Raw genomic sequence first — 57,671 nt, 5'->3', positions numbered from 1 at the left:
AACATGCGGAGTTTGCCATACAGATTTGCATGCGGCACATGGGGACTGGCCAGTGAAGCCGAAGCTCCCGCTTATTCCTGGACATGAAGGCGTAGGAGTGGTCGAAAAACTGGGTGAAGGCGTAACGTCCTTGAAGCTGGGCGATCGTGTAGGGATTCCATGGCTGTTCTCTGCGTGCGGAGAGTGTGACTATTGCTTGAGTGGCTGGGAAACATTGTGCAAGCAGCAGCTCAATGGCGGTTACTCTGCAGATGGTGCTTACGCTGAATATTGCGTGGCTCCGGCAGCGTATGTGGCACGGATTCCAGATGAGCTGGGAGATGTAGAAGCGGCTCCGATCCTGTGCGCAGGGGTAACAACCTACAAAGCATTGAAGGTTGCGAATGTAAAGCCAGGCGAATGGGTAGCCATTTATGGAATCGGTGGCTTGGGTCACGTAGCACTGCAATATGCCAAGGCGATGGGCTACAACGTAGTAGCTGTCGATATTCACCAGGAAAAACTGGAGCTGGCAAAAGAGCTGGGTGCAGACGTAACGATCAATGGCAGCGAGGTAGATCCAGTACAAGCGATTGAGGAGCAGGTTGGCGGTGTGCATGGAGCAATCAGCGTTGCTGTTACCAAAAAAGCGTTTGAGCAAGCGTACAAGTCAGTAAGACGCGGCGGATCGCTCGTTGTAGTCGGATTGCCGAATGCCGAGCTGCCTATTCCGATTTTCGATACCGTATTGAACGGTGTAACGGTAAAAGGCTCCATCGTGGGCACGCGCAAGGACATGCAAGAAGCACTGGACTTTGCTGCTCGCGGCAAGGTGCGTGCGATCATCGAGACACAGCCACTGGATCAAATTAACGAAGTCTTGGAGCGTTTGGAAAAAGGTCAAATCAATGGTCGTGTCGTTTTAACCATGGAATAAGGGACTGCCCCGTATATGCAAAACCGCCAGGATGTCATTCTTGGCGGTTTTGTCTTTGCTTTGGAAGGTCTGAGCAAGAATCGCTTGAACAATCAAACATTTTTATAGCGTTTTCACTCAAACTTGCCTATAATGCTCCGTAAGTGAAATAAACGCATGGAAAGGAACGAAAAAGACATGTTGATTCGCGTAGCCGTCATCACTCCTGAGGATTTTGCGCCACTGATTACGGAGTGTGCGGAGGAGTTTACCAATATCCTGTATACGACCTATTACTACGGTAACCCGATGGAATGCGATCAACTGATGGAGCAGATCCAGGATTGCGATGTCCTGCTGTTTGCTGGGCCGCTTCCGTATTATTTTGCCATGCGCACATCTGGTCAAAGAAAGCTGCCTGCGGTTTACATTCCGTCGGATGAGTACACGCTGACACTGAATCTGGGTCATATTTTGCTGAACAGAGAGGAAGGCCTGAAATCGCTATCTGTTGATATACCAAAACTAGCGTATTTACAGCAGGCAGTAGAGGAATGGCAACTGGATGCTTCAGGCTGGTGTGTAAGGGACTACAGCCAAATTATTGACGGAGTGGGAACGAATTTTGATCCGGAGGCACTTATTCACTTTCACCGAGAGAATGTTGAAAGCGGGCGGGCAAACCTCGTCTTAACCAGTGTCGATTATGTCCATACGCAATTGCGTGACGCCGGGATTCCGTGTGTCAATCTGATTGTACCAAAGAAAAGCATCCGGGAAGCATTGGTGAAGGCTGCTCACTTTGGACAGCTTATGATTAGTGAAAATGCCCAGATTGCTGTTGGCTTGGCGGCGATTAATCCAGTCGACGGCGACCTTGGAACCAGTACAAAGCCAGATGCGGGAATCATGCTTCAGCAAATGCTGCTCGAGCTGGGTAAGGAAACAGACGCATCTATTCAGCAATTGGGACTGGATCAGTTTATTATTTACGGGACCAGAGGCAGCATTGAACAAATGACGGGTGACTTTACGCACATGCCAGCGATGGGCAACATGGAGCAATTATTCAATGTCACGATTAGCATGGGATTCGGTTTTGGCATGACCGCAAAAGAGGCGGAGGCAAATGCACGGATCGGACTGTTCCATGCACGGAAGCAGCCTGAAAGCAGCAGTGCTTTTTTGGTGACCAATGAAAAAGAAGTAATTGGACCATTGGATGTTAATCCGCGAGCTTTCCATTTGAAAAGCGACAATCGCGACATTTTGCATGTGGCTGAACAGACAGGACTGAGCGTAGCTACGATTACCAAGCTCACTTCGTTTATCAATCTTCGCCGCGACAATCGCTTTACGGCAACAGATCTGGCTGAGTACTTGCAGTTCAGCAGACGAAGTGCAGAGCGCATGCTGAAAAAGTTGATGGATAAAGGATTTGTTGAAACGGTTGGGGAGGAACAGCCTTATCAGCAGGGCAGACCACGTGCCGTTTATCGCATCAATTTTTAGAAAATTGACTTGACTATCACTTGGAAACTTTGTATATTTATTCAAAATTAGCGACTCCATAACGACAGTTGTCGGTAATGGAAAAATAAGGACATTCACCTTTTTTATAACTGTAAAGGTTACCTATGAAATCGGTCACGCGTATGATCAGCGATCAATTAAACAGCAAGGGGATAGAGTAGTGAAAATTACATCCGTAACTGTAACGGGGATCAAGCTCCCGTTGATTCGACCATTCATCGTCGCTTATGAGACCTACTACGATATGCCAACGCTCTTGATCAAAATCGAAACAGATGCAGGCATTACAGGGTACGGAGAGGCTACACCGGATCAGCATGTGACCGGGGAAACATGGGAGAGCACCTACAGCATGCTCGTTCACCATTTGGCGCCGAGTGTGATTGGAGAAAACCCGTTTCATATCGAACGAATCCATGAAAAGATGGCGGAGCTTGTGTACGGTTCGCCCTCTGCAAAAGCGGGCATCGACATCGCTTGCTATGACATCATGGGCAAGGCTACGGGGCAACCGGTATATAACCTGATTGGCGGTCTCTACCATGAAGTGCTTGCTGTGCCATACGTGGTAAGCATCCTCTCGCCAGAAGTAATGGCCGCAGAGGCCGCAGAGGCGCTCGCCCAAGGATACAGCACGATCAAAATTAAAGTCGGCAGCGATCCGGCAATCGATGTAGAGCGCATCCGTGCTGTACGCAAAGCGATTGGCGACTCCGTACAATTGCGGGTCGATGCCAACCAAGGCTGGCGAAACCGGGCAACGAGCATGTGGGTGCTTGAGCAAGTGAAGAATTGCAACATCGACTGGATTGAGCAGCCTGTCATCGCGGATGATATTTCAGCACTGGCAGAGGTCCGCAGTCAGACAGTGATTCCTGTCATGATCGATGAAGGCGTGCATGGTGATCGCGAAATTCGGGAGACCATCGTCAAGCAAGCTGCTGACAAACTGAACATCAAGCTGATGAAATGTGGTGGCATTTACCCGGCGACAAGGCTGGTTGCGCAAGCAGAAATGGCTGGCATGGAATGTCAGGTAGGCTCGATGGTGGAATCGGCTATCGCTTCTGTGGCGGGGGCTCATTTATGCGCAGCAAAAAAAGCGATTATTTCCAATGAGCTGGTCGGACCGCTGATGTTTTCTCGCGACGTAGCTGCCATGCCGTTTGTTGAAAAGACGATCAAGCTGACAGAGCAACCAGGGCTTGGCCTGGAAGTAGATGAGCAGGTAGTAGCAGAGCTGGCACAGATGTCGACAGTGATCAAATAGAGATCGAAATCATAGAAAAAGGTAAAGCGTCGCTAGTCGGCGCTTTACCTTTTTTCGCATCCGTTCATTGATAATAATCTTGCAGCATGTGATTAAATACCTCGTTTTGCTCATCCGTCTCGGAGTCCTGAAATGCTGGACCGCATTTGCTGTGGGTTACCTCGACCCCCGTGTAATGAACGTTGATCTCATCAGGTGTCCCTATATTTGTGGAGTAACCGCCTGTGCCGTTGATTCGCAGGCAAGATCCAGGTATCTCTGTACGCTGTCCGTTTTTATCAACGTAATAATATTTGTCTGTAACAAGCCCATACTCCATATCAGGTGCTGAAGTGGCAAAGTACCCCTTGTCGTTGATGATGTGCAGGGCATACTCGCCTTCATAAGCGAGTGGTGGCGCGTTTTTCACGTTGTAGAAAGCATAGACGGTTCCCTCGTAGCCTTCCGGTATAAGGTAGATGTCATTGGTCGAGCTTTGCTGCACGCACCCGCTGACAACAAACATAACTACTGATAAAAGGAGGAGCTTCAACGTCGCTGCAGATCGTTTTATCGCTGCCATCATATCTTGTCTCTCCTTGCCGAACCATTCATTGTCGTTACCCGAGTGTCTATTTCGTAATAAAATTCAGATCAAAGTTAAACGAGGTCTTGTTCACCTCAGTGACCTGCTTTGTGCTTTCATCATACTCCAGAATGACGACTCTCGTTTCAACATCATCTCGTTTCTCTACGATGGCAAATCGATTTTTATCTATCTGCGTTACAGAAGAGTTCGAAGATACAGGAATCGTAGGGAACGATGGCATATTGATCGGGGGAGCATTAAGGCTTGCTGCTGGCTTGTTGGCGATGAAAAATAAACAGAGAAGAATACCAGCCAATAAAACGGTTTGAATCTTTTCTTTCCACTTCATGTTAACATCAGCCTTTCTATAGCATTGTCTTCGATGGTAACATAAATAGACTGGGAAAAAATAGATCAATAGGAATAAAGACAAAAAACGCGGGCACTTGCTCCCGCGTCTTTTCTTTAAAATCAAGCAACCGATTGCGAAGGCTCCGTCTCTTTGTTTACCGCCTTTCGGGTAAAAGCACTCACCGCCAGTGTCACGATGACATTAATGGTGAACGCAATGATTCCGATATCAAAATCCTTGAAGGCTTGCGGCATCGACGGAAACAGGTCTGCCATCGAAGCATTGCTGAGTGTCGTATACAACACAGCAGCAAGACCAGCAATGATCCCGCAAAACGCTCCTTGAACTGTAACCGGATTTTTCTTCCATAGGCTAAAAAAGAGAGCGGGGAAGAGCTGGGTCACCAGGCTGTAGCCCATGATCAACAATGTGACAATCGTATTTCCGCCATTAAAGGTAAAGTAGAGGGCAGCAATTGCAACGACAGGAACCAGATAGCGGGTCAAGCGGACTAGACTAGCATCTGTTGTATTTGGTTTCCATATTTTATAGACGTTTTTGGACAAGATCGTTGCCGCTACGTTGAGCATCATCGAGCTAGGAACGAGAGCGGCGAGGATGCCGGCAGCGCCGATTACGCCGACAAACCACGGGTCAAAGGTAGCTTTGGAGAGCTTGAACAGGGCCAGGTCAGTATCAGAGCCTTTGAGGCCTGGCACCTGGAAGATCGCGGCAAAGCCAATGAAGATGACAAAGACCAGTACGATTTGATACATCGGCATCAGGATCGCATTGCGGCGCAGCGCCTTGCCGCTTTTGGCAGCGTAGGCGGCACTAAACGTATGCGGCCACATATAGGACCCGAGCGACCACAAAATGAGGGTAGAAACAAACCAGTACGTCGAGAGACCGCTTTCAGGCAGAACCAGAAAACCAGGATTCGCTTGATCAATCGACTTGAACATTTCCACGAAACCACCGTGATAGTGCAGCGGCAAATAAAAACCCATGAAGATGACGACACCGAGTATGAGAAAATCCTTGAGCACAGCAGTCCAGGCGGCGCCGTGAATGCCAGAGAGCATAACGTAGACGGTGACAGTAAGCACGCCGATCCAGATCGCGGCAGAGGGAGGAATCGTTCCATATGATGCTTCCGATACGATAATGCCAAGTCCCTTCAATTGAAGGACCAAATACGGAATCATGGAGATGACACCGACAATCGCGACTAGAACGCCTAAGGCTGTACTGTTATACTTGCTGGCAAAAAAGTCCGATTGGGAAAGCAGCTTCTTTTCCTTGGCGTATTTCCAGATGGGAGGCAAGAGCCAATAAGACAAAACGAAGTAGGCCGCATTGAAGATGTAGAACGCAGGAGCACCCGCAGCATAGGTGAAACCGCTCGCACCAAGAAAGGTAAAGGTGGTAAACGCCTCACCTGCCATCAGCAGGAAGACAAGCATGGAGCCAAGTCCACGGTTTCCGACAGACCACTGCTCCAGCGTCATCTCCTTTCCCCTGCGAGCGCGGAGAGCCAAATATCACAAAATTCTGTCCTACAAACGAATCACCCATTTTCGGGAAGAGCGCGACATACATTATTTTGTAAACCTGTTAACTGAGAAAAAAGCAAAGCTGGCGCAAGAGCAGAATCAGATTGCACACACCATTCAGCGAATCGATGAGCTCATCGAAGAAACCTCGAAATCGCAGGTGCAGGAAGCGATGAAAGGGATGCCGCTGTCGTTCATGTCGTATTTGTACTGTCCGTGCTGCCGCGTGCCATTGAAGATGACGGATGCCTCGATCCAGCAGAGCAGTGTGTACGAAGGAAAGCTCACATGTCCGTGCGGCTATCAGGCGGAGCTGTTCGAAGGCATTTTGATTACGGAAAACGTCACGACGTCCCCCTATCATTCCTGTATTTACGATGAGGAGATCATCGCAGAATGGAGTCCAAATTTTATCAGCCTGACCGAAAAAAGCTGTCTGTCCATGTACAAAGAGCTGTCGAAGCACGATTTAAAGAACAAGCTGATCGTAGAAACGAATGTCGACATCTTCGTCTCCCTGACCAAATATATGCCGCTGCTCGGGGAGGAACCGAACTATGTCTTTTGCGGGCACTCGTTGGAAATGATGAAGCGATTGAAAAAGAGGGTTGAGTATTCTTGTCCGAATGCGACTGTGTTGTACATGGTGAACAGTGATCTGCACATGCCGCTGCGGACACAATCGATTGATTACTTCATCGACAGCTTTTCCTTCAATCAATTTTCACTCTTGAACAAAAGGCTTCCCTGCGAGATTCTCGCACCGTACCTGCACGGGGAATCCAAGATTATGGGAACGTATATGTTTTTCTCGCCTGCCTCCAAGTCACTCAGAAAAATCAAGGAGATGTACCCCGATCCACATCCGAAAGCGTACGCGCTAGGTTATCTGGAGGAAAATATGGATGGTTTGGATGCGAAGCGGTTCCAAAAAGAGCATGTCGGTCAAACGGATAATCCCGGCAGCTACTTCATTTATCACGAAGAGCATGAGCTGGCTCACTTATACGCTTATCAATACGCCTTTAAAGAAGCAAAGCTGACGCAAGAGCAAGACTCGTGAAGGAGAAAAAGTGTCCGATTATTGTACAGAAGTGTATGAAAACTGTCTTTTTTTGAGCGAAATCGGACAGCTGGATCACAATCAAAGCCATGAGTAACAAGGGATTTGCAGGCTGGTATCTGAATTGCATCACGAAATCATAGCTTCGCAGCTAAGAGGAGCATCGAGAAAAGGAACTGGCTGGTGAGGATTTTACCGAAAGGAGAGAATGGCGTGGAGATTCGCGATGTAGTTGCCATTGTGACAGGTGGTGCCTCCGGATTGGGGGCGGCCACTGCGAGAAATGTGGTAGAGCATGGAGGAAGAGTAGCCATTCTTGATCTTGCGGAGGAAAGTGGCAGGGGATTGGCACAGGAGCTGGGACGTGATCATGCGTTATTCATCCAGACAGATGTTACGAGTGAAGCAAGCGTCCGAGAGGCGATTGAGCGAGCGACAGGCGCATTTGGCACGATTCATGCCGCGATCAACTGTGCAGGGATCGATCTCGCGCAAAAGACCCTTTCGAGAAACGGTCCACATCATTTGGATTCCTTCACCAAAGTGATTTCAGTCAACCTGATTGGCACGTTCAATGTGATTCGGATGGCAGTGGAGCAGATGGCAGGGAATGAGCCCACCAAAAACGGAGAGCGGGGAGTCGTCATTAACACAGCTTCGGTCGCTGCATTTGACGGGCAGGTTGGGCAGGTGGCATACAGCGCCTCCAAGGGTGGAATCGTCGGCATGACACTTCCATTAGCGCGTGATTTGGCGCCTTATGGCATCCGGGTCATGACGATTGCACCGGGACTGTTCGATACCCCGTTATTTGATAGGCTTCCTCGCTCGGTAAAAGAGTCACTGGGGGGGACTGTGCCCTTTCCGCCACGGCTTGGTGATCCGCGAGAATTCGCGATGCTCGTCAACACTATTATCGAGAATTCGATGCTGAATGGGGAAACAATCCGGCTGGACGGAGCGATTCGCATGCAGCCGAAATAATATAAACGACGCCCTACTTGTAAGGAGAGGGAGCGAGAAAAGAGTCCTGCGCTTTGATGGCGAGGACTCTTTTTGCTGCTCTATTTTTTCACAGCTCGGTGAGAGCTTCCTTTTCAATCAGGGCGATTTCTTGTGCTTTTAATACAGCTTGGGTGCGATTGGTGACTCCGAGCTTCCCGTAGATTCGATGTAGATAAACCTTCACAGTGCCGAGCGTATTTCCCAGCTCCTCTGCAATCTGCTTGTTGGATGCGCCTCGGGCTAGCATGGAGAGTATGAGCATTTCTTTCCCCGTCAATGACTCAATTAATGGAGAAGTCGCTTCGCTTATTCCGCCTGGGGCCTTCTTGGGGCACAAGGAGAGCAAATGCTTTACATATTCAGGCGAAACATTCGGAACGAGCTTGTTCACCCTTCTTTTCTCATGCTCCGTGAAGGACAAGAGCAAGTGAGACATAGCGACTCCGTGATCGATAAAGCTACGCTTATAACCATTTGCTTCTCCGATTACGAGCGCCTCGTGCAAAGAGAGCAATGCCTCCGCCTTTTTCCCAAGCTGCTGTAGTGCCAAAGCCTGCAACACCGCAATATCCACCTGACTCGTCAGCAGCCCTTCTCTTTTCGCAGCAGGTTGCAGAGCTTCCAAAATGCGAAGCGCCTCCTGCTCCTGATTTTTTTGCAGCTGCACATGTACGTACGTGAGCAGCTCCAGCTCTTTGTGAAGCGTAGGTTGTTCGAAAAAAGAGAGCGGCAGCTTCGCGAGGTGGAGCTCAGCATGGGACAAATCGTCCTCTTGCAGTGCGATCCGTGCGAGAAAAGCGCGCAAGGACGGGAGCCAGTAAGGGACTGACCAGTCTTGAATCGTATCGATTGCCTCTTCGATTATGGTACGGGCAGCTCGGGTATCTCCATTGGCGAGCTTGATTTTTGCCAGCGTCAATGAAAACGGAATGAACAGCCCGGATATTCGTTCACGTCGCGCTACCGGCTCTACTTGCCCCAGCAGCTTGAGGCTGTCCTCTAATTGGTTGCGCTCATAGTATCCTTCTGCGATCGCCTGGACGACGTAGAGATTAATCAATGATTCTTGCCAGCCCTTGGCGGAGATAATTTCGCTGAAGCGTTTGCCAACGATCTCGGTATACGCGGAAATATGCCCTTTTAGACCAAAGGATGTGCGTCTGATAAAAGGCTCCGTTGTATTGAAATTAAAGTGATAAAATAGCGGGTCCTCGGGCAAGGCTTGGTCCAGTTGAGACGAACTAGCCACCCAGCTTTCGAAGTCGCCAGTAGCAAAAGCAAAATTGGCTTTGACAAACAATAGTCCACTGAAAAATGTAAGCTGCTCGTCAGATGTGTCCATGGCAGCACATTGCTTGTCCAGAAGGATGAGCGCTTCCCTCGCACGCTTGATTTTTCCGCACGTAATCAAGATAAAGGCACGTAGCAGCGACAGAACAGGGGGCAGCATGTCAGAGGGCTGTGGAAAGCTGTCTAACCAGTGCAACAGCGTGGAAAACTCCCCTCGCTGGATCCATTTCGAGATATGCTGCTCCAGCAGGTGGGCAGCAAGACGGTAATCTGTCGCTGCAAGCGCATGATCGAGTGCCTCTTCATAGAGCCCACGCTCCGCAAATGACTCACTTGCGACCCGATGAAGTGAAAGCAATTTTTCCGTATCCAGCTGGTGTAGCTGACCACGCAGGAAGTCAGTAAATAAATGATGATAACGATACCAGCTTTGGTAATCATCCAGTGGAACCAGAAAGATATTTTGCGCGTGAAGCTGGTTTAGCATTTGCTGACTATTGGATTGCTTGGTAAGCGCGTTGCATACTACTGCATCCATCCGCGACAGGATGCAGGTGTGCAGCAAAAAATGTTGAGTCTCATGCGGTAGCCGCAGCCATACCTCATGCAGCAAATATTCCGAAATATCGCGATGAGAGCCTGCGAAGCTTTGGAAAAACGGATCCGGCTGTGCTGAATTGGCGAGCGAGATGGCAGCGAGCTGAAGACCGGCCACCCAACCCTCCGTACGCGTCCGCAGCTGGTCGATTTGCTGTGCCGACAAGGTGAGCTTATGGACCTCGCGATAGAAGGAAACGGTTTCTTCTAGTGTAAACAAAAGCTGTATGGCATCCAGCTGGCATGCTTCATTGCGCAAGCTCCATTTGGAAGTGGAAAACGGGAGCTTGCTGCGGCTGGCGATATAGAGATGAACGTTGCTTGACGAATATTCGATAAAGTAGCTAATGCTCGCGTGAATCGCGTCTTCCGTCAACGTATGATAATCGTCCAAAATGATAACGACGTGCTGGTCGATAGCAGACAACTCGTTGAGGAGAGAATCAATGAATGTGTAGATTGAGGTATGCGAGGTAGCTTTCATGGAAGGCTCCATCCGCTCTGCAAGCTGTGGATGAACGGAGCTGGAAAGTGAATAAACGACATATCTCCAAAAACGTATCAAGTCATTATCCATCTCATCAAGGGACAGCCACGAGGTAATGACTCTATGTTTGTGTGCCCACTGGGAAAGCAACGTCGTTTTTCCGTAGCCGGCGGGTGCGAGTAAAGTAGTCAATCTACAATCCAATCCTTGATCTAGCTGCTCTAGCAGTTCTTCTCTGTCAATGCGATGGGATTGAAACGTAGGTAAGGTCGTTTTTGTCTTCAGCATAATGGAATGCCCAATGCGATCCATGACTCCTCCTTTCGCTGATGCTTCATTAAGTTATCTGCCCTCATTATACTTTTTTCTGGCAACGATCGACATATGAAAGAGAGAAATAGCAAAAATTCAGTCAATCCGTCCACTGTGAGGCGAATTACTGGCATAGTCCGCTATTTTTCTTTCAGCAGTCGGTTTTGCACGATAAATTTCCTGACTCCTTAGACAGCCTTCAACAGGCTTCACACTCGCTGCCCACTAGAATGATGCCTAAATAGAGGGAACGAGAGAGGTGCAGGAAAATCGGACGTTTTCAACGGATGTTTACGAGTGTCACTGTCAGTATGCTGTTAGTTGCTCTGAGCACAAGCCCGATAATGGTACGCGCGAATAGAGGTGCAGCGGTAGCAAATGCAGAGGCCGAGGAGTCGATCGAGGTAGCATTTGTGGGGGACATCATCATGGATAAAAGCGTAGGGGTACAGATTGCGCGAAATGGCGTTGATTATCCGTTTGCCAAAACAAAAGACTTTCTCAGTCAGGCGGATCTGACCATCGGCAATTTGGAGACATCTGTCAGTACGCGAGGCAAGCCGGAGAAAAAAGAGTTTACGTACCGCTCAAAGCCAGAGACGCTAAAAGGCTTGGTGAATGCAGGCTTTGATGTTGTAAATCTGGCAAACAATCACACGCTCGACTACGGGATGGATGCGTTGTTCGACACGATGCAGCATTTGCAAAAAGAAAAGATCGGCCATGTCGGAGCAGGAAAAAACGAAGCAGAAGCATTCGCTCCCTACATAAAGACGATCAAGGGCAAGCGCGTAGCTGTCATTGGGCTGAGCCATGTCCTGCCTAACCGCCAGTGGTTTGCAGGGAAAGACAAGCCCGGTCTGGCTCATGCGTACTCGTACGAACCGATGCTGTCCTATGTGAAAAAAGCGGTGGAGCAGTCTGATATTACGATTGCTGTGATGCACTGGAATCTGGAATACAAGGATGTGCCAGAAGCCTATGCCCGTGAAATGGCGCGCAAGCTGATCGACAACGGAGTAGACGCCATCGTTGGCTCGCACAGTCATTCGATTATGGGCGTCGAATTTTATAAAAATGCTCCGATCTACTACAGCGTAGGCAATTTTGTGTTTACGACTTCTTACAACGAAAAGGGGAGAGAGGCGATGATGGTGGGACTGACCTTTTCAAAAGAGGGGACCAAAAGCAGAGTCATCCCGGTCAAAATCACCAATGGTCAGCCAGCTCCAATGGATACAGGGAATAAACAGAGGATCATCGATAAGCTGAACCGCATTTCCTACGAGGCAGTCATAGATCAGAGCGGGCAGGTCACGGCAAAGAAAAAAGAATGAAAAGCTCGCATCTGATGGCATTGCTGTAGGAAAAACCTTGGCTTCGCCAAAAGATAGGGCGAAACTAGGGTTTTTCCTGTTCGTCTGCATGGATGCTTAGTTGCCTGCAATCCTGCGCATCATTTCTCTTCGTATAAATCCATACTGCTCATATAGACCATGTGCATCTCGGGTAGCGAGTGTCATGCTTGTTTGGCGTATTGCCGGATGAGTCACGACAACCTCCATCATCCATTTGCCAAGTCCGGCTCCGCGATGGGCAGGGTCGATATAGACGTCGCACACCCAGGAAAAGGTGGCGTAGTCACTCACTACTCGGACAAAGCCGGCCTGTCCACTCTCGGCGTAGAGCCCGAAACACAGGGAGTTTTCGATTCCTTTGACAATCATCTCAGTGGAGCGTTCGGCTGCCCAGTATGTCGTTTGGAGCCATTGGCAAATCTGTTCTTTTTCAAGCAGCTGCTTGTCATCACTCATGAAATAGGGCAATGAACCATGTTTCCATTCCATCTGTATCCCTCCATTTTCTCTTTACTCCTTTGCTTATGATTCACTATACTGAAGTCACAGTCAGAGATAAACGGAGAAAAAGTGCATCTGTACCCACACAGATGGAAGGCTGGTGAAAGCGATGGAGAATAAATATGAAGTCGTGAAAAGCCATATAAAAGAACAACTGCTAACGAACAAAATCAAGCCGGGCGAAAAGCTTCCGTCGATTCGGGCAGTCTCCGAGCAGTGGACATGCAGCATCAATACGGCGATACGGGCCTACCAGGAGCTGGAAAAGGAGCATCTGATCTACTCGGTGCCCAAAAGTGGTTATTACGCGGTGCTGCGTTCGGCAAGCAGCCCGCAGGCGACGGTGGAGCGCATTGATTTTTCTGCCGCGAGTCCAGACCCGCAGGTTATGCCTTACAAAGATTTTCAGCATTGTCTCAACCGTGCCATTGAGCTGTATGAGGACCAGCTTTTCAGCTACTCGGATCCGCAAGGCTTCTTTTCTCTGCGCAGGGAGCTGGAAAAGCATTTGGCCGCCTCGCAGGTTTTTGCTCCGCCCTCACAAATCAGCATTGTTTCAGGTGGGCAACAAGCTCTTCACCTGCTTTCGGCGATGCCATTTCCGAATGGGAAAAATGCGATCCTGGTAGAACAGCCTACCTTTCATGGCATGCTCCGTACCCTGGAGCTGTTTGGCGTGACCACACTGGGCATAGAACGTACCGCAGACGGCATCGATTTGGATGAATTGGAACGACATTTTCGCAATAACCAGATCAAGTTTTTCTACACGGTACCGCGTTTTCACAATCCGCTGGGAGTCTCCTATACCGAGGCACAGAAAAAGGAAATAGCGAGATTGGCTGAGCGCTATGATGTATATATTCTTGAAGACGATTACCTGGCTGATATGGAGACACGGGCTAAAGCGGATCCGATCTACAGCTACGACCAATCCGGTCATGTGATATATGTCAAAAGCTTCTCCAAAATCATGCTGCCCGGGCTTCGACTCGCAACAGTCGTATTGCCCACAGCTTTAATGGAGACCTTCCGGATGTTTAAAGCATCCTGTGATTCGAGTACATCTGTGCTGTCGCAAGCTGCTCTGGAGCTTTACTTGAAGTGCGGCATGTATGAGCATCATTCCACGATGGTGCGCGAACGTTACAAAGTCCGGTTACAGGCTCTCGCCGATGCTTGTCGACGTCACTTATCTGCGGATTTTCGAGTGCAGATCGGGGAGGGCGGGATTTTTTCCCGTATCCTGCTCCCGGAGTCGATCAATTCGAATGATGTAATAGCTGGACTTCATCACCAAAATGTGCGTATCACCTCCACTGATCAGAACTACCTGCGCACGTTCAAGCGGGACAATGGTGTACGTGTCAGCATCATTCAGACTGATGAAGAGAGCATCGAAAAGGGAGTCGCTCTGTTGGCGAAAACCGTTGCGGCTATTGAAGAAAAGCAGAAAAAGGCTGGCTATTGGCGGATGATCGATTGGAATTGAAAAACGGTAAACCAGAGCATTGACGTCGGGTGGAAGAGTATGGTAATTTGGATATATCAAAGTAAATTAATCGGTTTTTAAGAAATAAGCTGATCGGACGACCGAAGGCTCCTGTGAAAAAGACAACGAGGTCTTTTTTCTTCAGGAGCCTTTTTGCTTCAAAAGGGCTGGGGTTTCTACCAAAGAGAGAAGAGGTGGTTGAGATGAGCGATCAACCTGCTTGGGGGAAGGAAGTGCACCATCACGCTACACAAGAGAAGGCATTGACAGATTTGCTGCAATTTCCGCTGGTCGAGGCGATTTTTGGACGTCGCTCCAGACGTTTTTTTCGCGGGGCAGAGGTGCCAGATGGACCATTGGCGTTCACGTCGCGACACCAGCCTCTGCCACTTGATGATGTAGAAAAGCTGCTGATTCTGGCTGCAGTCGGCGGCGTCACAGGCTGGCACAACAGCGTAACCCGCCATGATCGCTATGCTCCTCACCTGTCCAACTACGCAGGGTCTGCCAGTGGAAGAACCTTTCCATCTGCTGCCGGCTTCCATACAGCCGAAATCTTTTTTACGGACGATTCAGGTACGTACCTGCTGGAGACGAGGGATTACGCGGTTCCCGTCAACCGAAATAAAGAGGGTCAGATCGGATTGCCGCTCTTAATCGATTCCATCAAGCCACGGATTCGCAAGCTTGCGGATACACGTCTTCACATCCCGGCCCGTGAGCCATACATGGAGGGGCATAACACCTGGGTAGCGAATCGACCTGGCTCACTTCTCGTCTTTCCGGTAGGTGATTTGGCTCAGCATACGATTGCCAATCTGTTTTTCTATGCGACGAACGGCTACACCATCTATGACGACATTCACAAGCGCAAGATTCCGGGGATTGAGAAGTTTGCTAGTCTTGTCGACATCGACCAGCCATACCCGTTAACCTTTGTCGAGCAGTACTCGCTTACCGAGCTGACTGCCGAGCTGTCTACCTCCGTTTACGCGGGAATGCTGATGCAGCAGGCGCTTGGGTTGGGGGGCTGGATGTTTGACGGGATTGATCGGCTGACAGTGCTTGGTGCCAGCGGTGATCCCGAGGTGCCAGGACTCGGGTTTCGCTATGATACGGATGAGCGCTGGTCACAGCCCAATCCGACGGGGCTTGCAGGTGTATTTGAGACCTTGTCGCCGCCGCATTACCCTGACCTGCGAGCTGCGGTGGATGCTTACGTGGAGCGGAAGTTTGGACCCGGCGGACCGTTTCACCCAGATACGCCAGGACCATGGCAGGACAGCAGTAAGGTGCGTTCGAGTGCTAAAACCTACGATGAGCCGATCCGTGAGCTGGTCACACTGCAGGCGCAGTACATTTATGACACGTTCGGCAAGTTTCCGGCTACAGTTCCTACCGTTTTCTCGTTGATGTATTTACAAACGCATCACCTTGACCTGGAGTATTACGACAAGCTCTTTTTGCCTGGGGCGTACTTGCGGACACATGCCGATCATTTGGAGAAATGGCACGGAAAAAGCGAATAGAAAACCTTTTCCTCCTGTAAAATCCTAGTCTTCTCATTGACAAACTGGGAAACGGGAGGTATTATTAGAAAAATAAAACATACTAAATAGGTAGGAATAATATAGATTGGTTATCATTTGTGAAAGGGAGGCTGGACCTTATGCCAAAGAAACCAGAGGTAATCGATGATTTGCTGTTGGATAGAATTGCACGGGCTTTGGAAACCTTGGAATATGGCTCCATACATATCGTGGTGCACGATTCACAGGTGGTCCAGATTGAGCGGACTGAAAAATACAGACTCCCTGCTGAAAAGGTAGAGACCAAGTACAATCAACTGCGTGCTAGCAAATAGTTGTGGAAATAGAAGCACGATGGGATAAGAAGAGAGGAGGATTTTTAGATGGCAGGCGTATTAGTAGTAGGAGGAGATCGGTTAGGGGATATCGAAAGCATGCTGCAGGATAAGGGGTATCGAAATATTTATCATGTATCGGGTCGGAAAAAATCCGATGTGAAGGCGACAATCCCTTCTGACACAGAGCTTGTTCTCGTATTTATCAACTTTGTCAGCCATAGTTTGAGCAAAAACATTAAGAAGCTAGCGAAACAACAACATGTCCCGATTGTTTTTTGCAGACGTTCCTGTGATGCCATAGCCATGTCCGAACCAGCCATTAGCTAAAAGAAAGGGGTCATCGCTTTTTGGATAAGCACCCTATCATATTCGTGAATGAATAAAGGTATTCAACGGAGAATACCTTTATTTGCTGTTTCCAAAGCAATTGGTAGAAAAATGTCGGAAAACCCCGAACAAAACTATTCAGAGATGAATAATGCATGTGAGATAAGTGTAGATAAATATAGCTGGCACGAAATTTGCAGAATATTTTACTGAATCAGAAAGTGTAAAAGAATACAAGTTTTGTAGGGGGTCCATCATGAAACGACGAATTGCTATTATGAGTACGTTTGTTCTGCTTACGGGCTTGTTTGCCGGCTGTAGCAACGGCAACCAGGCGAATCAGGGAGCAACAACACAATCGCCAGAGCAGTCATCAACGGAATCCGCACCTGCGACAAATCAAGTCTTGCGTATGAATGCAGCTGAACCGGAAACACTGGACTCGGGATTGTCCAATGACGTTATTTCTGGTGCGTTCATTCGTTCGCTTTACGATTCTCTCGTCCGCCTGGATAAGGACGGAAAGCCAGTAAATTCCGTCGCATCCGATATTCAACTCTCTGAGGACAAACGTGTGTATACATTCAAATTGCGAGATAGCAAATGGAGCAATGGTGATCCGGTTACAGCTGGTGACTTTGCCTTCGCCTGGATGCGTGCGCTCGATCCGAAAACAGCGAGTAGCTCGGCGTACAAATATTATGCGATTAAAAATGCGAGAGCGTATTTCGAAGGAAAAGCACAGGCACAGGATGTCGGGATCAAGGTAGTGGATGATAAAACACTGGAAGTTACACTGGAAAACCCGACTCCGTATTTCCTCACACTCGCCACCTTCTACTATCCGGTCAATCAAAAAGTGGTAGAGTCAAACCCCGATTGGGCGAAAAAGCCGGAGACGATCGTCACGAACGGGCCGTTCAAGATTGTGAAATGGGAGCATAAAAACAAAATTGAGCTGGCGAAAAATGAGAACTATTGGGATCAAGAAGTGGTCAAGCTGAGTGAAATCCAGTTTTCCATGATTGAGGATACCAATACAGAGCTGGAGCTGTTCAACAGCGGCGAGCTGGATTGGGCAGGCGGACCGATCAGCGGCTTGCCAGCGGATGCGATTGGACCATTGCGGGATGAAGGCAAGCTGAAGACGATGGAGCGCGCAACGAGCTACTACCTGCTGTTCCAGACGGAAAAACCACCATTTACCAATGCAAAGATTCGCAAGGCATTTGCTTACGCGATCAATCGCAAGGACATCGCTGAAAATATCGGACAGGCTGGGCAAACACCGCTGATGGGCTTTGTACCGCTTTCCGCTTCTTTAAAACCGGATGGATACTTCAAGGATAATGACACCGATACGGCGAAACAATTATTGGCAGAAGGTATGAAAGAACTGGGAATTACCCAATTGCCGGAAATCACGTATCTTTTCAACACCTCCGATCTCAACAAAAAGATCGCCGAAGCCCTGCAAGCCCAATGGAAACAGGGGTTGGGAGTAGACGTCAAGCTGACGAACAAGGAATTAAAGGTCATGTTTGACGATCAGGAGCACGGCAAGTACATGATTTCCCGGACTGGCTGGACTGGCGATTACAATGATTCCGTCAATTTCCTGGAGCTGATGATGGAGAAATACAGCTCGAAAAACTCGACCTTCTGGGGGAACGAGAAGTACGTAGAGCTGGTGAAACAAGCGTATGCTGAACCAGATGAAGCCAAGCGCAATCAGTATCTGATGGACGCGGAAGAAATCCTGATGGAGGAAATGCCAGTCACAGGCGTATACAGCAGCGTCAATTCATGGGTGCAAAATGACAAGGTAAAAGGTATCACTGTGGACCCTCTGGGCTATATCGACTTCAAGTGGGGGTACAAAGAACAATAAAGCAAGACCGAAATGGCCGACACTTTTTCGTGTTGGCTGTTTCGCGACTAAAAAAGGAGGCATTTGGCATGGGATGGCAACAGGCTTTGGAGGATGTGCTGACAGACTCACCAGGCGTATTTGGAGTAGCGGCTACACACTTGGAGACAGGAAAAACTGCGGGCAATTTGGATGATCAGCTGTTCCAATTGGCAAGTGCATTCAAGATTCCGATCATGGTTACCTTGATGCGTGAAGTAGAGGCTGGCAACATCCGATTGGATCAACGGGTGACACTCAAGCAGGACGAGAGAGTACCTGGCTCAGGGGTTTTACAGGAGCTGGATGCAGGAGCTGCTTTGACAGTGAAGGACCTGGCGACGCTGATGACGATTGTCAGTGACAACTATGCAACAGACCTCGTGCTAGAGCTGGTTGGAGGAATCGAGCAGGTAACCGCCCATATGCATGAACTGGGATTGAAAAATGTTCATCTGCGCCACACATGCTGGCAGTTGCTCAATCACTGTGTTGGCATGAACGAACCAGCCCCGTCTGAAGCCGGCTTTCATGAATACGAGCGCAGGGAAGATACCGGGGAGTACGAAATCATCTTGGATGTATCGAAGCCGACTTTGGAAAACAACGTAGCCACGCCAGCTGATTTGAACCGTCTGCTCATCATGATCGCCCAAAAAGAAATTCTCACTCCTGCATCGTGTGATTTGATGCTCGATATATTGCGCCGTCAGCAATACAACAGCCGTTTGCCATTCTTGCTGCCAGAAGGAACCAAGGTCGCGCATAAAACAGGAACCGTAAATGCTGTCGTGAACGACGCTGGAATTATCTATTTGCCAAATGGCAAGGGTACCATTGCCATCACCGTATTATCGCGAGGAGTAACGGAGAAGAGTGCAGCAGAACTGACCATTGCACGTGTGGCCAGAGCGATTTACGATCAGGCGATGGGGGCTGAATAAGGTGGAGGCATGGATTCAGGAGTTCGAAGCCTATGCACAAAAGCTGCTAGGCGAGGCCAAAGTACCCGGTGCCGCGATTGGCGTCGCCCGTGATGGGAAAATGCTGTACAGCAAGACATTTGGTTATCGCGATCGGGAACAGGAGCTGCCGATCTCAATGGATACGGTGTTTGGCATTGCGTCTCTCACCAAGTCTTTTACATGCGTGGCGATCATGCAGCTGCAGGAGGCAGGGAAGCTCTCCGTCCATGATCCGGTAGTGAAGTATTTGCCACAGTTTCGAGCGGGCGAGGCCGAGCTGTCAAACCGAATGACTATCCATCATTTCATGACACATACACCTGGAATGGCACCCCTTCCGTATTTGGACGGAGCGATGAAGCGCAGCATGGAACAGGACCCTGCGATTGTAGGAACAGAGGCGGAAGAGGACCTGAAGGGTCTTCCGTATTTGGACACGTACGAGCAGGTCATGGAGGCCATCGCTGGCTTTGAGGGGAAGCCGCTCGGCGCTCCAGGAACAGCTTTTAGCTACAATAATGACGCCTATGGCCTTCTCGGTGCAGTCATCGAGCAGGTAAGCGGTCAACCGTATGAGGAATACGTTACCACACATATTTTACAGCCCCTCGGCATGCATCGGACTGTGTTTGATGTTGCCGATTTGGACGAGCAGGAAGACGTTACCGTGCTGTATACAAACAAGAAAGTTGAAGGCGTAGAGCAAGTGATTGCCGCACCATTTTGGCATGACGCTCCTGCAATGCGGGCCGCGGGCTTTCTCAAATCGACCGTAAACGATTTACTCGCATATCTGGAGGTATTTCGTACGGGAGGGGAAAACCGCAAGTCGCCCATCTTGTGCAAAGAGAGCGTCAGCCAAATGCTCACCCCGTTCGCGAGATGCGATGGCTATCGCTCATACGGATACGGCTTGATGGTATCTCCGGCTTTTCCAGATGGCAAATTGATCGAGCATGGCGGTTCGTTAAAGGGAATCAGCTCCCATCTGTTTACGATTCCCGAGACAGGCTTGACCGGCGTGATTTTGATCAACCTCGATGGAGTGGCAGTACGTGAGCTGGTAGCAGGCTTGCTCAACGCGATGGCTCTGCGGCCAACAGCTGTACCTCCTTACCCAGTCCCGCACTATGAGCTGGCGGACGAGCAGCTTGCTGAGTACGAAGGGCGATACGAGTCTAGCGAATGGACCAAGACCTTGGTTGAAAAACGGGAGGGAGCTCTGCACCTCGAAGTAGACGGCCAATCATACCCGCTCATCCCTGTAGGACCGGACAGCTTCTTGTTTAAACGAAGAGATTCGCATGTCTGGATCGATTTTTTCCGATCGCCAGAAGGTGTGCTGGAGAGAATGAGCTATTCCTTGCGACAGCTAAACAAGCAGGAAAAAAGCGAGAATACTTCCAAAATAGTCACTACTTGATCCCAAAAAGGACAATTCGTTTTTCTAGCGAATTGTTCTTTTATTTGCTGGCAGATATTGGCGGCATAGTAGGCGAAATGGGAGACGAAAAAGATGGATTGGGAAGCATCTAAAGGTGAGTGGTTAGGTAAGCTGCTTTCGGTGAAGGAAAAGATCGTGGAGCTACATATGAGAGAAATGCTCGCTTTTGGCGAGCCGATTTCACGATACTACCGGAAGTATCAAAAGCAGCAGCAAATGGGGATACAAGGAATGCTGACCGAAGCGTTTCAACAGCTGTTCTCTACGAAAAAAGAATATGAACAGTACTTGCAAGCGTTGTCGGCAGAATCGTACATCTGGGGGGAGAGATGGGCGCAAAAAGATATTCCCAAGGAAGTGCTGCTGGAGGTCTTGTTTAATCTCAGGCAAAATGCATTCAATGAGGTCAGCCGCTGTTGTGAGGCGAGTCGGGTGAAGGAGGCGCTGCTTTCGCGTTTGTTCCAAATCTTGAACGTACGTTACCACCATACGCTGCGCGGGTACTTGGCCAGCAAGGATCAGATGATCAGCCACCTGCACCAGCAAAAGATTGGCGTCATTGGACAAATGGCCGCCGGAATGGCACACGAGATTCGCAATCCGCTTGCAGCCGTTCACGGTTTTTTGCAATTAATGAATCAGAGTGTCGTGTCGGAGTCCGAAATGATTAATCGTCAACATTTCGCCAAGTACATTCAAATTTGCCAGCATGAGGTGCAAACGCTCGAACAGCTCGTTACCAGTTTTTTGATCTTGGCGCGGAAAAATGAACAGCTGGAAAAGAAAAGTGAAGCTGTAGACCTGCGGCCTCTCCTTGAGCATGTTCACAATCTGGCCAAGCACTATGTGATTGAAAAGGATGTTTTCTTGACCTTTCAGTATGAAGAGGCTGCGACCTACGTTTGGGCGATTCCGTCCCATGTAGAGCAAATTTGCTTGAACCTGATCAAAAATGCTCTCGATGCAGTAGCGGTGAACGGAAAAGTTTCGGTTTCTACGAGATTTCTACCAAAGGATTCCTATGTTTCCGTGATGGTTGAGGATAACGGCTGTGGTATCTCCGAGCAACGACTGAAGCACTTATTTGAACCTTTTTATACAACCAAGGAAAAAGGGACGGGAATTGGCTTGTCTGTCTGTAAAAAGCTGATTGAAGAAATGGATGGCAAAATTGTGTTTGAATCAAAAGAGGGAATAGGGACAAAAGTCGAGATACGTTTGGCTGCGGCCTATCTGGAAACCAGACATGCTTGAGGCTAAGCGTGTCTGGTTTTTTAAAAAAATTAATTGTCTTCAAAAAAATTGTTGAATAACTTTTTTCTGAATAGTATGGTGATGGTAGCGAAAGAAAAACGAGCTTATGAGGTGATCCGATGTCCAGAGTCGAAGCGCGCCTGGCAGAATTAGGCTATACACTGCCACCTGCACCGCCAACCATGGCCAATTACGTGCCATGCGTACAAACCGGAAACGTCCTTTATACATCGGGTGCAGGCTGTTACGTCAATGGCAGTCCGATGTATCTGGGAAGGCTGGGTTCTGATGTGACCGTCGAGCAAGGCTACGAGGCTGCCAAAGTGACGGTCCTCAATTTGCTTGCGATTTTGAAGAACGAGATCGGTGATTTGGACAGGATTACCCGTATCGTCAAGCTGTTTGCCCTGGTGAGCAGCGAGCCGGACTTTTATGAGCAGCCCACCGTCATCAACGGGGCGTCTGACTTTTTAATCGAGATTTTCGGTGAGGCAGGCAAGCATGCGCGAGCAGCAGCGGGCACCTCCGTCCTGCCTTTTAACAATCCGATTGAAATAGAGTTAGTAGTAGAAATCAGCTAGAACATCATCCGTAAAAGAAGCGAGGCTTATTCATGGAGAGAAATATTCACCCGATTCTGGCAAGCTACATTCCTGTGGTGGAGGGATTGGCGAAGACATTTGGCAGCCATTGTGAAATCGTTCTGCACGATCTGACGGATATTACATCCTCGATCATCGCCATACACAACGGGCACATAAGCGGCAGAGAGATCGGCTCTCCTGTTACCAATCGGGCACTGAAAGCACTGCGAACAGCCAAGATTAGCAAGGAAAACTATGACCTCAACTACCGCAATGACACGATCAAGGGCAAACAGATCAAATCCAGCTCAATCTATATCAAGGACGAGCATGGACAAGTCATTGGCAGTTTGTGCATCAACATCGACATGACTCATCTGGCGATAGCACAATCCGTATTGAGCGACATTCTGGCTATTTCGGACAAGCGTGAATCAGACAAAACAGAAGAAAGCTTCCCGCCAACTGTGTCTGATTTGATGGAGCAGATGGTAGCGGATTGTCTGCAAAGGACGGGCAAGCCGATTGCACTCATGCAAAAGGAAGAAAAAATCCAGTTTATTCATGAGCTGGACGAAATGGGGCTCTTTTTGATCAAAGGCGCCGTACAGCACGTGGCAGACCTTTTGGATGTAACCAAATTCACCATCTATAACTATTTGGACAAAAAATAATGGGAGCTGGGCATAGTGGCAGAAGTGACGAGAGAGCAGGCGAGAGCTTTTCATGACCGTGTTCATGTTTTGGACGGGCACTTCGACCTGCTGACAGACGTAGAAATTCAGCGTGGCTATGGAAAGACCAAGATGATTGAGACAGAATACTTGCCCCGCTTTCACGAGGGTGGTGTACACTCGCTGGTTGCGGCTGTATTTGTTGATGATGCCTACATCCCGGAAATGGGCTTGCGCAAAGCACTGAATCAGGTAAGTGCGTTGCATGCAGAAGTAGCCGAGTCGCCTGAGCATATCATGATCGCCAAAAGCCTGGCTGATATTCACCAGGCGAAGCAAGAACAGAAGATTTCGTTCATTCTTTCTTTGGAGGGTGCGGAGCCTTTGTACAACGACCTCAGTTTGCTGCGCATTTTTTATGAGCTGGGTGTGCGGATGATGGGTCTCGTTTGGAGCCGGCGAAATTTTGTGGGAGATGGCAGCTTTTTTGCGCCTGTACGTGAAGGCAAAAAGGGTGGCATTACAGACTTTGGCGTGAAGCTCATCGAAGAAGCGGAGAGCTTGGGCATCGTTATTGACGTCAGTCATTTGAATGATGAGGGCTTTTGGGATGTGATGGAGATCGCCCAAAAGCCTGTGATCGCCTCGCACTCGAATTGCCGCAGCCTGATGCCGACGATGCGCAATCTGACGGATGAGCAGATCAAGGCGATTGCAGGTCAGGATGGCTTGATCGGATTGAATTCATTCAGCATGTTTACAGCTGCTACATCCGCAGAAGCAACCCTCGAACGTTTGATTGATCATGTCGATTACATGAAAAAGCTGGTAGGCACACGCTACATTGGGATCGGGCTCGATTTGTGTGATGATCTGACCAAGTACCTTTCGCCAGCCAAACTCGCCAGGGCAAAGGAAATTCCTTTTGATGTGGTAAAAGGACACGGTACGTTTCCGGAGATTACCCGTGAGCTGATGAAGCGAGGATACAAAGACGAGGAGATCGAAGGCATTCTCGGCAAAAACTATTTGCGGATATACGAGGAAATCTGGAAATAGCTCAAATAGACAGGGGGATGTACATAGATGGATCACAGACAACAGAACGGTTCGATTTTTGGCTATTATCAATCGGGGATTCATATTGCGGACATTCGCTTTGCGGAGACAGGGGTATGGCATCGCCCTACAGGCTGGGAATCAGGCGAAAAGCAGACAGGTGATTTTACCCAGGTTTTAGCAGGGAATACAGGCTACGAGCTGCCTGTCCACGAGCTGAATGATCGTCTGGCAGAGTGGAACAGTCTGGATTGGTCAGAGACGGATGCTGTTTTTCCACCGACTGGCGGACATTATCAAAAGCACGAGTGCATCGAGGGAATCGTTGCAGGTGGCGACCAGAATACGAAGCAGGCATGGGTCTGGGCAGTACGAGAGACAACCCAACCGATTGATCTGATCATTTGCGAGAATGAAGTGATTGCGCTTGTCCTGACAGGAAGGGGAGACAGCGCGATTCTGGTCAAATCGGGCTGGGAAGATCTGACTCCGCTGAAGCTGTGGGAGGACCAGCTTTTATCTCCAGTGCGTTATGGAATTACCCATTTGGGCAGACATGATGTGGAGATGAGAGATGGCGTCAAGCTTGCGACGGAGGTCTGGATACCAGCCGGTTTACAACCAGGGGAGAAGGTGCCTGCGATTCTCATGCGCACACCTTATGGTCGGATGGATGCGGTTTTTCGCCGACTGCCTTTTGTAGCCCGTGGCTATGCGCTGGTCATGCAGGATACGCGCGGGCGCGAGGATTCTGAAGGTGAATGGATTCCGCTTGTACATGAGCGCAGCGATGGAGACGACACGCTGACATGGATCGCAAGTCAAGAATGGTCAGATGGTGCAGTCGGTATGCTCGGCGGATCCTATGTCGGCTATGTTCAGTGGGCTGCTGCGTCAAGCGGCAATCCGCACCTGAAGGCGATTTTCAGCTACGTGACTGTCGGGACTCCTTACGTAGACATTCCGCGAAAAGGTGGCACGATTCTCACAGGCCTGTCTTGGATATTTATGATGGCAGAGAAGCGCCGCGATGTATCAGCACTCAGCAGAGACGATTGGAGCGACGTATTAAAGGTACGTCCGATCAAGGAAATACCGCAAAAGGTGCTAGGCAAAGAAATTCCGTTCTGGACAAAGTGGATGGAGCATCCGGATGGAGACGATTTCTGGGCGCAGTCTGATTGGAAGCGACATGCCGAACAGGTTAAGGTTCCGTCCTTTTTAGTCTCTGGCTGGTATGATGACAACGGGATGGGAACGAGCGAGTCGTGGGAGGTCATATCCAAGCAGCTTCCCGACCATGCGCACATGATTCTCGGTCCGTGGTATCACAAAGCCAATACGACGCGTGAGATTCATCATGTTCCATTTGGCAACAATGCGATCCGCTATGATCTCGACGTGACACAGCTGCGCTGGTTTGACCGCCATCTCAAAGGAATTGAAAATGGCATAGACCAAAGACCGCGCGTCGAATATTACATGGTTGGAGAAAATGAGTGGAAGACCTCACCAACCTGGCCGCCGCAAGAAGCTGTTTACACGAGCTTTTATTTGAGCAGCAATGGTGAGGCGAATACGAGTGCAGGTGACGGAGCTTTAACTACTGCGGTGCCGCAGGAACAGCCAACGGATTCGTATGTATTCGATCCACAGGATGCAGCACCCTACCTGCTTGATCTGTCTGAAAATGAAAACAGCGTGCCAGAAAACTATTCGGAAGTAGAAAAGCGCTCAGATCTGTTAGTATACACCTCCGAGCCCTTGCAAGAAGAGGTAGTGATTGCAGGTGAAATATCCGCCGTCCTGTATGCAGCAAGCTCGGCTCGAGACACGGATTGGCTGGTGAGGCTCAGCGATGTAGATGAGGAGGGCAATTCCATTCGCTTGTCTGATGGCATCATCTGCGCCCGTTATCGTCATTCCTTTAGCGAGCCACAGCTCCTGGAGCCAGACAAAATCGAGCGCTACGAAATCCGCATGACCAAAATCGCCAATGTGTTCCAAAAAGGACATCGCATTCGTGTCTGCGTCACTTCAGGTGCGGAGAACTTCTCCTTCCCGAATCCAAACACAGGCAACGACTTGGCGACGGATACTGAATATGTGGTTGCCAAGCAAACGGTCTATCATGATGAGAAATATCCGAGTCATATCAGACTGCCGCTGTTGCCTAAAAAGGGTTGAATATAACTGCCTGATTGATCAGGATGAAGAAAATGGCTGCACATGGTTGCAGTCATTTTTTGGTTTTGGTTTTCTCTTTTTTTTGATTTCCGCTCCCGCTCCCGGCATAATAGAGCTATTACGTTCAGGATGTGATTAGACATTGCAAATCATCGTATTTGACCTTGAAACGACACTGACTCATCAAAAAGATAAAATACCGGAAATTATTGAAATCGGAGCTGCGAAAGTCGTGCCAGGCAAAAACGGCGTTGAGGTCGACACCTTTCAACGCTACACGTTTCCCGCCATTGAGCGCAGAATCACGGAGCGTACGCGCAAGTTTATCGGTCTGGATAAGGAAAACATGCCGAACTTTATCCCTTTTCGCAAAGCCTTCGCTTCTTTTATGGAATGGATCGGAGATGACTCTGATTACTATTTGTGCACGTGGGGAAAGGACGACAAGCGCTTGATGATCGAGCATTGTGCGCGTTTTGGACTCGATTTTTCCTGGCTGCGCAACTATAACGATATCCAGCCGCCGATCAGTATGCTACTTGCCGATCGCAAGCAGATGAGCTTGAAGGAAGCGATCGATACAGCGGGAATCGTCCAGGAAGGCAGGCTGCACTCGGCGTTGGTTGATGCCATTCACACAGCGCATTTACTAATCAAATATAACAAGACCGTCCATCTCGTTTCCAATACACCAGAAGAAAACTACAACATGTCCAGCTCGCTCTATATCACTTGCCGTTCATGTAAAAAAAGCAAGTACTATACCGCTTTTGGCAGAAAAAGCAGAAGATGTGAAGCGTGCCTGGCGCATCGCAAGCAAATGGAGCAAAAAGAGCTGGAAGCAGCAGCTGCAACACAGCAAACCTAATTGAGAAGATCATCAGGCGAGAACGGGAAAGAGAACAAGGGGGCAAGGCATGATTCGGGAAAGGCAAGCTTCAGATACAGAGACGCTTGTACACATGATTGCAAAAGACATCGCATGGAGAGCAGAGGAAATAGCGGCAATGCTGCATCATGCAACAGGCTTTGTCTATGAAAAAGCAGGACAGCTTCTGGGGTGTGCCATCTATGATTTAACGTCGTTCGGAGAAGAAGGAACCGCAGAAATTCATGTCTATACACGGCCAGATAGCCGCAATCAGGGTATCGGTTCCGAGCTTTTTAACAAGGTCTGGGGAGAGGTGCTGGTTCATAAACCGGCGGCGGTTGCGACTACATATCGTGCCGATGAGCAGAAGACCACCGATTTTTTTAGCCAGCGAGGGTTTGCGCCAATCTGGGGACATCATTATATGAAGCATAGCGGTGAGCACTGTCCAGATCCTGCCATTTTTGCACGGAAATTTACCAAGCAGGACCTCGACATGTACATTCAGTCGCAAAGTGATGCTTATTATGAGGTGCGAAAAGGAATTGATCTCAAACCGTACAGACTAACAGAATACCAAGAGTCGACGATGACTTCCTGGAAAAAATGGATTCTAAACGATATGAGAGAGAATATTTACATGTTTTATCATGAGGAAGAATTCGTGGGTTCATTGATTTTGACACCGCATGGAGAAGTGTATGATGTGTTTGTCGACCCCCTTCAGCAGGGAAAAGGCTTCGGTAAGCAGCTCATTCACTTTTTCGTAAATCGCACGCTGGAAAAAGGCTTGCAGCCACACCTGATTACCGGAACACATAATCAACCTGCCATTCGCTTATACGAGGGAACGGGGTTTCACATATACCAGACGACAACGACAGGCAAGCGAGCTCTTGTCTAAAAAGAGATCGATCAAAAAAATGCCGCGGGCAAATGACCCGAGCGGCATTTTTGTGTTATACACCAAGCAACAGCAGGATAATGGATGTCAGACTGAAGCAGACACTGATCAAACAGAGAAACGCAACGACCTGCTTTTGGTTGAGTCCCATCCGCAGCAGGCGGTAATGAACCTGGCTGGCATCGGCTTGATAGATCGGTTTTCCTTGCATGGCGCGTTTTGTTACGACAAACAGGTTGTCGAAGATTGGTACGCCGAGGGCCAGAATCGGGATGAACAAGGATAGCACGGTCGCTTGCTTGAATGCCCCGTCCAGCGCAATGACTGCGAGGATAAAGCCAAGGAAGGTCGCTCCTGCATCCCCCATAAAAATCTTGGCAGGCGGCTTGTTATAGCGTAAATAGGCAAGGGCTACACCGATCAGGCTGATCGCCATGATTGCCGAGGTGCTTTGTCCTTTGGCGAGAGCGACGACAAACAGCGTGCCTGCTGAGATAGCCGACAGTCCTCCAGCCAAACCGTCCATTCCATCAGAGAAATTGATGACGGTAGTGACCCCGAAGATCCACAGGATGGTCAGGATAAATTGCAACCATACCGGAAGCAGAATGTACTCTCCGCTCAGTGGATTGTAAAAGCCGGAAAAAGTAATCCCGGACAGATAGACGATAATCGCAGCGGTGATGTGGACAATCAGCTTGGGCAGAGCGGAAAAATCCTTGCCCTGTGTTTTGTACCAGTCATCGATCGTGCCAATAATGAGCAGGAGCAGAGAACCTGTCAAAACAGCAACGGTCTGTTCAGGCGATTCTTTGGAAAAAAGCAAGAACGACGCTGCAAACCCGATGAAAATGGCATAACTCGCAGTCAGCGGGATTGGCTCCCGGTGTATTTTTCGTTCCACGTCTTTTCGAGGCTTGTCCACAAAATCAAGTCGAAATGCCAGCTTGCCAAGTGGCGGGATCAACACGAGAACAATGCAAAACGACAGCAAAAAAGATAGAGCATATGTAATCGTAACCATCTCCTAAAATGAGCGAGCTGTAATTCTCAAGTCTATTATAGCAGTATTCCAAATTTTGTCGACTCTTGCAATCAGGTAAGGGAGGTACCAGAAAAAATTGGTACTTATGGTGTGCGAGACAAAAAAATATAATCCCTTCTAGGGGGGATCGTGATGGAGTATATGGCTTTATGGTTTGTCTTGGGCATTATTTTTATGATTACTTTGATCACGTCTGGGGTCAAATTATGGCAAAAAGCCGTCGTAATTTGTTATTATCTTGTACTTTCCTATATTTTCATTTCACGCAAAGAAGAAATTTATCGGGATTATCACGAATTGCCTGTACCTGATCAATATTGGGATACCAATTCTGAGTGGGTGTGGTTTATGCTTGGCTTTTATTTTGTGCCTTTCCTTATGATTCTGCTGATTAACTATTATCAATGGTTCAAAAAGGCAGAGGGAATCAAGCGGAAATTCTGGATCGCACTTACCGTTTTGCCCGCTGGTGTCGTGTATCTCTGCATGGTCATTATTTTCGGCATGTACGGATATCGTCCTTAAAAAATAGATGACGACAGAAAAAGATAAAATATTACATACAATGTAATGAAAACTGACATAAAAATGATGTGTTTTTTCGCCTCTTCCTTTATAGTGGAAAATAGAGCAAGAAAAATCGTACTGTGAACAGGAGAGGGGAATGGCACCATGGCGACTGCTTTCTTTTATCGTGAGGTAACACAGTTTACAGCAGATGATCTGAATCAGCTCTCGCAGCTTCTGGTGGATGTGGTAGGCGAAGGAGCATCTATCGGCTTTCTTCCGCACTTGTCATACGTGGAGGCACGGGCGTACTGGTCTGATGTCTTGGGCAAGCATGTGAAAATGTGGGTCGCCGAGCGTGATGGCGTCATCGTAGGTACAATCCAGCTGCATCTGGCTACCAAGCCAAACAGCTTGCATCGGGCAGAGATAGCCAAGCTGATGGTTCATCCTACTGCTGGTCGTCAAGGTATCGGACGTGCGCTGCTTCTGATGACAGAAGCACGAGCGCGGGTGGAAAACCGCAGCCTGCTCATTTTGGATACGCGTGAGGGAGACCATTCCAATCAGTTGTATCTATCGATGGGCTATCAGGAAGCTGGGCGAATTCCGCAATACGTAACATCTGCCGATGGGGGCCTGGATGCCACAGTTATTTATTACAAGATATTGAGCTGATGAACCGGGCGGAGGGGGAGTGAATGCGGACCAGCTCCGCTCTTTCTTTACTCCTTGACATACCGACTGTCGGTTTGTATAGTGGATAATAAGATTAAATTCCAGCTCTTTTTAGGAGGAGACTATGCAAACTATTCACCAAAATCCCAGCTTTCAACTGCTCCTTACTTCAACAGAGGAGCTCATTTTGGAAAAGGGATGTCAGCAAACGACCCTGCAAGATATTATGAAGCGTTCCGGTTTGTCCAAGGGAGCCATTTACCATTATGTAAAAAGCAAAGATGAGCTGATGGGACTTTTGCTGCAAAAGCGGTTTGAGACAATCGGCCAGCAATTTTACCAGAGCGTGCAAGCTGGTGGTCAAGAGCTGTCATCCGGATTAGAGGCAATTTCCAATGGGTTGCGTCATATTCATGATTCACGAGATGTAACCAATCTCATTTTGATTTATTTGCTGAGCAAGCGTGAAGATCCGATTATTGGCGCTATGCTGGCCAGGTTGCATGAAGCGAGTATTCAAGCGTCCAAGGAATGGATTGAAGTAGGACAAAAAGGAGGAGTGATCCCGGCGAGTCTGGATGCAGAAAAAACAGCGCGGTTGTTTTCAGTCATCACATACGGAATTCGCATGAATACGCAGATCGCTCCAGATTCCACGCAGCTTTCAGCTGGGGAAGTGTACAAGATGATGTTTGAAATCCTATCCAAAGGATGAGGAGAGGAAGGGTCGAGACATGTTCTTTTTTTCACTCTTCAAGCTTGTGCATATTATTGCGGGATTTACGGCTTTGCTTGTGTTTTGGATTCCGATCGTCACGAAAAAAGGTGGAAAAGCGCATCTACGCTCGGGCTGGGTGTATGTTGTTGCGATGGGCGCTGTAGCCGTCTCTGCGCTCATTATGGGAATCTGGCGCATTGGCTTTGATCCCGATAAAACAGTGGAGTCTGTAGCCTTTGCCTGGTTTTTGATTTTCATTTCTATCCTAAGCTCAGCGACGGCGTGGTATGGAGTCCGGGTGCTGCGGTTCAAAAATCGAAAGGCAGCCCATCGCCAGATTGTTGACGTGATGTTTCCTGCCCTGCTGGTCGGCTCGGGAGCGGCTATCTCGATTTACGGAGCTGTGATTCACTTTCCTTTGCTCACGTGGTTTCCGCTCGTGGGGATTTTCCTGGGAGCAAGTCAGCTGATTTATTGGCTGCGCGCCCCTAAAGCCAGGATGCACTGGTGGTTTGAACATATGGGCGGCATGCTTGGATGCTGTATTGCTACGATTACAGCGTTTACCGTCTTTGGTGCCCCGCGTCTGCTCAGTATCAGCTCGGTTCATCCGCTTGTCTGGTTTATTCCGACGATCGTGCTTGTGCCTGTGATTGTTGGTTTTTCCCGATACTACCGCAAGAAGTTTGCGATTTCGAAAAGCGCTTGAGGAGTGACTGTGGCCACTTATGTTCCGAGGGTAACTCAGAGGTGGTTCCCAGCTTCTGGATGTACATCTGATTGGTGACGTATAGGTGCAAGTTGTCTCGCGGGATGGCTTGCTTTTTTCATTCCGCTAATGGATGATGAAGTTGGAATTATTTGGGTTTCTATTCTCTGTAAAAAGGAAGTGAATGATGTGAACTTCGCAAAAGTAACACTTCAAACGAGCGTGCTGGAAGAAATGACCTCGTTTTATCAGAATGTCCTCAACATGCCTCTACGAGAGTGTACACAGCACTCTTTTACCGTTGTAGTCGGGAGGACGCTGCTTACCTTTGAGCAATCGAGCAAAAAGCCTTTTTATCACTTTGCACTGGGTATTGCGGAATCGGTCTTTAACGAGTATGCCGGGGTGATCAAGCAGCATGCAACGATCCTGCCGAGCAAGGACGGCGAAGAGATCATGCGCTCTGTTACGTGGAAAGGAAAGCAGCTGTATTTCGAAGATCCGGATCAGAATATTTTGGAGATTCTTGCGTTTCCTACCCATCCAGCAGCAACTTGGCTGTGCGTTCAGGAGATTGGAATGCCTGTTCTGGAGGTACCTGCGTTTGCTGAGCGTCTGTCTATGATTGAAAATGAATTCTCACCCGAGTCAGCCAGCTTCCGTTTTTACGGCGATCAAGAAGGCGTGCTAGTGCTGGTGAAAGAACGACGCCCCTGGTATCCAACGGATCGGCGAGCCTCTCTCCATCCGATCGATGTAGAGCTGGCTTCCGCAACTGGCAGGGTGATTGAGTTTGTAAAAGAGCAGCTTCCCTATCGAATCGTCTTCTAAGGGCGGTGAGCGTGACGACATTGTTCGTCTCGTGTGGGAATGGCAGCCGTCGAGGAAATAAAAGCGGCAAAATCGTGATAGGGCTGGAGTCCATAAAAGGGACTTCGGTTTTTTTGTTTTGTAGGAAAGGGTTGTTTCCGTAATGGAAGAAACAGCATTTTTCTGTACTTTTGTTTATTGATCTTTGTTTTTCGCATGTCATCCCTTAAAAAAGACAGACCGACCGCCCAAAGCAGGTGAGAGGAAACTGGAGAAAAAAGCGAAGATCTTTGGGGCGCCAACCGAGGTGTAATGGCAAAAGGGAAATACGATGTTTGGCGTCCACCCATGAGAAACTTCACGAAACTACTACTTTTGGACGCGGTTTCCCTTTTTTCATGAAGCCGGACAGTGATACCTCCATGCAGGCGCCCCAAGAATCTGGAGCGTTTTCTCCAGTTTCCTCTCCTCCACAATAAGCCCTGACTCAAGGTCTTTCTTCCCACCTCTACCTTCACAATTCATTAACGAAATGTTTAAACAAAAATAGTTGTATGCCTATGTTTTCGCAAAATATAATAAAAGTAACAACGGTCAACAAACAACAAGAAGTGGAGAGGAAACATCGATTTAGGAAAGAAAAAACCACAAATCCTTGGGAGGTGCTCAGCGTGAACAAAAAGAAATGGTTAGAAAAACGCTCATTATTTGCAGCAACTACAGGAGTATTGCTCGTAGCAAGTGTGATGGCAGGATGTTCAGGCAATCCAACAGGAACAGGCAGCGAAAAACCACAGGAAACGAATAATCAACAAGCAACTCCTTCTACTCCTGCTCCCCAACTGACTTTGACAGACATCGAGGCAAAAGCAAAAGAAGAAGGATCTGTCGTCAGCGTAGGGATGCCTGATTCCTGGGCAAACTGGCTGGATACATGGAAGGATTTGGGGACGAAATACGGGTTGAAGCATACGGATACAGACATGAGCAGCTCCGAGGAAATTGCCAAATTTGAAGCTGAGAAAAATAATCCGACAGCGGATATTGGTGACGTCGGAATCTCCTTTGGACCGATTGCCGTTGAAAAAGGAGTAACACAGCCATATAAAACCTCTTATTGGGACGAGATTCCTGAATGGGCAAAGGACAAGGATGGACACTGGATCGTAGGCTACCAGGGAGCTATCTCTGTCATGGCTAACAAGCAGCTGGTGAAAAACCCGCCAAAATCGTGGGACGATATCAAAAATGGCGACTATAAAGTAGCGATCGGGGATGTAACGAAAGCAGCGCAATCGCAGATGACTGTTTTGGCTGCTGCTCTGGCGCACGGTGGAGATGAAACCAACATCCAGCCAGGTATCGACTTTTTCGCTGACCTCGCCAAGCAAGGCCGTCTCTCCCTGGGAGAAATGAACCTGGCGACGATTGAAAAAGGGGAAGTCACTGTAGCGATGCTGTGGGACTTTAACGCATTGTCTTATCGCGATCAGATCGACGCCTCCCGTTTTGAAGTAAACATTCCAAGTGGCGGTACTGTCGTCAGCGGTTATGCCACGATTATTAACAAATACGCACCGCACCCACATGCAGCGATGCTGACTCGCGAGTACATCTTAAGCGATGCTGGTCAAATCAATTTGGCAAAAGGCTATGCTCGTCCGATTCGTGAAAGTGTAAAGCTGCCAGAAGAAGTGGCAAAGAAAATGATTCCGGCTGACCAATACAAGGATGCAAAACCGATCAAGGATCAAAAGGCGTGGGATGAAACCGCCAAGAAAATTCCACAAATGTGGGAAGAGCAAGTCCTGATCCATGCCAAATAATGAGGAGGTACTCAGCATGGCAATGAACAAGGTAATCGTGGTCGTTGTAGACGGCATGCAATATCAGGCAGCAATCACCCAAATGGGATTTATCAATCATCTCGTTGAAGCAGGCAAGGCAGCTCGGTACTTGGTGAAATCCGAGCTGCCGAGTCTCTCCCGCCCGTTGTATGAAGTTTTGTTAACTGGCACGCCTAGCTCTGTGAATGGAATTACATCGAACCAAGTCGTTCGACTTTCGCATCAAAAAAGCATCTTTCATTTGACCAAGGAGCACGGACTCCGCAATGCAGCAGCAGCTTATTACTGGGTAAGCGAGCTGTACAATCGCGCACCGTTTCATTATGTGGAGGATCGCTTCCAAAGTGACGAGGAGAAAGCGATTCAACATGGCTGCTTCTACTTTGAAGACAGCTACCCCGATTCCCACCTGCTTCTCGATGGGGAGTCGCTGCGACGCAAGGTAGACCCTGATTTTCTCTACATCCATTCGATGGGTGTCGACAATGCGGGACATTTGTTTGGCTCTGACTCCAAGCAATACCGAGGCTCTGTCATTGCCGTAGATACGATTTTGGCTCAGCTTTTGCCAGTCTGGATAGACGAGGGCTACCAGATCATCGTGACCTCGGATCATGGCATGAATCCCGATGGCAACCACGGCGGAACAGGAGATGATGAGCGCAATGTGCCACTGTATGGCATTGGCTCTGCGTTCACTCCAGGTGTATACGATGAGGCTATACCGCAATTGTCGGTAGCTCCGCTTATTTGCCAGTTACTCGGAATTCCAGCGTCTGAAGCGATGATCAAGCACTCGTTCCCGGGCGTTCAAGGCTAGACGAATTGGAGGGGTTCACCTGAATATTCGAAAAAGCCACAAGTGGCTGTTGTTGTCCTTGCTGCCGTTTGCCTTTCTTGTCCTTTGCTTTGAATTATTGCCACTTCTCGTCATGGTTCTGGAAAGCTTCCGGGGTGATGGCGGAGTAGGCTGGGGCCTTGATCAATACACCAAGGCACTGACGAGCAAATATTATTTGCTTGGCCTTTCAAACAGCTTTTTCATTTCGTTGTGTGCGAGTGCGGTGGGAATTGTGGTTGCTCTGTTTGCAGCTTACTCGATTACGCGCTTTTCCCAGCGCACGCGCGATTTTCTGTTGATGCTGTCCAATATGACCTCGAACTTTTCGGGGGTTCCGCTTGCTTTTGCCTACATCATCATTTTGGGGAGCAACGGATTGTTTACTCTCTTGTTCAAGCAATTGGGCTGGACGACGCTGGCATCCATTGACTTGTTCAGCTGGTTTGGACTGGTGTGTGTTTATGTCTACTTTCAGATTCCGCTTGCGATTTTGCTCTTGTATCCGACTTATTACGGAATTCATCAGCAATGGAGAGAATCAGCTGCCTTGCTCGGAGCATCCACGGTCCAGTTTTGGCGCTATATTGGACTTCCGGTTATTCTGCCAGGGGTCGTAGGAACGTTCAGTATTTTGTTTGCCAATGCGATGGGAGCTTATGCGACTGCCTATGCACTGGTCGGAGGCAACTACAACCTGATTGCCATCCGAATCGGATCGCTCGTCGCCGGTGACGTCGCTGCCAGACCGGAGCTCGCTGGTGCACTCGCCGTCATTTTGGCGATCACGATGGTGACAGCTATGCTGATCAATGAATGGATGATGCGACGTGTCAGGAGGGAGCTCGGATGAAGCCTAACAAAGTGTTCCATGCTTCTCTGATCACGATCGTCATGATCTACTTGTTTATCCCATTGGTCGCGACGTTCTTGTATTCGATTTCGACGGACTGGTATCGGACGATTTTGCCAGAGGGATATACGCTTTCGTGGTACAAGGAGCTGTTTACCGATCCGCGCTTTTTAGACGCGATGCAGCGCACGCTGTTGGTTTGCTTTCTTGCGATTTGTATTAGTGTCACGGTGATGGTGCCAACAATTTTTATCGTAACGGTGTACTTCTCACGCTGGGAGCGGGCACTCCAGGGCTTGGTCATGCTGCCTTATGCGATACCTGGAGTCGTAGCTGCAGTCGGATTGATCAAGCTCTACTCGTCTGGACCGATTGTACTATCTGGAAGTATTTGGATATTGATCGGTGCCTACTTTGTTATCGTGCTCCCTTACATGTACCAGGGAATTCGCAACAGCATGCGCACCATCGATGCGATCAAGCTTGTGGAGGCAGCAGAGCTATTGGGTGCGAGCCGGATGCAGGCATTTTGGAAGGTCATCTTTCCCAACATTTTGACTGGGATTATCGTTTCGACGCTGCTGTCATTCTCCACGCTGTTTGGTGAGTTTGTGCTCGCCAACCTGTTAGTCGGAGGACACTACGAAACGATGCAGATTTACCTGATTCGCCGGATGTCGGAGAGCGGACATCTCACTAGTGCCATTGTCGTCACCTACTTTATCCTGCTGTTTGTTTTGTCAGGAATAGTGATGCGACTCGGCAAATCGTCGTCCAAGGAGGGAAGCAGATGAGCTATGTACAGATTGATCGCCTGAGTAAACGATTCAAGGAGACTGCTGTGTTGAACAAGGTTTCCCTCTCGATTGAAAAGGGCGAATTGATTACGCTGCTCGGTCCGAGTGGATGTGGTAAAAGTACGCTTTTGCGCTGCATCGCCGGTTTGACAGACGTTGAGGACGGGGGCAAAATCGTCGTAGGGGAAACAGACATCACGCAGCTTTCTCCAAAGGACAGGGAAGTCGGGATGGTGTTTCAATCCTACGCGCTGTTCCCCAATATGAATGTGTACGGCAACATTTGTTTTGGGCTGAAAATGAAAGGCGTGAAGAAAGAGGAGTACAAGGAGCGCGTGGAGCGAATTATCGATCTGGTTGATCTGCGCGGTCGTGAGAATTCATATCCGCACCAGCTCTCAGGTGGTCAGCAGCAGCGTGTGGCATTGGCACGCTCGCTCGTTGTTGAGCCCAAAATCCTGCTGCTGGACGAGCCGCTTAGTGCGCTGGATGCCAAGATCCGCAAAAGCCTGCAGACCGAGATCAGACGGATTCAGCAGGAGCTTTCGATCACAACGGTATTTGTTACGCATGATCAGGAAGAGGCACTGACGGTATCTGACCGTATTTTCGTAATGGATCATGGTAACATCGTACAGATCGGTACGCCAGAAGAGATCTACGCACATCCCGCGAGTGAGTTCGTTGCCCGCTTCATTGGAAACTATAATGTGATGAAGCGAGCAGAGATGACACAGCTCGTTGGAGAAATCACGATGGCAGGCGAAGCGTTTGCGATTCGTCCTGAGGTCATTTCTCTTGCGCCACTGGGCAATGATGCATCCACACAGTCAAAAAACGGCTGGTCAGTGGAGAGTGTCGTTCGCAGTATGACGTTAAAAGGAAATGTCATTCGTTATGAAGTAGAGGCAAAACATCAAAAAATGCAAGTGGATGTGCTCAATACGTCTGACAATCACTGGATTCGCGTAGGGACAACGGTGTTCATGCAGATACCGGCTGAAGAGTGCATCCCGTTACAATAAGGGAGCGTAGGGAATGTCCATCTCGGCTGAAGAAAGAAAAAAAGCCATCATCGAGGAACTGAATCTGTATGGAAAGGTAAAGGTGCTTTCTCTTGCAGAGCGACTGGAAGTATCGAGTGAAACGATTCGTCGCGATCTGGATGCATTGGAGCAGGTAAGGAGACTAAAGCGAGTTTACGGCGGAGCAGTCAAGGAGAACTACGCAGAAGGGGAGCCGCCCTATCAAGAGCGACAAGACATCAATCTGGCAGCCAAGCGGGCGATTGCACAGCATGCCGCAGAGCTGCTGGCTGATGGGGAAACAGTCGTGATCGATACGGGGACGACCATGCTGGAATTTGCCCGAATGATTCAGGGGCGCAAGCGTCTTACTGTGCTGACGAATTCACTGCCTGTAGCCGCGCTGCTTTCGGAAGCACTCAATCAGCATGTATTCACAGGCAAAGTCATCCTGCTTGGTGGGGAAGTGAACACAGAGCAGCAATCGATCAGCGGCCCGTTATGCGAAAAAATGCTGGAAACCTTCCATGTTGACAAAGCATTTATTTCAGTAGGAGGGATCTCCTTATCATCCGGGATCAGTGACTACGACATCAATGAGTCCATGATCTCCAAAACGATGGCGCGTGTATCCAAAGCGGTTTTTGTCTTGGCGGACCAGAGCAAAATCGGCGTGCAGGCTTTTTGCAAAATCATTTCGCTGGATGCAGTCGATGTCATTATTTCCGACCATGAAAAACCACCGTCCTGGGAAAGTGAACTGGAGAGAAAAGGGGTAACCTGGATGACGGTTGACACAATGGAGGGGAAAGCGTGAAAGTAGATTATCATGTACATCTGGAGGAAGGTCCATATTCCTTGCGATGGTGGAATCGCACAGCAGAAGCGTTGCTCCGCTTTCGCCAGCCTGCACGGGACAGACACACACGAGAATGGATGGAAGAGCTTGCGTCCTGGATGCATGAGCGGATCAACCGAGGAGCGTACTCTCGTGAATGGCTCGATCTGTACCGTGTTCGCGCCAAAGAGCTGGGGCTCTCCCATGTCGGGATCGTAGATCATCTCTACCGCTTTAAGGAATTCAAGCCTTACTTTGAACAACATATGCACCTGGAGGACGATGAGCTGGGGCGCATGCAGTGCATCTGGCTGGATCAGGTTTGCACCGACTCGATTGAGGAGTTCGTCGACTTTATTTTGGAGCAACAGCCTATCTGGGAAGCAGATGGAGTTTCATTGAAGCTGGGGATTGAGGCTGATTATTTTTCCGGTGGCAAGGAAGAGCTTGCTCCTATGATCGATCGCTATCCATGGGACCATGTAATTGGGTCCGTCCATTTTGTCAACGGCTGGGGATTTGACAACCCCGAAACAAAAGAACGGTTTGAGGACATTGATTTGCTGGCCCTCTATCAGCAGCAATTTCAAGTGGTCGAGGAAGCAATCTCATCTGGATTGTTTAACTTCGTGGCACATCTGGACAATTTGAAGGTGTTTGGCTATCGACCTGCTGAACACGAGCTTTTTCCGTATTACCAGCGTATCGCCCAGCTGTTAAAACAGCATGGAGTAGCGACAGAAATCAATACGGGACTGTTTTATCGTTATCCCGTCAAGGAAATGTGCCCTAGCTACAGCTTCCTGCAAATTTTGCGCGAGCATGGTGTACCAATCACAACTTCCTCTGACTCGCATTTTCCCGACGATTTGGGCAGCTACCTGGACGAAGCACGAGAAATCTTGCTTCAAGCAGGCTATCATGAAATCGTTACCTTTGAAAAACGAAAGCGAATATCCGTCGAGCTGTTGGACAAAAAATAAAAAATGGGTTTGCCCATAAAAAACCGCTATAAAAAAACTGCCTGGTCTGTTTGCGAAGACCTGGCAGTTTTTTCGTTTACGCAAGGATGACATGCAGCATCAGGTCTCCTGCCATATGAGCGATCATGGCGTATTCCAACCCTTTTTTCCAGTACAGCCAACCAAACAGGATACCGCCAAGCGCGTTCAAAAGGATGGCGCGAATGACAAGCAGCGATGTCAGCTCACCAAAAGCCTGAATCGTTGCCGGGAGATGGCCCAAGCCGAAGAGTACACTGGTCAGTAAAATTGCTACGATGTACATCCAGCTTCTCGTTTTTTTGCCAAACAGGCGATAAAACAACCAGACGAACAAAGTCATCAGTCCCAAGCGCAGCATCAATTCTTCCACAATGCCCCCATAAAAAATGGTCGTAAGTCCGAGCCAGTGAGAAGACTCGGGAACCTGAAGCTGTGGGATGCTCGGAACAAAGAGAAGCTGATCGAAAGTAGCAATCGCCAGGGAGACGATGATGCCTCCAAGAATGGCAAGGAGCACGTTACGATTTTCAAACCCATCATGCTCTTTGCGGTATGCCCAGCCTTTCCAAATCGATAGTTGCAAACCGACAGGAGCGGAGAGGCGAATACCCAGATAGCTCAAAAGCAGGGTGATGAGCGCTGTTTGAACGGCTGAGCTAATAAAAAGAATGGCTGGATGGACGGGAGCTGCTTCGGGAAGCGAAATGATTTGCAGCTGATACGGAATCATGATCAGGCTGGCCAAAAAGGCAATCACAGCAAAAATCAATGCGAGGCGAAAAGGTCTTTCCTTCATCTCACGTCCCCCTTTTTCTCCAAACTTTTCGGACGACGAGCAAATATACAAGCAGTGGAGTCGGGATGCTTGTTAATCCCCACAACCCCCAAAGCCACGGAAAGCGGCTTCTTTTTTTTGCATCCAAAAAAATCCATGAGCCTTGGATTGCAGCAATACTAAACAATAGGAGAAGCAGCCACCAGGGCACATCATGTGTTTGTGTCATGATTACCTACCCACCTTTTAGCAAGAATGAAGACAAGTGCGAGAATGGACAGCCCTTGAATGACGAAATAAAAAGCAGGTGCTTGTGTTTGGATAAAATAGAGTGTGGATAGCACGACAAGAGACACACCCCAGAAAGCGAACAGCTCGTAGCGAATGCGTTTTTTTGTGCGTTTGGTTGTTTCTGAAACGATGCTCTGAAAAAAGGCTGGGTCAGGGGTGGCAGACGGAAAGAGCTCATCCAGCTCATCCAGACCCTCTCGCATCTTCTGATACAACTGATCGTTGTCTTCATCCAGATGTTTGTTCATCGTCCAACCATTCCTTTCTCAATTGATTACTGGCATGATGCACGCGGGACTTGACCGTTCCTTCGCGAATATGCAGGATGTCTGCGATTTCTGCATAGGTGTACCCGTAATAATGCTTCAAAATGAGCGGAATGCGATACTCATCCGATAATGTCAGGAGGACTTCAAGGAATTCAGGCCAATCCCGATTTAGATTGCCCGCTGCCCATTTCATTTTGGAAATGGCTTTTTCTTTTTCTGTCCATCTTTTTTCAGTGTCCTTCTTTCGGAGGAAATCGATATATAGGCGGGAGCCAATCGTAATGAGCCAGCTGGAAAAGGCTGCACGCCCGTCATACCATGTGATTTTCTCGATCGCTTTGATTAAGGTCTCTTGTGTCAAATCCTCCGCCAAATACGGATTTACCGTGATTTTGAGGAGATAGCTTTTTAAAAAGGGGTAATGCTTCTGCAATAGCTCAGACAATGCCTGCTGGTTTCCTTTTTGGGCTTGTTTGATCAGGTCGCGTTCATCCATAGACGACGGAGCTCCTCTCGACGCATTCAACCTTATTACGATTAGCTTACCTCAATCGTTCATTTAGGCTTGTAATATTTTTTGTGAAAAAAGATTTGAAATGTTTAGACAATTGAATATATAATAAAAACAAAAAACAACTAAAAAACGGGAAAACAAACTAATTGATGTGGAATTGGTGTTGTCTTAACCGGAGGTCAGCTTGGAAGGGGAGAACGGATTAGAAACAAAAGGGGAGGGTTCTGGATGAAAAAATGGGTTAGCACGATCGTAGTGGGTGTACTGTCAGTGGGGCTTTTGGCAGGATGTGGACAATCATCTGGCTCCACAGGCGGAAAGGCAGGCTCGTCCGAACTGACAGTATACACAGCTTTGGAGGATGATCAGCTCAAAGCATATGTGGGAGCTTTTAACCAGGCGCATCCCGAGATCAAGCTGAACATCGTCAGGGATTCAACAGGTGTCATCGTAGCCAAGCTCATTGCCGAAAAAGAAAATCCACAAGCAGACGTGGTGTGGGGAACAGCGGCAACAGAACTACTGGGAGCAGAGTTCCAAGGTGTGCTGGAAGGCTATACACCAAAAGGAATTGAACGAATCTCGCCTGAATTCAAGGACGCCAAGGACCCGGCACATTGGGTGGGCATTGATGCATTTGAAACCGCATTTGTCGTAAATACGACGGAGCTGGAAAAACGCAATCTTCCTATCCCGCAATCCTATGCTGATTTGATCAAGCCAGAGTATAAAGGGCTGATCGTCATGCCGAATCCTTCTTCCTCTGGAACTGGCTTCTTCACTGTCGCAGCTTGGAAAGAGCTCTACGCTGATCAAGAAGCGTGGAACTACATGGATAAGCTCCATGAAAATATTGCCCTTTATACACACTCTGGTTCCAAGCCGGCAAAAATGGCAGCGGCTGGTGAGTATCCAATCGGCATCTCATTTGGCTACCGGGGGATTACTGAAAAGAAAAAGGGTGCTCCGCTTGAAGTCATCTTCCCTCCTGAAGGAGCTGGCTGGGATGTAGAAGCAAATGCCCTCGTGAAAAAAGCGCAGATCAAGCCGGAAGCAAAAGTATTCCTTGATTGGGCCATCTCGGACGAGGCGATGAAGGAATACAACAAAAATTTTGCGATTGTTACGGTTGATAACAAGAGTGCCGCACTCCCCGAAGGCTACACGAAAGAGCCCAGATCGCAGCTCATCCACAATGACCTGACCCAAACAGCAAAAGATCGCCCGGGAATCTTGGCTGAATGGGACAAACGCTACAGCACGAAAAGTGAGCCGAAGAACTAGATGCGGATCACCTTTCAAAACAAATTAGGCGAGAAGGGGAGAAGGGAGGAGCGTATGACAAAGCCATATTTAAGCATTCAAGCTGTTCGAAAAACGTTTGGCAAGTTTGTTGCCCTCACATCGATCGATATTGATATCCAAAAGAATGAGTTTATTTGCCTCTTAGGACCTAGCGGATGCGGGAAAACGACGTTGCTTCGAATATTGGCGGGATTGGAGCAGCCTTCGAGCGGAAAAATTATGGTGAACGACCGGGACATTACGGTTCTTCCGCCAGCCAAACGAAATTTTGGGATGATGTTTCAGTCTTACGCTCTTTTCCCCAATTTGACAGCAGCGCAAAATATCGCATACGGTCTGCAATCCAAAAAGATGTCCAAAAAGGATATTGAGGAAAAAGTACGGGAAGTGCTGGTGCTCATCGATCTGGAGCACATCCGCGATAAATATCCGACCCAGCTGTCAGGCGGGCAGCAGCAGCGTGTTGCCTTGGCCCGTGCCATCGCACTGTCACCGGACTTTCTGCTATTGGATGAGCCATTATCTGCTCTGGATGCCAAAGTGCGGCTCAAGCTGCGTCGGGAGCTCAGAATTTTGCATGAGAAAATCGGAATTACAACGATAATGGTTACCCATGATCAGGAGGAAGCACTGACGATGGCAGACCGTATCGTAGTCATGAACAATGCGGAGGTGGTGCAGGTAGGCACTCCGCAGGAAATTTACGAAAAGCCGAACAGTCCGTTTGTGGCAGACTTTATCGGAGCGATCAACTTTTTGGAAGAATCCGTGTTTACAGGAAACAAGATCGGTCAGGATCGACTGTTTGCGATTCGTCCGGAAAACATTCATCTGATGGACCCAGCTGCAGAATACAGTATGAAGGCAGTCGTACAGGATATGGAGTTTCGTGGGTCATTTTATCGCGTGACCATGCAATTGCTCAACCAGCAAAAAGGGCTGTTGCCGCAGCTCGTCACCATTGATTTGCCAGTACAGCAAACCCATCGTCTGGGCCTTATGCGCGAGAAGCAGGTTGCTTTTGAAATGCCACTCGAAAACCTGATCTCGTTTGACCAGGCTGCTGTGACGAAAAAGACGGGGAGTGATTAAAATGAGCACTCGAACCGTTCGACAAAAGATGGGCAAGGACGAGTGGCTGCAAAAAATCTTGATTGCAAGTATTGTGATTGTCCTGTTTGTCAGCGTTCTTTTGCCGCTGGGAGATTTGTTCAGCAAAGCCTTCATCAATGAGATGGGCGAATATATCGGCCTAGCCAACTTCGTCAAATACTTCGCCACTCCTGCGCTGGTTCAATCGTTCTCCAACACCATGTACGTATCAGGAGTGACGACGATTCTTTCTGTGACACTCGCGTTTCTATACGCCTTTGCTCTGACGCGAACCGATATGCGGGGGAAAGTATTTTTCCGTTATGTAGCTCTGTTGCCGCTTTTTGCACCGACGATGATGCATGGGATTGCCCTGACGTACTTGTTTGGAAATCAGGGCATACTCACAACCGGATTTTTTGGACTTTTCCCCGGCTTTAACCTGGAGCTGTATGGCCCGCTGGGGATTATCCTCTCCGAGATGTTTTATACGTTTCCGCAGAGGCGTATCTCATCATGGCAGTATCTCTCGCTTTTGCTGACTACAATCTGTACGAAGCAGCAGAGACGATGGGGGCAGGCAAGCTGCGAAAGTTTTTGACAGTGACGCTGCCCAATGTGAAGTACGGGCTGATCAGCGCGATTTTCGTCTGCTTTACCTTGAGCTTTACTGACTTCGGAGCGCCAAAGGTAGTAGGTGGACAATTCAACGTACTGGCGACTGATATTTACAAGCAGGTGATCGGGCAGCAAAACACGACGATGGGGGCGACAGTCGGGATCATCCTGATTATTCCGGCGATCCTCGCGTTTATCGTAGACCGAATCGTAGAGCGGAAGCAAAACTCCGCGGTAACTGCCAAATCGACGCCGTACAAAATCACATCACAGCGCGGACGGGATCTTTCCTTCTTTATCTACTGCTCGCTCATTACCGTCTCGATCTTTTTGATGCTGGGGACTGTGATCTTTGCGTCAATGGTCAAGGTCTGGCCGTATGACTTGACGATCTCGCTTACGCATTACGACTTTTCCAAAGTAGCCGGGGAAGGGATGCAGCCATTCTGGAACAGCCTGCTCGTTGCCTTTTACAGTGCGGTGATTGGAACGATTGTGACGTTTATCAATGCGTATTTGATTGAGAAAACACGGTTTATGAAAGGGCTGCGGCAAATTGGCTATTTTCTCTCGATCCTGCCGCTTGCCTTGCCGGGATTGGTGATCGGTCTTGCCTATATCTTTTTCTTCAACCATCCTGCCAACCCGTTGAACTGGATGTACGGCACGATTCTCATCCTGATTCTGGCTAACCTGATCCATTTTTACGCCGTTCCGTTTATTACCGCTACCACTGCGTTGAAAAAACTGGATAAGGAATTCGAGCTTGTCTCTGAGTCGATGGGTGTTCCGTTCTACATCACCTTTTGGAAGGTAACGGTACCGATGTCACTGCCAGCGATTCTGGAAATTGCCGTCTATTACTTCATTAACTCCATGGTAACAATCTCTGCTGTCGTCTTCCTCTATTCAGCCGACTTCAAGCTGGCGTCCGTATCGATTGTCAACATGGATGATGCGGGAGATGTCGCACCAGCTGCGGCGATGTCCGTCCTGATCGTTTTGACCAACGTGCTGGTGCGGATCTTTTATGAAGTCGGAACGAATAAGCTGAGGACGAAAACACAGAGATGGCAAAAGCGATAAGAAAACCTCTATCGAGGCTTCCTCAAGGAGGAGCGACCGCGTTTTTGTGGATAGTTATTCTTGCTAAATCAGGATGCGGATACGTGAAGTTTATCCTTTTCTGATTGAGTGACAAAGGTGGGAGAGAGAGCATGATTCAAGCAGTGATTTTTGACTGGGCTGGAACAACCGTTGACTATGGATGCTTTGCGCCACTGGATGTGTTTTTGGAGGTATTCAAAAAGCGCGGGCTCGAGGTTACCCACGCAGAAGCACGCGAGCCGATGGGGATGCTCAAGTGGGATCACATCGACACGATGCTGAAAATGGAGCGCATTCAGGAGCTGTGGCGAGCAAAATACGGCAGGCTCCCCGAGAAAAAGGATGTCGACATGCTGTATGCCGACTTCGAGCCGATGCTATTCTCGATTCTGAAAAACTACGTAACTCCGATTCCAGGTGTGCTGGAGCTGGTGGCACGGCTGCGAGCTGCGGGAATCAAGATTGGCTCGACTACGGGGTACACAGCGGAGATGATGGCTGTCGTGGCTCCCGCAGCCAAGAAGCTCGGCTATTGGCCAGATTCGATGGTCACTCCGAGCGAAATGCCGGCGGGTCGTCCGTTGCCGTGGATGTGCTACCAAAACGCGATCAATCTGGACGTTCACCCAATGAAGCACATCATTAAAGTAGGCGATACGACGAGTGATGTGAAAGAAGCCGTCGCAGCAGGTACATGGGCTGTGGGCGTGATCAAAGGCGGCAGTGAGCTGGGCATGACCGAGCGAGAAGTGCTGGAGTGTGATCCTGACGAGCTGGCGGACCGAATGGAGGTCGTAGCAAAACGATTCAAAGCTGTTGGAGCTGATTATGTGATCGAAACGATTGGTGAGCTGGATTCGCTGATTCCCAAAATCAACCTGCGCCTTGCGCAAAAGGAGAGATAATCATGAACCTCACACAATTGCCTGATAATCCGTACTTGCTCTTGACTCCTGGACCACTGTCAACATCAAAAGGAGTAAAGGCTGCCATGCTGCGCGACTGGTGCACATGGGATAACGAATACAACGATCTGGTTCAAAGTCTGCGTGCAAAGCTGGTCAGTCTGGGCGGACGCAATCATGATGATTATACGACCGTCCTCATGCAGGGAAGCGGCACTTTTTCTGTAGAGGCTGTCATTGGCTCGGTCGTGCCGGAAGATGGCAAGCTGGTTGTCTTGACAAACGGTGCCTATGGAAACCGCATTGCGCAAATCTCCAAGGTGCTCAAGGTCAATACGGTTGTGGTTGACTTTGGGGAAGTCGGTCAGGCTGAGCCGGAAAAGCTGCGCGAGGTGCTGGAGGGCGACCCGGAGATTACGCATGTCGCTGTCGTTCACTGCGAGACGACCACAGGGATGCTCAATCCTATCGAAGAGATCGGAAAAGTAGTCAAATCGTTTGGCAAGATATACATCGTGGATGCGATGAGCAGCTTCGGTGGGGTCGCGCTTGATGTGGCAGATTTGCAGATTGACTATTTGGTCAGCAGCGCAAATAAATGCATCCAGGGCGTTCCGGGCTTCGGCTTCATTCTGGCTAAAACCGAGGAGCTGAAAAAATGCAAAGGGCAAGCACGCTCGCTCTCGCTCGACTTGTACGATCAATGGGAGACGATGGAAAAATATAACGGAAAGTGGCGTTTCACCTCTCCAACCCACGTAGTGCGCGCATTTTACCAAGCGATGCTGGAGCTTGCGGAAGAAGGCGGCATCGAGAAACGGCAGGTTCGCTACCGCGAGAATCAGCGCATATTGGTAGAGGGCATGGAAGCGATCGGTTTTCGCGCGCTGCTGCCAAAAGAATGGCAGTCACCAATCATTACGTCCTTTTACTTTCCGGAAAGCCCACAGTTTACGTTTGCAGCGTTTTATGAACGGTTGAAAAAAGAAGGCTTTGTGTTGTACCCGGGGAAAATTTCGCACGCAGACACGTTCCGGATCGGAAATATCGGGGAGGTCTACCCGCATGATATGAAAAATCTGGTGCAGGCCATTGAGAACAATATTTTCTGGTAAACACGCAGGAGGACTTCAGCTATGTCACTAGTGGGGGAAGAACGCAAAGACGCGATTATGAACCTACTGAATTACGCCGGTAAGGTCAGGACCAACGAGCTGGTAGAGAAGCTGCAAGTGTCCTCGGAGACGATCAGGCGATATTTGGAGGAGCTGGAAAATGAAAATCAGCTCAAACGTGTGTATGGCGGTGCCATCAAAATTAATTACGAGAGAGAGGAGCCATCTCATCTGATGCGGGAGGTTTCCCATGCAGAGGAGAAAAAGCGAATTGGCCGTGCAGCTGCAAATCTCGTACAGGATAATGACGTCCTGGTCATCGACGATGGAACAACGACACTGCATATGCTCCCGTTTTTGATGAATCGCAGAAATCTGAAGCTGATCACCATCTCGGTACCTGCGCTCAATTTGTTGATGGAGTACCACAATAAGGAGCTTTTTACAGGGGAGATCTATTTCATTGGCGGAAAGGTTCAATCCAAGCATTTTCGCACGGCAGGTACGCTGGCTGAAAACATGATGCAAAACTTTTTCGTCGACAAGGCGTTCATTTCGATTGACGGGATTTTGGCCCAGCATGGCATTTCCAGCTATGATTGCGAAAAAGCGATGATTGCCAAGCGGATTATCGAGAATTCCAAGGAAAATATCGTTTTGACGGATCACTCCAAAATCGGCATCAGCACCTTCTACAAGGTGGCTGACTTGAAAGAGATTGATACGGTAATCAGCGATGTACCAGCACCGAAGGAATGGGAGGGTGAGCTGGAAGCAAAAGGTGTCGATTGGTTAGTAGCGGACTGAAGAAAGGGGCAGGAAGTAGATGCTCTTCATTTTTTGGACCAAGACACAACCAATATCAACTAAAACAACATAAAAACAAATTCTTAACTTGAAATTGACTCTCGTTCGCATTATTTTCAGAGTATCGAATCTATTTTTTGTTGAACGAAATGTGAAGATGAGGAAAGGGTGAAATCCAGATGCTAGAAAACGGTTACGCCTTGGGGATGATTGAAACCGTGGGTTTTCCTGCCCTTGTTGCAGCGACAGACGCAGCAGCCAAAGCCGCCGATGTCCGCTGCGTGACCTATCAGGGAGCGGATGCGGGGATTGTCACCATCTATATCGTGGGCGATGTAGCTTCTGTTACGGCAGCGGTAGCGGTGGGCGAGGCAGAAGCAAGACGAGTGGGTCAGCTTCGTCACTCCAGAGTCATTCCCCGTCCTGATCGAAGTGTAATGCAAATGGTTTTGCAGCAATTGGAACAAGAGAAGTCCAGGCAGGCTACTTCCAAGCCAGCGGGAAAAGCAGGAGACAAGCAGAAAAATGCGCAGAGTACACCAATAACCACAACACAAGCAAGCAAGGAGGAATAGTCATGGGTGATGCATTGGGAATGGTAGAAACAAAAGGACTGATCGGTGCGGTAGAGGCTGCTGATGCGATGGTCAAGGCAGCGAATGTAAAGCTTGTCGGTAAGGTGCATGTAGGGGGCGGGCTGGTTACCGTCATGGTTCGAGGTGATGTAGGAGCGGTAAAGGCATCTACAGACGCTGGAGCAGCCGCAGCGGAAAAGGTGGGGGAGCTGGTTTCTGTCCACGTCATTCCACGTCCGCACTCTGATATTGAGCTGATTTTGCCAAAGCTGGAGTAGAGCTATTGCTTGTACCTTCTCAAAAGAAACGGATCCGCAAACGGCTGAAAAGAGGTGACGGTATATCGTGATGCTAGACGTAGATTTGCAATCTGTCCAGGAAGTAAGACAATCTTTGCTTACAGCCAAGCAAGCGCAGAAACGACTGCAAGCCATGTCGCAAAATCAAATCGATCAAATCGTTCAGGGCATGGCGGAGGCTGCAAAAGTAGAAGCAGGTCGCTTGGCAGCAATGGCCGTTGATGAAACAGGCTACGGACGAGTAGCGGATAAAACAGCGAAAAACTTGTTCGCAGCAAACGATGTCTATCAGGCAATCAAAGAAATGAAGACAGTAGGAATCATCCGCAGGGACGAGCAAAACCGGGTTTGGGAAGTCGCACAGCCTGTTGGTGTCATCGCGGGGATCGTGCCTTCAACCAATCCGACCTCGACCGTTATTTTCAAGGCATTGATCAGCGTAAAGGCGGGGAATGCGATCGTATTTTCTCCGCATCCACAAGCAGCCACGTGTACAAAAGAGACAGCAAAAATTATGCAGGCAGCGGCGGAGCGGGCAGGAGCTCCGGCAGGACTGATCTCTTGCATTACCCAGCCAACACTCGCTGCTTCCCAGGAGCTGATGGGAAATGTGTGCACGGATGTCATCCTGGCAACTGGTGGAACCGCGATGGTTAAAGCAGCCTACAGCAGTGGCAAGCCCGCTTTTGGCGTAGGACCTGGCAATGTGCCTGTCTACATTCATGCGAGTGCTGACATTGCTACGGCGATTCGCCAAATTGTACAGAGCAAGACATTTGATTATGGAACGATTTGCGCTTCGGAGCAGGCTCTCGTCGTCGACAAGACGATCAAACGCAAGGTTGTAGCGGAGCTGAAGCGCAACGGGGCGTATTTTCTCGATGATCATGAAACAAAGCGTGTAGCGGCTGTTATCATGAAAGGCAATGGACTGAATCCTGCTATCGTTGGGAAGTCACCGCAGGCAATTGCTGAGCTGGCCGGGATTATCGTGCCAGAGGATGCCCAGCTGTTGATGGCAGAAGAAACCGGAATCGGGCGAGAATTCCCGTTTTCAATCGAGAAGCTGGCTCCGATTTTGACACTCTATACGGTATCGGATAGCCAGGAAGCGAGCCACCTTTGCAACAAGCTGCTGGAATTTGGCGGCCTCGGTCATACGCTCGGCATTCATTGTCAGGATGCTCAGGTGATCGAATCATTCGCGGTTGATAAGCCAGCCTCACGTATTGTGGTCAATTCAGGCACGACGTTTGGTGGAATCGGGGCAACTACCGGCATCTTGCCATCGCTTACGCTTGGGTGCGGTTCCTTTGGCAACAATGTGACCTCGGATAATATCGGCCCACAGCATTTAATGAATATCAAGCGCGTCGCCTTTGGGCTGCGAGAAATGAAGCTGGAGGCAGCAGCCCAATTGACTCCGGCTGTGACCACGGCTCCGGCGTCACCTGCAATCAGTAGAGACGAAATCGCGGAAATCATTAAAAGCGTGCTTCTGGAATTGCAATCTTCCAATCGGTAAGGAGGTATAAGGGATGGCAGGAGAATGGGCAGCACTCGGCATGGTGGAAACAAAAGGGTTGATCGGAGCAGTAGAGGCAGCCGATGCCATGGTAAAAGCGGCGAATGTCAAGCTGATCGGAAAAGTACATGTAGGGGGCGGGCTTGTGACCGTGATGGTCCGCGGAGACGTGGGGGCGGTCAAAGCATCGACGGATGCAGGCGCAGAAGCAGCACAAAAGGTGGGGGAGCTGAAATCTGTGCATGTCATTCCGCGACCGCATTCTGATATCGAGCTGATCCTTCCGAAGCTGGAAGGGTAAATCACTAGCCTATGGCTGTCATTACAGAAACCACACTGCGGGCTATGCTGCGAACAGGGGTCCCCAATCCCTTCGTGGTTCACGCAGAGGACAGATTTACCCCGGCTGCAACCGATTTTTTAAAGGGGAGAGGGATTCGCGTGGAAGTGCTCGGATCAGCGAACGCTTTTTCAGGCGGGAGTGAAGGAGCTTTGGAGCAGACCATTCCGGTCGGAGTATCCAATCGCCACATCCACCTGGCAACGGAGGATGTAGAAAGACTTTTTGGCGCAGGCTACAAGCTCACTCCTCTGCGTGCACTCTCTCAGACGGGGCAGTTCGCTGCGACAGAAACGGTAACACTGCTAGGACCAAAAGGATTGATGAAGGATGTGCGGATTCTGGGCCCGGCAAGAGGAGTAAGCCAGGTAGAAATCTCTCGGACGGATGGATTTTCGCTAGGAATCCACCCTCCTGTTCGAATGTCTGGCTCTTTGGAAGCTACACCAGGTATTACGCTTATTGGTCCTGCTGGCTGTGTCGTATTGGAATCGGGTGTCATTGTGGCGAAATGTCATGTGCACATGTCTGACCTGGATGCCAGAGCCTTTCACGTTCAGGATGGAGACAGTCTGATGCTGCAAATGCTCGGGGAGCGCACACTGATTTTCCCGAATGTGACGGTGAGGGTCAGCCCGCGGTATACACTCGATTTTCATATTGATCTCGATGAAGCGAATGCAGCTAGCCTCAAAACAGGTGACAAGGTGCGCTTGCTTGGGAAAAATGGCAAGCTCTTTTCCTCAGCAGGGAGGTGTTAGAATGGATATGAGGCAAATGATCGAGTCGATCACGAGAGAAATTTTGCAATCAATGAAATCGGAAACGCAGCAGGAGAAACGGGAAAAGTGGTTGTATATCTTCTGTGACAGCAGGGCGCACGAGTCGTTTGAGGACCAGTTTATCGCCTTGCAAAACAATGGGATATGCCACGATATTTTGTTTCTGGATGGAGAAACGTCTTCGTGGCTGGGGATGCACCGGATCGAGTGTGGGGGAGCAGGCAAGCTCATCACTGCTGACGAATATGCCCCGATTCCTTTGGAAGTGCCCAAAGAGTATGCCGGTGTCATCCTTCCCGAAATGGATTTGGATAACGCAGCACGCGTGGCAGCAGGCATGAAGGGAACGATCAAGGCGGAGATCATCTTTTCGGCACTCGTACTGGGAAAGCCGGTATTAGTGGGTGAGGATGTACCCGGTTTGAAGCGAGCCGATCGGCGCACTTTGAAGACCCTGACCTTGCCGAAGCCGTATCAACAGCTCTTTTTGCGACATGTCAATGAAATGAAGGAGCTCGGAGTAGAGTTTTACCCACAAAAGCAGCTGGCTGATGCGGTCATTCGAAAAAGTATGGCAAACAGGCGAAGCGAGAGGACAGAGGCGGCGGCAGGTTCGGAAGGGCAGGTCGCTCCCTCGGCCAAGCTGCTGACCGCGGACTGGGTAAAAGCGCAAGAGGAATTCCCGGATGGAGGCCTTGTTCTGCGACCAGGTACGATTGTCTCTCCTTTGGCGCAGGATATGCTGAGGGAAAAAGGAATCGCTGTCCACTACGAGAAGTAAAGGGGGAGCGCCATGTTTTTGGGAAAAGTGATCGGCAGTGTCTGGTCCACACAAAAAGAGGAGGGTATGGAGAATCTCAAGCTGTTGATTGTCCAGCCCATTGACTGGAATGAAAAGGAAGGTGGACAAACGGTGATTGCAGCAGACCGCATCGGAGCGGGCTTTGGCGAAAAGGTCATCGTTTCGAGCGGTACTCCTGCGCGGATCATTTTTCACAACAAGATGGTCCCCATCGACGCCGTCATCGTTGGGATCGTGGATTCCTATGAAGTGCCACAAGAGAACTAGGCAAGGGTAGGTGTGGTCTGTACAGACTGCACCTTTTGCCATTTACAAAAAGAGAGCTGGGAGAAGGATGTCCACCACCATTTTGCTGATTTTGTTATTTGCAGCGGTTTGCCATGCGATTTGGAATGCCCTGTCCAAGAAGATTGAGGAGCGAGACGCCTTTTTTACCCTGATTTTAGGGGCTTCTGTTATTTTGTATTTTCCACTTGCCGTCTACCTGTGGCAGACCTCCTCCTTTCCGCCGGGAGCGATCAAATGGCTGTTGCTGAGCATTTGCTCGGAGGTTTTGTATTTTGTAGCTTTAGGCAAGGCGTATAAGACAAATCATTTGAGCTATGCGTATCCGATTTTGCGTGGTACAGCTCCTATCGTGACCACCATTATAAGCACGCTTTTTATCGGCACAGCGATTGCCTGGACTGGATTTGTGGGAATTTTAGTAATTGTAGCAGGTGTTGTCTTCATGAATCAGCGCACCTTTTCGTTTCGGGAGCTTAGTCATCTCGTCAAGGATTGGGGCAATATGAAGTGGGTGTTTTTAGCAGGGAGCTTTTCAGCGTGCAGCAGCATAGTCGATGGCATGGGGGCATCCATGATGTCGGGTCTGCTGTTCAAATACTTCGTGTTCTTCGGGATGTTTGCAGGAAAGTGGATCATTGACCGCAGAGCAGAAATCAAGGTGTCCTATGTGGCACTGATCAAACGCTACCCGTGGCATACGCTGGCGGGAGGACTCTTTGTGTTTGTGTCCAATTCGTTGGCGGTTTACGCGATGCAGACGACGCCTGTTACCTATGTCGCGTCTGTGAGGGAAATCAGCATCGTTTTTGCGACTCTCATCGGAGTGATTTGGCTCAAGGAAAAGGTCGGGGTGGTCAAATGGGTGTCGATTGGGATGATTTTGGCCGGGGTCGTGATTATTAAGCTGAGTTAGTCGGGGAAATAGTGAGGCTGCTGGTGTTCATGCCAGCAGCCTTTGTGTATATGCCTGTCACATCCTGAATTTATCAGGTGAAGGAACAGAAACAACCTGCAATAATGTACTATATGCCTTTTTATTTTTGGATGTAGATTATATGAGAACACACTTTGAAGGGAGACTTCTCATGTATCTTACATCCTTGTTTATATACTGTTTTATCGTTACGTTTACACCAGGGCCTACGAATATTGTCATTTTATCCACAGTAAACAATTTTGGTACCAAAAAGGCAATGCGATATACATTTGGAGCGACAATTGCCTTCGGTTTCTTACTTGTTATTTCTGCTCTATTGAATACCATGCTGATCACGGTTGTTCCTAAGATTTTACTTGTCATGCAGATCATTGGAAGCTTTTATATGTTCTATCTCGCTTATCAAATTTACAAAATGGATACATCAAAAACTACAGCTGAGAAGCATACGGGTACTTTTCTATCAGGCTTTCTTATGCAGTTTTTAAACCCGAAGGTAGTCCTTTTTACCATGACGGTCATTCCTAGCTATGTAATGCCCCACTATCAGGAAGCATCTGAAGTGTCAATGAGTGTGATCGCGATTACTTTCGTTGGATTTTTAGCGTTTGTCACTTGGGTTGCTTTCGGTACCATTTTCAAAAAGTTTTTACAGAAGCATAAAAAGAGCGTGAATGGAATCATGGCGTTATTTTTGGCTTTAGCTGCCATTATGATTTGGATATAGGGAAGCTGGCGATGAGGTGAATGAGATGGAGAAGTTTATCTATAAAAAAGCAGCAGGGATTACTGCATTATCAGCAAGTATGACCGATTTTACGTATAAAAAGCACTCTCACAAGGAGTATGCGATTGGCGTAACCTTGCGTGGTATCCAAGAATATAATCTGGACGGTAGTTTACAGTTATCCTATCAAAATGGTGTCATGCTTTTTCATCCAGAACAGGCACATGACGGAATGGCACACGATGAAACGGGCCTTGATTATGTCATGTTATATATTGATCCACAACTTTTTCTAGAGATTACGGAGAAAAAGGACATCGTGCGTTTTTCAACCCCGATTGTCTATGATGGCAGACTTGAACAGAAAGTATTAAATTTATCTCATGCTATCATGAATGAAAAAGATGAGGCTTTGTGCAATGAATTACTCGTTTCTCTTACGGATAGCCTCGTTCATACGAATCTATCTTCCGACTATAAAAAAGATGACCCGCTCATGAGCAAGGCAAAGGAGATGCTGGGTACCAGCTTAGATCATGTACGCAAGCTGGATGAGGTATGCATAGAGCTTCAATTATCAAAGTTTCAGTTTATCCGAATGTTCAAGGCTCATACCGGAATTTCACCCTACCAATACTTTCTTAATTGCAAGATTGAACGTGCAAAGCAGTTAATAGAAAAAAAGCGAGATGTTTATTTGGCAGTAGCGGAATGTGGCTTTGTTGATTTAACGCATTTGAATAAACATTTTAAAAGCGTGTATGGAACAACTGCATTTGAATATTTGTCACATGTAAATGGTGGAGGACGTCTGCAGTTTCAATCATGAAGCATTTTTATGACGGGGGAGATCACTATGTCGTTACAAGTAGGCGATCATAACGTACTTGCCCGGACGATGAATTTTGAGTTCGTAAGACCTGTATTTACGGGGGATACCATTGTGTGTGAAGTAACCATTGAGGAATTTGAAAAGCAAGAAAATCGAACAACGATTCGAGCATCTTTCGTATGTATCAATCAGAATCAGAAAGAAGTTTTGACAGGGAATTTTTCAGGAGTAATCCTATAAACGCAAGAAAACGGAAGGACTCGCCATCGTTTATCGGTACGAAGTCATTCCGTTTTTTACATGTCAGGAGAAGCCGAGTACAAGCCCCAGCAAGACGGCAGAAACACCGCCAACAAGCGAGCCCGCGACATTGACGACATCGTTGTTCCATCCGGTGCGCCCGCGAATCCGCTCGGCTTTTCTGCCACAGTGGCGGGCCTGTTCGATTTCTCGACCGCAAGTGCTGCAACGATACATTTGCTGCCATGTCGCACCGATCCACGAATCGGCAAGCGACCCTATGAGTCCAGTCAGGCCAGCAATTACGGCCCATGCTGCAGGTCTGATTGCTGCCGCTGCCGCATCCTGCGTAGCCTGGACGGACAGCCCAAGCAGCAGCCAGGCTACTGCGCCGATGAACAGACCACCTGCCAGTGAAGCGATAAACCCAAGTACAGATACGCCTCCAGACGTACCAGGTGGAACGCGCCGACCTGTCTTGATCGATCGCGGAGGCGTCTTGCTCAAGCCGCCTATTTCCGTCGCCCACGTATCGGCTGTGACCGCCGCCATAACTCCTAGAAAGGCGTACCACCAAAGGGGGTGCGGATACACCCAGTTTGCCACACATAACAGCAGCCCCAGTCCTCCGTTAGCGAGCACCTGACCCGCATCGCGCCTTCCGGATTTCTCATAGCCGCTCTCTGACGCTTCCTTTCTCTGCTTCTTCCATTTGGACCACAGGGTTGACGAAACAAAAAAAGCGATGAGGGAGCCAAACCAGATCGCAGTTCCGAGCGCGTACATCATCGTGCCCAGCACCACAGCTGCTAAAAAGCCGGACCTGGATAGTGAACGTTTATAATAAGCGGCTCCTGCAATCGCGGAGCTGCAGATAAGACCGATTAACCACTCCACCGCATTCGCCCCCTTTTTTTGAAACTATTATACCTCAGGGCGGGAGGCTTTCGAAAAGGAATGATCATCAATGTGGGAAAGCAAGGGAGCTAATCCCAGAATTTGAGGAAATCTTCCTGTGATATAATGATGACCAACAATAAGAGATAGGATAACGGACGGGGATAGTATGAAACTGGAGCGATTAATCTCTATCATCTACAAGCTGTTGAATCACGAAGTATTGTCTGCCTCCATGCTGGCTGAAGAGTTTCAAGTTTCCCCTAGAACCATCTATCGGGATATCGAAGTGATCTGCGCTGCGGGTTTTCCGGTCGTATCTCACCAGGGAACGAAGGGCGGATATGGCATGATGGACGGATATAAAATGGATAGAAGCCTACTCGGTTCTTACGATGTCAATTCCCTGATTACCGTGCTCAAAAGCCTTTCCAGCGTGTTTGCAGACGAGCGTGCGCAGGGGACTATCGAACGGCTGCAGACAATCGGACCGCAACATCAGATTACGAGCTTGTCAGTGGACTTAGAAACTCACCGGACGGATCCGGACGCGCTGCGGCATTTACGTATGGCGATTACCGGGCGAAATGTGGTTCGCTTTGAGTATATCAATGTAAATAATGAACGCACGACCCG

59 protein-coding genes and 1 pseudogene (2 of these 60 cut by a window edge) are annotated in these 57,671 nt (G+C 48.9%); 50 read left to right on the top strand and 10 right to left on the bottom strand.

What is annotated here, in order from left to right:
* From adhP to ADS79_RS25310, 3 genes are all read left to right on the top strand, one after another.
* Positions 1-916: the 3' portion of an alcohol dehydrogenase AdhP gene (adhP, locus tag ADS79_RS25320; RefSeq protein ID WP_049741243.1), read on the top strand. Its footprint begins 98 nt before the window's first position; the window shows 916 of its 1,014 coding nt (coding positions 99-1,014); its start codon lies off the left edge, out of view; the stop codon is at positions 914-916.
* A 156-nt stretch (positions 917-1,072) separates the two neighbouring features.
* Entirely contained in the window at positions 1,073-2,407 is a 1,335-nt protein-coding gene (locus tag ADS79_RS25315; RefSeq protein ID WP_236700101.1) for a helix-turn-helix domain-containing protein, read from the top strand.
* Between the two features lie 181 nt (positions 2,408-2,588).
* A complete protein-coding gene (locus ADS79_RS25310; protein WP_049741242.1) occupies positions 2,589-3,698 on the top strand; it encodes a mandelate racemase/muconate lactonizing enzyme family protein in 1,110 nt (369 codons plus the stop codon).
* A 64-nt stretch (positions 3,699-3,762) separates the two neighbouring features.
* Here the strand turns inward: ADS79_RS25310 and ADS79_RS25305 are convergent, their stop codons facing one another.
* From ADS79_RS25305 to ADS79_RS25295, 3 genes are all read right to left on the bottom strand, one after another.
* Entirely contained in the window at positions 3,763-4,263 is a 501-nt protein-coding gene (locus ADS79_RS25305; protein ID WP_049741241.1) for a DUF6843 domain-containing protein, read from the bottom strand.
* A 46-nt stretch (positions 4,264-4,309) separates the two neighbouring features.
* Complete coding sequence (locus ADS79_RS25300; RefSeq protein ID WP_049741240.1) at positions 4,310-4,615, bottom strand: hypothetical protein; 306 nt, start codon at positions 4,613-4,615, stop codon at positions 4,310-4,312.
* 122 nt (positions 4,616-4,737) lie between these two features.
* Positions 4,738-6,129, bottom strand: a complete 1,392-nt coding sequence (locus tag ADS79_RS25295) for a sodium:solute symporter family protein (protein WP_084766072.1) — start codon at positions 6,127-6,129, stop codon at positions 4,738-4,740.
* Here ADS79_RS25295 and ADS79_RS25290 point away from each other — a divergent pair.
* Entirely contained in the window at positions 6,083-7,237 is a 1,155-nt protein-coding gene (locus ADS79_RS25290) for a MerR family transcriptional regulator (RefSeq protein WP_141261099.1), read from the top strand. The genes ADS79_RS25295 and ADS79_RS25290 overlap by 47 nt on opposite strands.
* A gap of 213 nt (positions 7,238-7,450) precedes the next feature.
* Positions 7,451-8,221 (top strand): 3-hydroxyacyl-CoA dehydrogenase, encoded by a 771-nt coding sequence (locus tag ADS79_RS25285; protein WP_049741237.1) that lies wholly within the window; start codon positions 7,451-7,453, stop codon positions 8,219-8,221.
* 88 nt (positions 8,222-8,309) lie between these two features.
* On the opposite strand, the gene ADS79_RS25280 is transcribed toward ADS79_RS25285, so the two are convergent.
* Positions 8,310-10,928: a winged helix-turn-helix domain-containing protein gene (locus ADS79_RS25280; protein WP_049741236.1), complete on the bottom strand. Its 2,619-nt coding sequence runs from the start codon at positions 10,926-10,928 to the stop codon at positions 8,310-8,312.
* Between the two features lie 344 nt (positions 10,929-11,272).
* On the opposite strand from ADS79_RS25280, the gene ADS79_RS25275 reads away from it, so the two are divergent.
* Positions 11,273-12,265, top strand: a complete 993-nt coding sequence (locus ADS79_RS25275; RefSeq protein WP_409362430.1) for a CapA family protein — start codon at positions 11,273-11,275, stop codon at positions 12,263-12,265.
* Between the two features lie 96 nt (positions 12,266-12,361).
* Here ADS79_RS25275 and ADS79_RS25270 read toward each other — a convergent pair whose 3' ends face one another.
* Positions 12,362-12,775: a GNAT family N-acetyltransferase gene (locus ADS79_RS25270; RefSeq protein WP_049741234.1), complete on the bottom strand. Its 414-nt coding sequence runs from the start codon at positions 12,773-12,775 to the stop codon at positions 12,362-12,364.
* A gap of 121 nt (positions 12,776-12,896) precedes the next feature.
* Here ADS79_RS25270 and ADS79_RS25265 point away from each other — a divergent pair, with 121 nt between their 5' ends.
* The 14 genes from ADS79_RS25265 (at position 12,897) to ADS79_RS25200 (ending at position 28,324) form a co-directional block, all read left to right on the top strand.
* Positions 12,897-14,279: an aminotransferase-like domain-containing protein gene (locus ADS79_RS25265; protein ID WP_049742127.1), complete on the top strand. Its 1,383-nt coding sequence runs from the start codon at positions 12,897-12,899 to the stop codon at positions 14,277-14,279.
* A gap of 203 nt (positions 14,280-14,482) precedes the next feature.
* Positions 14,483-15,808: a hypothetical protein gene (locus ADS79_RS25260; RefSeq protein ID WP_201783422.1), complete on the top strand. Its 1,326-nt coding sequence runs from the start codon at positions 14,483-14,485 to the stop codon at positions 15,806-15,808.
* Positions 15,809-15,948: 140 nt separating this feature from the next.
* Entirely contained in the window at positions 15,949-16,143 is a 195-nt protein-coding gene (locus ADS79_RS25255; RefSeq protein WP_049741233.1) for a YezD family protein, read from the top strand.
* Between the two features lie 48 nt (positions 16,144-16,191).
* Positions 16,192-16,473, top strand: a complete 282-nt coding sequence (locus ADS79_RS25250; protein WP_049741232.1) for a DUF2325 domain-containing protein — start codon at positions 16,192-16,194, stop codon at positions 16,471-16,473.
* Between the two features lie 256 nt (positions 16,474-16,729).
* The gene (locus tag ADS79_RS25245; RefSeq protein ID WP_049741231.1) at positions 16,730-18,364 is read left to right on the top strand and encodes a peptide ABC transporter substrate-binding protein; all 1,635 of its coding nucleotides are present in this window, start codon (positions 16,730-16,732) and stop codon (positions 18,362-18,364) included.
* Between the two features lie 68 nt (positions 18,365-18,432).
* A complete protein-coding gene (locus ADS79_RS25240) occupies positions 18,433-19,326 on the top strand; it encodes a serine hydrolase (RefSeq protein ID WP_049741230.1) in 894 nt (297 codons plus the stop codon).
* 1 nt (position 19,327) lies between these two features.
* Positions 19,328-20,770 (top strand): serine hydrolase domain-containing protein, encoded by a 1,443-nt coding sequence (locus tag ADS79_RS25235; RefSeq protein WP_049741229.1) that lies wholly within the window; start codon positions 19,328-19,330, stop codon positions 20,768-20,770.
* A 93-nt stretch (positions 20,771-20,863) separates the two neighbouring features.
* On the top strand, positions 20,864-22,045 hold the full coding sequence (locus ADS79_RS25230; RefSeq protein WP_049741228.1) for a sensor histidine kinase: 1,182 nt from the start codon (positions 20,864-20,866) through the stop codon (positions 22,043-22,045).
* Between the two features lie 119 nt (positions 22,046-22,164).
* On the top strand, positions 22,165-22,626 hold the full coding sequence (locus ADS79_RS25225) for a RidA family protein (RefSeq protein WP_049741227.1): 462 nt from the start codon (positions 22,165-22,167) through the stop codon (positions 22,624-22,626).
* 32 nt (positions 22,627-22,658) lie between these two features.
* On the top strand, positions 22,659-23,303 hold the full coding sequence (locus ADS79_RS25220) for a helix-turn-helix transcriptional regulator (protein WP_049741226.1): 645 nt from the start codon (positions 22,659-22,661) through the stop codon (positions 23,301-23,303).
* Between the two features lie 15 nt (positions 23,304-23,318).
* Positions 23,319-24,362: a dipeptidase gene (locus ADS79_RS25215; protein ID WP_049741225.1), complete on the top strand. Its 1,044-nt coding sequence runs from the start codon at positions 23,319-23,321 to the stop codon at positions 24,360-24,362.
* A gap of 27 nt (positions 24,363-24,389) precedes the next feature.
* A complete protein-coding gene (locus ADS79_RS25210) occupies positions 24,390-26,549 on the top strand; it encodes a CocE/NonD family hydrolase (RefSeq protein ID WP_049741224.1) in 2,160 nt (719 codons plus the stop codon).
* Positions 26,550-26,691: 142 nt separating this feature from the next.
* On the top strand, positions 26,692-27,417 hold the full coding sequence (locus ADS79_RS25205; protein WP_049741223.1) for a 3'-5' exonuclease: 726 nt from the start codon (positions 26,692-26,694) through the stop codon (positions 27,415-27,417).
* Positions 27,418-27,466: 49 nt separating this feature from the next.
* Entirely contained in the window at positions 27,467-28,324 is an 858-nt protein-coding gene (locus ADS79_RS25200) for a GNAT family N-acetyltransferase (protein ID WP_049741222.1), read from the top strand.
* A gap of 55 nt (positions 28,325-28,379) precedes the next feature.
* On the opposite strand, the gene ADS79_RS25195 is transcribed toward ADS79_RS25200, so the two are convergent.
* A complete protein-coding gene (locus tag ADS79_RS25195; protein WP_049741221.1) occupies positions 28,380-29,348 on the bottom strand; it encodes an MraY family glycosyltransferase in 969 nt (322 codons plus the stop codon).
* Positions 29,349-29,501: 153 nt separating this feature from the next.
* Here ADS79_RS25195 and ADS79_RS25190 point away from each other — a divergent pair, with 153 nt between their 5' ends.
* The 12 genes from ADS79_RS25190 (at position 29,502) to ADS79_RS25130 (ending at position 39,972) form a co-directional block, all read left to right on the top strand.
* Positions 29,502-29,894 (top strand): hypothetical protein, encoded by a 393-nt coding sequence (locus ADS79_RS25190; protein ID WP_049741220.1) that lies wholly within the window; start codon positions 29,502-29,504, stop codon positions 29,892-29,894.
* A 147-nt stretch (positions 29,895-30,041) separates the two neighbouring features.
* The gene (locus ADS79_RS25185) at positions 30,042-30,554 is read left to right on the top strand and encodes a GNAT family N-acetyltransferase (protein ID WP_049741219.1); all 513 of its coding nucleotides are present in this window, start codon (positions 30,042-30,044) and stop codon (positions 30,552-30,554) included.
* A 124-nt stretch (positions 30,555-30,678) separates the two neighbouring features.
* Complete coding sequence (locus tag ADS79_RS25180) at positions 30,679-31,269, top strand: TetR/AcrR family transcriptional regulator (protein WP_049741218.1); 591 nt, start codon at positions 30,679-30,681, stop codon at positions 31,267-31,269.
* A 19-nt stretch (positions 31,270-31,288) separates the two neighbouring features.
* Positions 31,289-31,981: a DUF2306 domain-containing protein gene (locus tag ADS79_RS25175; RefSeq protein ID WP_049741217.1), complete on the top strand. Its 693-nt coding sequence runs from the start codon at positions 31,289-31,291 to the stop codon at positions 31,979-31,981.
* Between the two features lie 189 nt (positions 31,982-32,170).
* Positions 32,171-32,812: a VOC family protein gene (locus ADS79_RS25170; RefSeq protein WP_141261101.1), complete on the top strand. Its 642-nt coding sequence runs from the start codon at positions 32,171-32,173 to the stop codon at positions 32,810-32,812.
* Between the two features lie 725 nt (positions 32,813-33,537).
* Positions 33,538-34,617: an ABC transporter substrate-binding protein gene (locus ADS79_RS25160; protein WP_049742125.1), complete on the top strand. Its 1,080-nt coding sequence runs from the start codon at positions 33,538-33,540 to the stop codon at positions 34,615-34,617.
* A 16-nt stretch (positions 34,618-34,633) separates the two neighbouring features.
* Entirely contained in the window at positions 34,634-35,458 is an 825-nt protein-coding gene (locus ADS79_RS25155) for an alkaline phosphatase family protein (protein WP_049741214.1), read from the top strand.
* A gap of 52 nt (positions 35,459-35,510) precedes the next feature.
* Positions 35,511-36,329: an ABC transporter permease gene (locus ADS79_RS25150; protein WP_236700099.1), complete on the top strand. Its 819-nt coding sequence runs from the start codon at positions 35,511-35,513 to the stop codon at positions 36,327-36,329.
* Positions 36,326-37,123 (top strand): ABC transporter permease, encoded by a 798-nt coding sequence (locus tag ADS79_RS25145; protein WP_049741212.1) that lies wholly within the window; start codon positions 36,326-36,328, stop codon positions 37,121-37,123. The genes ADS79_RS25150 and ADS79_RS25145 overlap by 4 nt, the downstream gene beginning before the upstream one ends.
* Positions 37,120-38,151: an ABC transporter ATP-binding protein gene (locus tag ADS79_RS25140; protein ID WP_049741211.1), complete on the top strand. Its 1,032-nt coding sequence runs from the start codon at positions 37,120-37,122 to the stop codon at positions 38,149-38,151. Before ADS79_RS25145 ends, ADS79_RS25140 begins: the two co-directional genes overlap by 4 nt.
* Before the next feature lie 13 nt (positions 38,152-38,164).
* Positions 38,165-38,968 carry a DeoR/GlpR family DNA-binding transcription regulator gene (locus ADS79_RS25135; RefSeq protein ID WP_049741210.1) on the top strand — a complete coding sequence of 268 codons (804 nt, stop codon included), beginning with the start codon at positions 38,165-38,167 and terminating at the stop codon, positions 38,966-38,968.
* Entirely contained in the window at positions 38,965-39,972 is a 1,008-nt protein-coding gene (locus ADS79_RS25130; RefSeq protein ID WP_049741209.1) for a histidinol phosphate phosphatase domain-containing protein, read from the top strand. The genes ADS79_RS25135 and ADS79_RS25130 overlap by 4 nt, the downstream gene beginning before the upstream one ends.
* A 76-nt stretch (positions 39,973-40,048) precedes the next feature.
* On the opposite strand, the gene ADS79_RS25125 is transcribed toward ADS79_RS25130, so the two are convergent.
* From ADS79_RS25125 to sigY, 3 genes are all read right to left on the bottom strand, one after another.
* On the bottom strand, positions 40,049-40,789 hold the full coding sequence (locus ADS79_RS25125) for a CPBP family intramembrane glutamic endopeptidase (RefSeq protein WP_049741208.1): 741 nt from the start codon (positions 40,787-40,789) through the stop codon (positions 40,049-40,051).
* Between the two features lie 191 nt (positions 40,790-40,980).
* Positions 40,981-41,307, bottom strand: coding sequence for a YxlC family protein (locus ADS79_RS25115; protein ID WP_049741206.1), 327 nt, complete (start codon positions 41,305-41,307; stop codon positions 40,981-40,983).
* Positions 41,288-41,824 (bottom strand): RNA polymerase sigma factor SigY, encoded by a 537-nt coding sequence (gene sigY / locus ADS79_RS25110; protein ID WP_049741205.1) that lies wholly within the window; start codon positions 41,822-41,824, stop codon positions 41,288-41,290. The genes ADS79_RS25115 and sigY overlap by 20 nt, the downstream gene beginning before the upstream one ends.
* A gap of 246 nt (positions 41,825-42,070) precedes the next feature.
* On the opposite strand from sigY, the gene ADS79_RS25105 reads away from it, so the two are divergent.
* The 17 genes and pseudogenes from ADS79_RS25105 (at position 42,071) to ADS79_RS25025 (ending at position 56,138) form a co-directional block, all read left to right on the top strand.
* Positions 42,071-43,126: a putative 2-aminoethylphosphonate ABC transporter substrate-binding protein gene (locus ADS79_RS25105; RefSeq protein ID WP_049741204.1), complete on the top strand. Its 1,056-nt coding sequence runs from the start codon at positions 42,071-42,073 to the stop codon at positions 43,124-43,126.
* A 54-nt stretch (positions 43,127-43,180) separates the two neighbouring features.
* Entirely contained in the window at positions 43,181-44,239 is a 1,059-nt protein-coding gene (locus ADS79_RS25100; RefSeq protein WP_049741203.1) for a putative 2-aminoethylphosphonate ABC transporter ATP-binding protein, read from the top strand.
* Position 44,240: 1 nt separating this feature from the next.
* Positions 44,241-45,943: pseudogene (locus tag ADS79_RS25095) on the top strand (putative 2-aminoethylphosphonate ABC transporter permease subunit).
* Positions 45,944-46,074: 131 nt separating this feature from the next.
* Positions 46,075-46,869, top strand: a complete 795-nt coding sequence (phnX, locus tag ADS79_RS25090; RefSeq protein ID WP_049741202.1) for a phosphonoacetaldehyde hydrolase — start codon at positions 46,075-46,077, stop codon at positions 46,867-46,869.
* 2 nt (positions 46,870-46,871) lie between these two features.
* Positions 46,872-47,984: a 2-aminoethylphosphonate--pyruvate transaminase gene (gene phnW / locus ADS79_RS25085; RefSeq protein ID WP_049741201.1), complete on the top strand. Its 1,113-nt coding sequence runs from the start codon at positions 46,872-46,874 to the stop codon at positions 47,982-47,984.
* A gap of 21 nt (positions 47,985-48,005) precedes the next feature.
* A complete protein-coding gene (locus ADS79_RS25080; RefSeq protein ID WP_049741200.1) occupies positions 48,006-48,791 on the top strand; it encodes a DeoR/GlpR family DNA-binding transcription regulator in 786 nt (261 codons plus the stop codon).
* Between the two features lie 179 nt (positions 48,792-48,970).
* Positions 48,971-49,366, top strand: coding sequence for a BMC domain-containing protein (locus ADS79_RS25075; protein WP_049741199.1), 396 nt, complete (start codon positions 48,971-48,973; stop codon positions 49,364-49,366).
* Positions 49,367-49,368: 2 nt separating this feature from the next.
* Positions 49,369-49,644, top strand: coding sequence for a BMC domain-containing protein (locus ADS79_RS25070; RefSeq protein ID WP_049741198.1), 276 nt, complete (start codon positions 49,369-49,371; stop codon positions 49,642-49,644).
* Positions 49,645-49,711: 67 nt separating this feature from the next.
* Positions 49,712-51,190: an acetaldehyde dehydrogenase (acetylating) gene (locus ADS79_RS25065; protein WP_084766071.1), complete on the top strand. Its 1,479-nt coding sequence runs from the start codon at positions 49,712-49,714 to the stop codon at positions 51,188-51,190.
* A 13-nt stretch (positions 51,191-51,203) separates the two neighbouring features.
* On the top strand, positions 51,204-51,491 hold the full coding sequence (locus ADS79_RS25060; protein ID WP_049741197.1) for a BMC domain-containing protein: 288 nt from the start codon (positions 51,204-51,206) through the stop codon (positions 51,489-51,491).
* Between the two features lie 11 nt (positions 51,492-51,502).
* On the top strand, positions 51,503-52,291 hold the full coding sequence (locus ADS79_RS25055) for a phosphate propanoyltransferase (protein WP_049741196.1): 789 nt from the start codon (positions 51,503-51,505) through the stop codon (positions 52,289-52,291).
* A gap of 1 nt (position 52,292) precedes the next feature.
* Positions 52,293-53,093 (top strand): hypothetical protein, encoded by an 801-nt coding sequence (locus tag ADS79_RS25050; protein WP_049741195.1) that lies wholly within the window; start codon positions 52,293-52,295, stop codon positions 53,091-53,093.
* A 12-nt stretch (positions 53,094-53,105) separates the two neighbouring features.
* Entirely contained in the window at positions 53,106-53,381 is a 276-nt protein-coding gene (locus tag ADS79_RS25045) for a EutN/CcmL family microcompartment protein (protein WP_049741194.1), read from the top strand.
* Positions 53,382-53,448: 67 nt separating this feature from the next.
* Complete coding sequence (locus ADS79_RS25040; RefSeq protein WP_049741193.1) at positions 53,449-54,315, top strand: DMT family transporter; 867 nt, start codon at positions 53,449-53,451, stop codon at positions 54,313-54,315.
* A gap of 172 nt (positions 54,316-54,487) precedes the next feature.
* Positions 54,488-55,066 (top strand): LysE family translocator, encoded by a 579-nt coding sequence (locus ADS79_RS25035; protein ID WP_049741192.1) that lies wholly within the window; start codon positions 54,488-54,490, stop codon positions 55,064-55,066.
* A gap of 25 nt (positions 55,067-55,091) precedes the next feature.
* Positions 55,092-55,895, top strand: coding sequence for a helix-turn-helix domain-containing protein (locus ADS79_RS25030; RefSeq protein WP_049741191.1), 804 nt, complete (start codon positions 55,092-55,094; stop codon positions 55,893-55,895).
* 9 nt (positions 55,896-55,904) lie between these two features.
* Positions 55,905-56,138, top strand: a complete 234-nt coding sequence (locus tag ADS79_RS25025; protein WP_084766070.1) for an FAS1-like dehydratase domain-containing protein — start codon at positions 55,905-55,907, stop codon at positions 56,136-56,138.
* A 63-nt stretch (positions 56,139-56,201) separates the two neighbouring features.
* On the opposite strand, the gene ADS79_RS25020 is transcribed toward ADS79_RS25025, so the two are convergent.
* On the bottom strand, positions 56,202-57,035 hold the full coding sequence (locus ADS79_RS25020) for a DUF92 domain-containing protein (RefSeq protein WP_049741190.1): 834 nt from the start codon (positions 57,033-57,035) through the stop codon (positions 56,202-56,204).
* Positions 57,036-57,204: 169 nt separating this feature from the next.
* On the opposite strand from ADS79_RS25020, the gene ADS79_RS25015 reads away from it, so the two are divergent.
* Positions 57,205-57,671, top strand: partial view of a helix-turn-helix transcriptional regulator gene (locus ADS79_RS25015; RefSeq protein ID WP_049741189.1) — the 5' portion only. It continues 451 nt past the right edge of the window; 467 of the gene's 918 nt are visible here — the first part of the coding sequence; the start codon lies at positions 57,205-57,207; its stop codon lies off the right edge, out of view.

Source organism: Brevibacillus reuszeri (genome assembly GCF_001187725.1).
In the GTDB taxonomy this organism is placed as follows: Bacteria; Bacillota; Bacilli; order Brevibacillales; family Brevibacillaceae; genus Brevibacillus; species Brevibacillus reuszeri.
This window is presented reverse-complemented; position numbering and strand designations above follow the sequence as displayed.

Bases quoted from the DNA above. Each gene is read 5' to 3' on its own strand.
- ADS79_RS25315 (WP_236700101.1), top strand. From the start codon at position 1,073: ATGGAAAGGAACGAAAAAGACATGTTGATTCGCGTAGCCGTCATCACT.
- ADS79_RS25305 (WP_049741241.1), bottom strand. From the start codon at position 4,263: ATGATGGCAGCGATAAAACGATCTGCAGCGACGTTGAAGCTCCTCCTT.
- ADS79_RS25300 (WP_049741240.1), bottom strand. From the start codon at position 4,615: ATGAAGTGGAAAGAAAAGATTCAAACCGTTTTATTGGCTGGTATTCTT.
- ADS79_RS25290 (WP_141261099.1), top strand. From the start codon at position 6,083: ATGGAGCCAAGTCCACGGTTTCCGACAGACCACTGCTCCAGCGTCATC.
- ADS79_RS25295 (WP_084766072.1), bottom strand. From the start codon at position 6,129: ATGACGCTGGAGCAGTGGTCTGTCGGAAACCGTGGACTTGGCTCCATG.
- ADS79_RS25280 (WP_049741236.1), bottom strand. From the start codon at position 10,928: ATGGATCGCATTGGGCATTCCATTATGCTGAAGACAAAAACGACCTTA.
- ADS79_RS25275 (WP_409362430.1), top strand. From the start codon at position 11,273: ATGGTACGCGCGAATAGAGGTGCAGCGGTAGCAAATGCAGAGGCCGAG.
- ADS79_RS25270 (WP_049741234.1), bottom strand. From the start codon at position 12,775: ATGGAATGGAAACATGGTTCATTGCCCTATTTCATGAGTGATGACAAG.
- ADS79_RS25265 (WP_049742127.1), top strand. From the start codon at position 12,897: ATGGAGAATAAATATGAAGTCGTGAAAAGCCATATAAAAGAACAACTG.
- ADS79_RS25260 (WP_201783422.1), top strand. From the start codon at position 14,483: ATGAGCGATCAACCTGCTTGGGGGAAGGAAGTGCACCATCACGCTACA.
- ADS79_RS25255 (WP_049741233.1), top strand. From the start codon at position 15,949: ATGCCAAAGAAACCAGAGGTAATCGATGATTTGCTGTTGGATAGAATT.
- ADS79_RS25250 (WP_049741232.1), top strand. From the start codon at position 16,192: ATGGCAGGCGTATTAGTAGTAGGAGGAGATCGGTTAGGGGATATCGAA.
- ADS79_RS25245 (WP_049741231.1), top strand. From the start codon at position 16,730: ATGAAACGACGAATTGCTATTATGAGTACGTTTGTTCTGCTTACGGGC.
- ADS79_RS25240 (WP_049741230.1), top strand. From the start codon at position 18,433: ATGGGATGGCAACAGGCTTTGGAGGATGTGCTGACAGACTCACCAGGC.
- ADS79_RS25230 (WP_049741228.1), top strand. From the start codon at position 20,864: ATGGATTGGGAAGCATCTAAAGGTGAGTGGTTAGGTAAGCTGCTTTCG.
- ADS79_RS25225 (WP_049741227.1), top strand. From the start codon at position 22,165: ATGTCCAGAGTCGAAGCGCGCCTGGCAGAATTAGGCTATACACTGCCA.
- ADS79_RS25220 (WP_049741226.1), top strand. From the start codon at position 22,659: ATGGAGAGAAATATTCACCCGATTCTGGCAAGCTACATTCCTGTGGTG.
- ADS79_RS25210 (WP_049741224.1), top strand. From the start codon at position 24,390: ATGGATCACAGACAACAGAACGGTTCGATTTTTGGCTATTATCAATCG.
- ADS79_RS25200 (WP_049741222.1), top strand. From the start codon at position 27,467: ATGATTCGGGAAAGGCAAGCTTCAGATACAGAGACGCTTGTACACATG.
- ADS79_RS25195 (WP_049741221.1), bottom strand. From the start codon at position 29,348: ATGGTTACGATTACATATGCTCTATCTTTTTTGCTGTCGTTTTGCATT.
- ADS79_RS25190 (WP_049741220.1), top strand. From the start codon at position 29,502: ATGGAGTATATGGCTTTATGGTTTGTCTTGGGCATTATTTTTATGATT.
- ADS79_RS25185 (WP_049741219.1), top strand. From the start codon at position 30,042: ATGGCGACTGCTTTCTTTTATCGTGAGGTAACACAGTTTACAGCAGAT.
- ADS79_RS25180 (WP_049741218.1), top strand. From the start codon at position 30,679: ATGCAAACTATTCACCAAAATCCCAGCTTTCAACTGCTCCTTACTTCA.
- ADS79_RS25175 (WP_049741217.1), top strand. From the start codon at position 31,289: ATGTTCTTTTTTTCACTCTTCAAGCTTGTGCATATTATTGCGGGATTT.
- ADS79_RS25160 (WP_049742125.1), top strand. From the start codon at position 33,538: ATGGCAGGATGTTCAGGCAATCCAACAGGAACAGGCAGCGAAAAACCA.
- ADS79_RS25155 (WP_049741214.1), top strand. From the start codon at position 34,634: ATGGCAATGAACAAGGTAATCGTGGTCGTTGTAGACGGCATGCAATAT.
- ADS79_RS25145 (WP_049741212.1), top strand. From the start codon at position 36,326: ATGAAGCCTAACAAAGTGTTCCATGCTTCTCTGATCACGATCGTCATG.
- ADS79_RS25140 (WP_049741211.1), top strand. From the start codon at position 37,120: ATGAGCTATGTACAGATTGATCGCCTGAGTAAACGATTCAAGGAGACT.
- ADS79_RS25135 (WP_049741210.1), top strand. From the start codon at position 38,165: ATGTCCATCTCGGCTGAAGAAAGAAAAAAAGCCATCATCGAGGAACTG.
- ADS79_RS25125 (WP_049741208.1), bottom strand. From the start codon at position 40,789: ATGAAGGAAAGACCTTTTCGCCTCGCATTGATTTTTGCTGTGATTGCC.
- ADS79_RS25115 (WP_049741206.1), bottom strand. From the start codon at position 41,307: ATGAACAAACATCTGGATGAAGACAACGATCAGTTGTATCAGAAGATG.
- sigY (WP_049741205.1), bottom strand. From the start codon at position 41,824: ATGGATGAACGCGACCTGATCAAACAAGCCCAAAAAGGAAACCAGCAG.
- ADS79_RS25105 (WP_049741204.1), top strand. From the start codon at position 42,071: ATGAAAAAATGGGTTAGCACGATCGTAGTGGGTGTACTGTCAGTGGGG.
- ADS79_RS25100 (WP_049741203.1), top strand. From the start codon at position 43,181: ATGACAAAGCCATATTTAAGCATTCAAGCTGTTCGAAAAACGTTTGGC.
- phnX (WP_049741202.1), top strand. From the start codon at position 46,075: ATGATTCAAGCAGTGATTTTTGACTGGGCTGGAACAACCGTTGACTAT.
- phnW (WP_049741201.1), top strand. From the start codon at position 46,872: ATGAACCTCACACAATTGCCTGATAATCCGTACTTGCTCTTGACTCCT.
- ADS79_RS25080 (WP_049741200.1), top strand. From the start codon at position 48,006: ATGTCACTAGTGGGGGAAGAACGCAAAGACGCGATTATGAACCTACTG.
- ADS79_RS25075 (WP_049741199.1), top strand. From the start codon at position 48,971: ATGCTAGAAAACGGTTACGCCTTGGGGATGATTGAAACCGTGGGTTTT.
- ADS79_RS25070 (WP_049741198.1), top strand. From the start codon at position 49,369: ATGGGTGATGCATTGGGAATGGTAGAAACAAAAGGACTGATCGGTGCG.
- ADS79_RS25060 (WP_049741197.1), top strand. From the start codon at position 51,204: ATGGCAGGAGAATGGGCAGCACTCGGCATGGTGGAAACAAAAGGGTTG.
- ADS79_RS25055 (WP_049741196.1), top strand. From the start codon at position 51,503: ATGGCTGTCATTACAGAAACCACACTGCGGGCTATGCTGCGAACAGGG.
- ADS79_RS25050 (WP_049741195.1), top strand. From the start codon at position 52,293: ATGGATATGAGGCAAATGATCGAGTCGATCACGAGAGAAATTTTGCAA.
- ADS79_RS25045 (WP_049741194.1), top strand. From the start codon at position 53,106: ATGTTTTTGGGAAAAGTGATCGGCAGTGTCTGGTCCACACAAAAAGAG.
- ADS79_RS25040 (WP_049741193.1), top strand. From the start codon at position 53,449: ATGTCCACCACCATTTTGCTGATTTTGTTATTTGCAGCGGTTTGCCAT.
- ADS79_RS25035 (WP_049741192.1), top strand. From the start codon at position 54,488: ATGTATCTTACATCCTTGTTTATATACTGTTTTATCGTTACGTTTACA.
- ADS79_RS25030 (WP_049741191.1), top strand. From the start codon at position 55,092: ATGGAGAAGTTTATCTATAAAAAAGCAGCAGGGATTACTGCATTATCA.
- ADS79_RS25025 (WP_084766070.1), top strand. From the start codon at position 55,905: ATGACGGGGGAGATCACTATGTCGTTACAAGTAGGCGATCATAACGTA.